The organism is Hydrogenophilus thiooxidans (genome assembly GCF_019049855.1).
GTDB lineage: Bacteria > Pseudomonadota > Gammaproteobacteria > Burkholderiales > Rhodocyclaceae > Hydrogenophilus > Hydrogenophilus thiooxidans.
Genome location: NZ_JAHLSY010000001.1, coordinates 1 through 57,238, shown reverse-complemented (window position 1 = coordinate 57,238; position 57,238 = coordinate 1). Strand labels below are relative to the sequence as shown.

Here is a 57,238-nt window from a genome sequence, read left to right as displayed (position 1 = left end):
TGGGCGATCCGTTCGGCGAATCGAGGGCCGACGTCGAGGATCATCTCGTCGGCAGCGACCGCATCGATGGGTTTGACCGTCGCGGGGGCGTCGGCGCGGAACCCCGGCGCGACGACGACATCTTCGGGAAGCGGCACTTGCGCGCCGCGCGCTGCCATTTTCTCTTGAACGGCTTTCGCTTCGCCAACGAGATCGGGTTCGGCAAGGCTCTTTCCGACCGGTTTCCCTGCCGCCATCAAGAAGGTGTTGAGGATGCCGCCTCCGACGATCAGGGTATCGACCTTTTCGGCAAGGTTTTGCAGTACGGTGAGCTTGGTCGAGACCTTGGAGCCGGCAACGATCGCGATCAATGGCCGGGGGGGATTCGCGACCACTTTTTCGATCGCTTCGACCTCTTGGACGAGAAGGGGCCCTGCGCACGCAACCGGGGCGTATTCGAAGACGCCGTAGGTGGTCGCTTCGGCGCGGTGTGCAGTGCCAAACGCGTCATGGACGAAGATATCGGCCAGTTTGGCGATTTTTTGCGCAAGTTCCGGGCTGTTTTTCTTTTCGCCGACGTTCAAGCGGCAGTTTTCAAGCAGTACCACTTCGCCGGGCGCGGTGGTGAATTGACCGTCGACCCAATCGGTGACGAGGCGAACGGGGCGCCCAAGGAGTTCCGCCATCCGCGCGGCGACCGGCGCCAGGGAATCTTTCGCTTGAGGTTCCCCCTCTTTGGGGCGACCCAGGTGGGAGGTGACGAGCACCGCCGCGGCGCCGCCATCGAGCGCCATCTCGATCGCAGGAAGGCTAGCGCGGATGCGGGTGTCGTCCGCGACCGTGCCATTTTCGGCAAGCGGGACGTTGAGGTCGGCGCGGATGAAGACGCGCTGACCCTGCACCGCCCCTTGCGCCACCAAATCAGCAAATTTTTTGGCTTTCATGGTCCATTCCTCTTTATCGCTGCCCTGCTCGACCCAGGCGGGCAATCCGAGCAGCAGTCAGTGGTTCCTCGTCTCAGGTTCAATTGTGCGCGACGTGACGGACGAAACGGAGCATGTTGCAGGTGTAGCCGTATTCGTTGTCGTACCAGGAGACCACCTTGACGAAGGTGGGGTCGAGCATGATGCCGGCTTGCGCATCAAAGATCGACGGCAGCGGGCTGCCCCGGAAGTCGGTAGAGACCACCGCTTCGTCGGTGTAACCGAGCACCCCTTTGAGTTCGTTTTCACTTGCGGCTTTCATCGCCGCGCAGATCGCTTCATAGGTGGTCTCTTTTTCGAGTTGAACGGTGAGGTCGACCACCGAAACGTCGGAGGTGGGGACACGGAACGCCATCCCGGTGAGCTTCTTGTTGAGCGACGGGATCACTTTACCGACCGCCTTCGCGGCACCGGTCGAGGAGGGGATGATGTTTTCGAGAATGCCGCGGCCGCCGCGCCAATCTTTCGCAGAGGGGCCATCGACCGTCTTCTGCGTGGCGGTTGCCGCATGCACGGTGCTCATCAGCCCGCGTACGATTCCGAACTGGTCGTGGAGCACTTTCGCAACCGGCGCCAAGCAGTTGGTGGTGCAACTTGCCGCCGAAACGATCGCTTGCCCAGCGTAGGCGGTGTGGTTCACGCCATAGACGAACATCGGGGTGTCGTCTTTCGACGGGGCCGACTGCACCACCTTTTTCGCGCCCGCATCAAGGTGCTTTTGACACGCCTCTGCGGTGAGGAAGAGCCCGGTCGATTCGACGACGACATCGACGCCAACGTCCCCCCACGCCAGTTGGGCGGGGTCCTTGTGCGCAGTGACGCGAATGGTTTTGCCATCGACGATGAGGTTGCCGTTTTGGACTTCGACGGCAACCGGGAGCCGCCCGTGCACCGAGTCGTACTTCAGCATGTAGGCGAGGTAGTCGGGCTCGAGGAGGTCATTGACCGCAACGACCTCGATATCGTGAAATTCTGCCTCTTTGACCACGGCGCGCAATACCATACGGCCGATACGACCAAACCCATTGATACCAACGCGAATCGTCATCGTTTTACTCCCATTCAAAGAGATAGATCAAATTGGTTTTATGCTCTGGCCATCACGTCCCGTACCGCAGCGACGATCCGGTCAACGGTGAAGCCGAAGTGGGTGAAGAGCTGGTTTGCAGGTCCCGACTCCCCGAAGCGGTCGATGCCGATCACGGCGCCGTTCAGGCCAACGTATTTGTACCACAGAGTGGGTTCCGCCGCTTCGATCGCAATTCGGGGAAGATCAGGAGGCAGGACGCTGTCGCGATAAGCGGCAGGCTGGCGTTCGAACACTTCGACGCACGGCATCGAGACGACACGGCAGCCGACCATCATCTGCGAAAGCTGCTCCGCTGCTTTGAGCGCGAGCGCCACTTCCGACCCCGTCGCGATCAGGACGACGCGCAGCACCGGGAATTCGGCAACGACGTAGCCGCCGCGCATGATGTGTTCGACGTTTGCCGGGTCGCGGTGGATCTTGGGCAGGTTCTGCCGAGAGAGAACGAGCGCGGTGGGGCCGTCGGCGCGTTCGATCGCTGCGGTCCAGGCGACTGCCGTTTCGAGCGCATCGGCAGGGCGCCACACATCCAGATTGGGGATGAGCCGAAGGCTCGGGATCTGTTCCACCGGTTGGTGGGTGGGGCCGTCTTCGCCCAAGCCGATCGAATCGTGGGTGAGCACGTGCACCACGCGCTGCTGCATCAACGCGGCCATGCGGATCGCGTTGCGGGCGTAGTCGGAGAAGACGAGGAAGGTGCCGCCATAGGGAAGGTAGCCGCGGTGGAGCGCCACGCCGTTCATGATTGCGGCCATCGCGAATTCGCGAACGCCATACGAGAGATGCCGCCCCCACTGGTCGCGGCGCAGGGGCGTTGCCCCTTTGAAGTCGGTGAGGTTCGAATGGGTAAGGTCGGCAGAGCCGCCGAAGAGTTCAGGTAGCGCCGGCCCCAGTACGTTGAGCGCGTTTTGGCTCGCCTTGCGGGTTGCGGGACTGCTTTCGTCTGCAGCCGCAGCCGCGAAAAGGCGCGCTTTGATGTCCTTCCAGTCGGCTGGGAGTTCTCCCGCGAGTCGCCGCTTGAGTTCCGCCCCCTTTTCCGGGTTGGCGGCGCAGTAGGCGGCAAATTGCGCTTGCCATTGGTCAACGAGCGCTTTGCCTTGGTCCCGTTTGTCCCACGCCGCATAAATCGCTTCGGGAATCTCGAACGGGGCGTAGGGCCAGCCGAGCGCCTCGCGCATTTTCGCTGCAGCTTCCGTGCCGATCGGTGCGCCGTGGATGTCGCAGGTGCCTTCCTTGACCGGGGAACCTTTGCCGATCGTGGTGCGGCAGATGATCAGCGTCGGTTTTCCGTCTGGGGTTGCCGCTTGCGCTTTGGCTTGCGCGATCGCGGCGGAGACCGCGGCGACGTCATGCCCGTCGATCGGGCCGATCACGTTCCAGTGGTACGCCACAAAGCGCTGCGCGGTGTCGTCGCTGAACCAATCGCTGACTTCGCCGTCGATCGAGATGCCGTTGTCGTCATAGAGGCAGATCAGTTTCGACAGCCGCAGCGTCCCAGCCAGCGACGCCGCTTCGTGGCTGATCCCCTCCATCAGGCAGCCGTCCCCCAAAAAGACGTAGGTGAAGTGGTCGATGAGGGGGTGTTCGGGCGTGTTGAACTCCGCCGCAAGCAGCTTTTCGGCCAGTGCCATACCCACCGCGTTGGCAAACCCTTGTCCAAGCGGGCCGGTCGTGGTTTCGACACCGGGCGTGTGGCCGTATTCGGGGTGACCGGCGGTTTTGCTGCCCAGCTGGCGAAAGCGCTTGAGTTCGTCGAGCGGCAGGTCGAACCCGGTGAGGTGCAGCAGCGCGTAGATCAACATCGACGCGTGGCCGTTCGAGAGGACGAAACGGTCCCGGTTGGGCCAGGTTGGGGCTTGTGGTGCGACGCGCAGGTGGTCCCGCCACAGCGCCACCGCCATTTCGGCCATGCCAAGGGGCGCACCAGGGTGCCCCGAGTTTGCAGCGTTCGTGGCGTCGACGGCCAAGAAGCGCAATGCGTTGGCCATCTGGGTTTGGATCGGTTCGGTCACGAGACACTCTCCCCAAGTCAAAAGGTGAATTTTACGCGATTCCCAATGCGCGCTTGCGCCGTTCCATGAAGCGCCAGACAAATGGCGTGAAGATGAGTTGCATCGCCAGCTCCATCTTGCCACCCGGAACGACGATGGTGTTGGCGCGGCTCATGAACGAGCCGTGGATCATGTTCAAGAGGTACGGGAAGTCGATCCCTTTGGGGTTGGCGAAACGGATGATCACAAGGCTTTCGTCGGCGGTGGGGATGTCACGGGCGATGAAGGGATTGGAGGTGTCGACCACCGGCACGCGCTGGAAATTGACGTGGGTGCGCGAAAATTGCGGAACGATGTAATGGACGTAATCGGGCATGCGGCGTAGGATCGTGTCGGTCACCGCTTCCGTGGAGTATCCGCGCTCTTTGCGGTCGCGCCAGAGCTTCTGGATCCACTCGAGGTTGATCACCGGGACGACGCCGATCAAAAGGTCAGGGTACTGCGCGATGTTGTGCTCAGGGGTTACCACCGCGCCGTGCAGCCCTTCGTAAAAGAGCAGATCGGTCTCTTCGGCAATCTCTTCCCACTCGGTGAAGCAGCCGGGGGCAACACCGTACTGTTTGGCTTCCTCTTCGTTATGGACGTAGTGGCGAATACGGCCACGGCCCGTTTCGCTGTAGGTTTTGAAGAGGTTTTCCAATTCGCCGAAGAGGTTCGCTTCCGGGCCAAAATGGCTGAAATGGCGGTTGCCTTTGGCCTCCTCTTCAGCCATTTTTTGCCGCATCGCAGCGCGGTCGTAGGCGTGGAACGCGTCGCCTTCGACGAGCGCCGCTTTGATCCCTTCGCGGCGGAAGATATTGACGAAGGTGCGCATCACGGTACTCGTGCCGGCACCGGACGAGCCGGTGATCGCGATGATCGGGTGTTTCGCTGACATGGCTTGCTCCCAATGGTGAAAAGCTAGTGGTGTTAGAGGGTTTCGTCGCGAAAGAGGGTGCGTTCCGCAAAGAGCGGCAGATCCACGGGGCTTGCGTCCGGGTCGTTGTGGTACTGCTCGATTCGTTCGACCTCTTCCCGCGAACCGAAGACAAACCCGATGCGCTGATGGAGCTCGGTGGGCTGTACTTCGAGCACCGGCCCGTATCCGGTCGAGGCGCGCCCGCCTGCTTGTTCGACGATCATGCCGATCGGGTTGCACTCGTAAAGGAGCCGCAGCCGCCCCGGTTTTTTGGGTTCTTTGTTGTCGCGCGGGTAGAGGAAAACCCCACCACGGGAGAGGATTCGGTGGGTTTCCGCTACCAGCGACGCGACCCAGCGCATGTTGAAGTCTTTGCCGCGCGGTCCGGTCTTCCCCTTGAGGCACTCATTGACGTAGCGCTTCACTGGCGGCTCCCAGAAGCGGGCGTTGGAGGCGTTGATCGCAAACTCCTTGGTGCTTTCGGGAATCCGAATGTTCGGGTGGGTGAGCATGAATTCGCCAAAATCGGGGTCGAGGGTGAACCCGACGACGCCCCGGCCAACGGTGAGGACGAGCATTGTCGTCGGGCCGTAGATCGCGTACCCGGCGGCTATCTGTTTCGTTCCGGGTTGCAGGAAGTCTTCAACGGTAATCTCGCTTTTCCCTTCTGGGGCGCGCAGGACCGAGAAGATCGACCCCACCGAGACGTTGACGTCGATGTTGGACGAACCGTCGAGCGGATCGAAAAGAAGAAGGTAGCGCCCGCGCGGGTAGGGTTCGGGAATCACGTAGGGTTCGTCCATCTCTTCCGACGCCATCGCCGCGAGGTAGCCGCCCCACTCGGTGAGGCGCATGAAGCATTCGTTGCTGATCACATCGAGCGGCTTTTGCTCTTCCCCCTGCACGTTGATGGTGGTGGTCACCGCGTGGCTCGCTTTGGCAAGCGCGCCGTAGGCCACTTGCCGCGCGATCGCTTTACAGGCGCGCGCCACATCCAGAATCAACGCGTTGAAGTCGCCGCTTGCTTGCGGGTAGCGGCGCCGCTCCTCGATCAGGTATTGCGTGAGCGTTGGCGTGTGAGCCCAAGACATGGAACAACTCCTCTCCGCTATTGTCATTACTGGAAAAATAAATTAGACTTGTGATAAAGTAAAGTTGAATTTTTTTACTTTTTGTTTCAGGAGAAATGAATGAAACACGTGACGATGCGTCAGTTGCGCATCTTCGCGACGGTCGCCAAGGAGGGGTCGATCACCAAAGCGGCGGAGCGCCTTTTTTTGACACCGCCTGCGGTATCGATGCAGATCAAGGAGTTGGAGACCCAACTGGGGATGGTGCTTTTTGAGCGCAACGCGCGGCGTTTCGAATTGACGACGGTGGGGGAGTATTTTCTCCTCTACGCGAAAAAGATTCTCGACCTGGTGAGCGAAGCTGAAGAGCTCGCAAAGCGGCTACAAGATGGAGCTGCCGGGGAGCTCAAGATCGGGATGGTGAGCACCGCGCAGTACTTCGTTCCCCAAATGCTCGTGGATTTTCGCCGTGAGCATCCGGGCATTGCGCTCTCATTGCGGGTGGGCAACCGCGCGCAGGTGGTGGCGATGTTGGAGTCACGCGAGATCGACATCGCGGTGATGGGGCGTCCGCCGGAAGGGTTCGCGGTGCGGGCCGAAGCGTTCGCAGGCCATCCGAGCGCGTTCGTCGCCCCGCCAGACCACCCGCTGGTCGATGAAGCGCGACCGATCGATCCGAAAATCCTGCGCCACGAGCCGTTGATCGTGCGCGAGGCCGGCTCCGGAACCCGAGCGGCGATGGATCTGTTTTTCGCGGAGCGGCGGGTGACGCCGACGGTCGCGATGCAGATGGAGAGCAATGAGGCGATCAAGCAGGCGGTGATCGCCGGCTTGGGGATCGCGTTTCTCTCTTTGCATACGGTGGGGGGCGAGTTGGCACGCGGTGACCTCAAGGTGATCCCGGTACGCGGCACCCCGGTGGTGCGGGCATGGTATGTCGTGCACCGCACGAGCCAGTTCGTTGCGCCCACCGTCGAAGCGTTTCGCTATTATCTGCTGGAGCGGGGGCAGAGCTTCCTGCAGCGCCACTTCCCCAACGTTTTCGCGATTTGTGAAACGTTGGGGGCGGGCTAGGGCGCAAGAAAGGGTAAGCGGCGCTACCGCCCCAGGGTGTAGAACTCGTCGTTGGGACGCATCGCGCTCATGTTCGCCAAACGGTTGCTCAGTGCAAAAAAGGCAGCAATCGCACCGATCTCCCAGATGTCGTCTTGGGTGAACCCGTGGGCAAAGAGCGGTTCCCAGTCCGCTTCGGTGATGCGGGCGGAATCAAGCGCCACTTTCATCGCGTAGTCGAGCATCGCCCGCTGCCTGGGGGTGATTTCGGCACGGTGGTAGTTGGTGGCGATCTGCTCCGAAAGGCGCGGATTTTTGCTGCGCACACGCAGAATCGCACCGTGGGCGACCACGCAATAGAGGCAATCGTTCGCCGCCGAGGTGGCGACGACGATCATCTCTTTTTCCGCTTTGGTGAGGTTCGAAGGACGTTCCATCAGCGCGTCGTGGTAGGCGAAAAACGCGCGAAATTCTTCAGGTCGCGCGGCAAGCGCCAAAAAGACGTTGGGGATGAAGCCCGATTTTTCGGCCACCTTTTCGATCCGTTCCCGGATATCGGCGGGAAGGGCGTCGAGGGTTTCGGGGACGGGGAAGCGGCTGATCGGTCGTTGCGGTTCGGACATGGTCTCCTCCTCGGGTAGCATTGTCAGGGCGATAGAGCGCCCAATGCTACCACCCCCGAACCGCTCAGACTAGAGGGTGACGATCTTCAGGGTGTTGCTGCCTCCCGGCTGCCCCATCGGTTCGCCGAAGGTGACGGCAATCGTCTCGCCGGGTTCGGCCCAGCCGTTCGAAATGAGGAGCGTACGGATTTGCGCAAGGAGCGTTGCCGGGTCGGACGCGGGGTTCAGGTCGAAACGAACCGGTGTGACTTGGCGAAAGAGGGTGAGGTGGCCGAAGGTTACCGGGTCGGGTGTCAGCGCGTAGATGGGGAGTGCGCTTGCGATGCGGCTCATCCAAAGCGCAGTCGCGCCCGATTGGGTAAGCGCGACGATCGCTTTCACCCCCAGGTGGTAGCCCGACCAGACCGCAGAGACCGCAATCGCTTCATCGACGCGGTGAAAGCGCCGCCCCAAGAGCTCCTGGTCGAGATGGGCGTCGTGCGACGCGTCGGCTTCGGCGCAGACGCGCGCCATCGCTTCGACCGCCTCTACCGGGTATTGGCCCGCTGCGGTTTCGGCCGAGAGCATCACCGCGTCGGTGCCGTCGAGCACCGCATTGGCGACGTCCGAAACCTCAGCCCGCGTTGGGACCGGGCTATGCACCATCGACTCCATCATCTGGGTGGCAGTGATCGACAGACGGTTCATTTCCCGGGCGCGGCGCAAAATGCGCTTTTGCAACGCCGGGACTGCGGCGTCGCCGACCTCAACCGCGAGATCGCCGCGCGCCACCATCACGCCGTCGCTCGCCTCCAGAATCGCGTCGAGGTGGGTGATTGCCTCGACCCGTTCGATTTTGGCGATCAAGCGGGCGCGGCTCCCCGCGGCGCGCGCTAGGTGGCGCGCTTCGTGCATCTCTTCGGCGTGTTTGACGAAAGAGACCGCGAGGAAATCGACGCCGATCTCGGCTGCGAGCGCGATATCGGCACGGTCTTTCGCGGTGAGCGCTGGCGCCGAAAGCCCGCCGCCCAGTTTGTTGATCCCTTTGTGGTTCGAAAGGGGGCCGCCAACGAGCACCTGCGTGATGAGCGCGTCGGCGCACTTTTCGACGATCTGCAAACGGATTTTGCCGTCGTCCAGGAGCAGAATGTCGCCGACCTCGACGTCGTCGATCAGTTCCGGATAGTCAAGGCCGACCCGCGTCGCGTCACCTGGGGTGAGGTCGCGATCGAGCGCGAAGCGTTGCCCTTTGCTTAGGGTGACCGAATTGCCAGCGAACCGGCCGATGCGGATCTTCGGCCCTTGCAGATCGCCAAGGATGCCAACCGCGCGTTGCGTCTGTTGCGCGAGCGCGCGCACGAGCGACGCTCGGGCACGGTGCTCCTTAGCAGTTCCGTGTGAAAAGTTGAGGCGAACGACATCGACCCCGGCAAGGAGGAGCCGTTCGAGCGTCGCGCGATCGCTCGAAGCTGGGCCTAGCGTTGCGACGATTTTGGTGTGGCGCATCGTCCATTTCCTTCGGTAAGGCGGAAATCGATCGTGATCCGCTCGGCGGCGAACGGGCGAAAACGGCCATCGGCGAAGCGTTGATGGTCGGGATGGGTGCGGAAATGGTCTAGCGCTTCTGGCGTCGCGAAGGTCATCGTCCAGAGGTAAGGGTAGGGGGCGTTGGCGGTTTCGGCAACGCCGGCTGCGATCCGCCGCACGCCGGGGAGCGACCCAAGCGTTGCGACCCCCTCTCGTTGCATCGCGGCAACGTCTGGCGCACCTTCACCCCAGCGGTGAACGATCACATGTTCGACCGGGGCGATGCGCGGCGCAGCACTTCCAGCCGCTTCGGCACGCCCCGCTGCCCCCCAGACGCGACACGTTCGCAACACCTCCTCTGCGATCGCCTCCCGCGCAGCCAGTCGCTGTTCGTCCCAACGCCGATATTGGGCTGCCGCTTGGCTAGCCACTTCCACGAGCGCGGTGTAGTAGTTGATCTTGTTCGCACCCGCAGCAACGAGCGCACGAAACTGTTCGTCCGCAAGGCCGGTGCCGCCATGGATCACGAGCGGCGTACTGGGCAAACGGGTACGGATTGCAGCGAGCCGTTCCAAGTCGAGCCGCGGTTCGCCGCGAAACCGTCCATGTACGGTACCGATCGAGACAGCGAGCCAGTCGCATCCCGTCTCACGGACGAACGTTTCGGCCTCGTCCGGTTCTGTATAGCGGATCGCACCCGGATGGTGTTCGGCATCTTTCCCTTCTTCGCCAGGTATATAGCCAATTTCGGCCTCCAGCGGCAGGCCGACGGCGTGGGCGAGCGCAGCGGCGCGGCGTGTCAGCGCAACGTTCTCTGCCCATTCCAAGTGCGAACCGTCGATCATCAAACTGGTGTAACCGAGTTGCGTTGCCCGAACCAGGCGGTCGAGCGTCGTGCCGTGGTCGTAGTGGATCGCAACCGGCACCGGGGCAGTGGCAGCGGCTTCGACAGCGGCCGCAAGCAAGGTTGCTTCATCGAACTGGTCGGTATGGAGCTCAGCGATGCTGATCAGCACAGGCGCTTCGGCACGCTGGGCACCCAGTAAGACCCCTTCGAGCATCGTGGTATCGAGAATGTCGTACGCGCCGATCGCGTACCGGTTGGCGACGGCGTGTTGCAGTAGGGCGTTCGCGGCAACGAGCACGTTTGGGCTCCTTTCTGCTCTTCTTCCCGTTAGGCGGCGGTGGGCGTTGCGGCGCACGCGGCCCATTTTGTGAGCAAGGCCCAGGTAACGACCCCTTCACCACCTCCTTGCGGGGTGTGGAGCCAACGCGCCGGAAGGTCGGGTTCCCCCAGGTGGTCGACCACCGCAAAGGCAGCGGGATATTCCGGTGCCTTGCCATATTCGCTCTCGGTGACGAGTACCGGGATTCCCGCGGCGGCAGCGGCTTGCGCCCCGTGCGCGGTGTCTTCGATCGCGATCGCTTCGTGCGCGGCGATGCCGAGCTGGCAGAGGGCAACGTGGTAGGCTTGCGGGTCCGGTTTTTTTCGCGGCGCTTCGCGCGCGGTGATCAGCGCGGCAAAGGGGGGCGCGTCGTCAGGCCACAACGCCGCGAGCAATGCGGCGACGTTTTCCGGGCTGGTGGTGGTGACGATCGCAACGCACGCACCGCTTGCGGCGGCTTCCTGCGCCAGGCGAACGACGCCGGGGCGCAACGGCAGCGCGCCCTGCGCGAGCATCTGCGCGTAGCGCGCGTTCTTGTCGCGGTGAATCGTCGCAATGGTATCGGGGGCGAGGACGATTCCAGCGGCTTCGTGCGGATAGGCGCTTTGAAAGTGGGCGATCCGTTCGCGGCCGCCCGCAACGCGCAGCAGTTCGGCGTAGCGCTGCGGCGACCAACGCCAGGGAAGGCCAGCCGCTGCGAATGCGGCGTTGAAGGCGCGGCGGTGGAGCGCTTCGGTTTCAGCGAGGGTACCGTCGACGTCGAAGAGTAGGGCTCTGACCATAAGAAGTCCTTGTCAGCGAGTCAGCGCCGCAAAAAGCCGCGGCAACCGTTCGGGAAGTTTGTCCACCCGGTCGATCACGGTGTAGTGTTTGCCGAAGATCTGCGCGACGTAACGGTCGGCTCCGGGGTCGAGGGTGAGGCAGTAGGTATAGACGCCGTTTCCCCACAGTTCGTCGACGGCACGGCGCGCGTCTCGCCGCAGGTGGTTGGGGTCGCGCTCGTCGATATCGGCCGGCTCTCCGTCGGTGACGAGCAAAAGGAGCTTGCGCTTTTGCGGTTGCTGCTTGAGCAACGTTCCGGCGTGGCGCAACGCCGCGCCCATCCGCGTGGAAAACGCGCCGTTGATCCCTGAGAGACGTTTTTTCGCGTTCTCGCCCCACCGTTCGCCGAACCGTTTGATCGGGTAGAGGCGTACGTCTTCGCGTCCATCGGAATGGAAACCGAGAATCGCAAGCGGATCGCCGATGCGTTCGATCGCTTCGGCCAGAAGCAGCGTCGCGGCGCGGGACGCGTCGAGTACCGAGTGGTGCGCACCGTGCGGCGTCTCGTTCGTCGACGCCGAGAGGTCGAGGAGCAGGCAGACCGCGATGTCGCGCTTCAGGAGCTTGTGGCGCAGCGTGATCCGCGGGTCGAAAGGAAGGCCTGCGCGCGCATGGATCATCGCGTCGATCGCCGGGGTGAGGTCGAGTTCGTCGCCATCTTCGAGTTTGCGCTCGCGCTGTACCCCTTGCGGGCGCAGCCGTTCGACGATTTTCCGTAGCCGCTTTACCACCGGCAGGTGTTCACGGTAGAGGGCGTCGAGCGGTTCGAGTTCGCCCAACGGCGCAGGGTATTCGAAGCAACTGACCCAGTCCGGTCGATAGCATTGGGCGCGCTCGTCCCATTCGTCGTAGAAGAAGGGGCCAGCGATGCGCGGGCTGCCGTATTTTTCCTGAAAGGTGATGCCGTCGTCGTCGTAGATTGGGGTGGCAGGAACCCAGATTTCGTCAGGGGTGTCGCTCTGGGTTTCGGTGTCGACCTCGTTGACGAATTCCATCAGCGGAACGATGCGCCGCAGCGGCTGGCGCCGCATCGCGTGGAGTTTCCGGGTCAGCGACTCAGCGTCGAAGTGCCAGACGATCCGGTTGTCGTCGCGGTAACACAGCGGAAGCGCTTCGACGTCGCGCGCCATCGGGGTGCCGGCGTCGGTGGCTTCGAGCGCGGCGCGCAGGGGTTCGAGCAGCATCCGCACGTGCGTTCGGCTCGCTTCTGCAGGGCAGGCGAACGCATCGACGATGCGCTCGGCGCACGCGGCAAGCGGTTCCGGTAGCGGCGCGTCGACGGGGTCGGCACGCCAGCCCCAGCGGTGGTAACAGTGGTCGATGAGGGTAAGGAGCCACTGCGCCGCAGGATGGCGGTTTGGGGGTGGGGCACTGTGGCGGGCGAGTTCGGCCCACGCGTGGCCAAGGCCAGGGAAGGCCTGGGCGGCGGCATATTCGACGCGCAGGTCTTCGAGAAAACCGTAGAGTGCGCGTTCGAGCGAACCCAAGCCGCGCGGATCATGCGCGCCGCCGCCATAGACGAGGTGCGCCGCCATGTGGGCGGCGATCGCGCGATAAACGGCGGCCCCATCCAGCGCGCCGACGCGATCGACGGCGTCTGGAAGGTGGAGGACGAAGTCGTCGACGAACGGACGGAACTCGTTGCGGTCGGCCTGGGCGGGTTTGAGCCAGAAGTCGCGTCCCCAAAGCGCACGCAAGTAGGCGTTCAGCTTGCGGTGGCTGTCGACGAAGAGGGTGCCCCGTCGCTCCTCCTGCAGCTTCGCTTTCGCTTCGGCGCTTTCGAGCGCGAAATAGGCGGTGAGCGCTGCGGTGTCTTGACGGTGGAGTTCGGCGCCGAAGAGCGCCCAGCGGCGCAAACCCCCAAGCGTCAAGGTATCCAGAAGCGGTTCGAGATGGGCAAAGAGCGGGCGCAACGCGCGTGGGGCGAGGCTCGCCAATTGGTGGACGAAGGTGAGGTAGTTCGTGAAGAGGTCGGCGTCGCCAAGCCGCCGTGCGACCAACGGAAGGGTGGCCAGGAACCGTTCGATCACCTCGCCCGAGGTCATCGAAGCTAATTTCGCCGCTTCACGCCGAGCTGCTTCCGCCGCGTCTTCCCCCACCTCGCGCGCGATCGCCGGTGCAGCTTCGAGATAGGCCAGCGCGAGGTGCTCGCCCCGTCCCAAGTTGAGGAGCGCTTCCACCCCGCGGCGGTAGTATTCGCAGCCCGCAGGGGAGAAGTGTTTGGGCGCTTCCAGCGCGAAGCGCACGACCAGTTCGCGGTGGGGTTCGGCAAAGCGCGCGACGAGCGCTTCCCATTCGGTGGGCGGTTGCATCGCTTCGCTCCTTGGGTTTCCGTTCAGGCAAAGAGCGTTTGCGTGGCGGCGCGCAGCGCGTCACGCAGGTCGGGGTCGTCGGTGATCGGGCAGATGAGCGCCATTTCGCACGCGATGAGCGGCGCGATCCCTTTGGTGATCAGCGACCCGGCATAGACGAGGAGCCGTGTGGAGATCCCTTCGTCGAGCCCATGCCCTTTGAGGTGGCGCGACCGGATCGCGACTTCGACGAGCTTGTTCGCGGTGGCAGCATCGACGCCCGATTCGTGTGCGACGATTTCGCGCTCCACTTCCGGCGCGGGATAGTCGAAGTCCATCGCCGCGAAGCGCTGTTTGGTGGACGTTTTGAGGTCCTTCATCGCCGATTGATACCCGGGGTTATAAGAGATCACGATCTGAAAGTCCGGGTGGGCTTCGACCACTTCCCCTTTTTTGTCGAGCGGCAGGATGCGGCGATGGTCGGTGAGCGGGTGGATCACCACGGTGGTATCCTGGCGCGCTTCGACCACTTCGTCGAGGTAGCAGATCGCGCCGATGCGCGCTGCGGTGGTGAGCGGCCCATCCTGCCAACGGGTGCCTTCTTTGTCGAGGAGAAAGCGGCCGACGAGGTCGGCAGCGGTCATGTCTTCGTTGCACGCAACCGTGATGAGGGGTTTGCCGAGCTTCCACGCCATGTATTCGACGAAGCGTGATTTGCCACAGCCAGTGGGGCCTTTCAGCATCATCGGGATGCGGTTCGCGTACGCGGCTTCGAATCGTTCGATTTCGTCACCGACCGCATGGTAATAGGGTTCAGAACGGACGAGGTACTGGTTGCGAAGGTCCATAGCAGGCCTCCTCTCAGCAATGCAGCAAGTAACGCCCCGGGGCACGCGAGCGACCCAGGGCAGCTTTCGATTACTGCGCCGGACGGTAGACGAGCATCGCGGTGCCCTGCGTCTGGCGGATGTTGTCGTAGCCGATCAGTTTGATCAGGTGGTTCGGGTTGGAGCGTTTACACGCTTCGACTTCGGCAAGGATCTTGTCGACGTCGGTCTCGCCGAACATCGGCAATTTCCACATGTACCAGTAGTGGAGTATCGCGTTTTCCGGCTCGCAATGCTCGATCGCCGGGTTCCAGCCCTTGCTGACGATGTACTCCACCTGCTTGCGGATCTCCTCAGCGCTCATCTGCGGCAGGTAGGAGAAGGTCTCGAAGCGTTTGCTCTTCGGGTCGTTCAAGCGGCTGGGGTAGTCTTGCACGTCCCGGATCATATCTTGCGTTTCGCTCATCGTTGGCTCCTTTAGCGGTGTTGCACGTCGAGTTTGTCGACGGTGTCGAAATCGAATTTGATCTCTTTCCAGGTCTCCATCGCGACCTTGAGTTCCGGACACGACTTCGCGGCTTCGGTGAGGATCTCACGCCCCATCTTCTCGATGGGCTTGCCTTCGTTGCGGGCTTTGACACACGCTTCGAGCGCGACGCGGTTCGCGCAGGCGCCGGCGGCGTTCCCCCACGGGTGGCCGAGCGTGCCGCCACCGAATTGCAGCACCGAATCGTCGCCGAAGATCGAAACGAGCGCAGGCATGTGCCAGACGTGGATCCCGCCGGAAGCGACCGGGAACATCCCCGGCATTTGCCCCCAATCTTGGTCGAAGAAGATGCCGCGCGAGCGGTCCGCTTTGACGTAGCGGTCGCGCATCAGGTCGATCCAGCCGAGGGTGGCGGCGCGGTCGCCTTCGAGTTTACCGACCACGGTACCGGAGTGGAGGTGGTCGCCGCCGATAAGCCGCATGATCTTCGCGAGCACGCGGAAGTTGATCCCGTGTTTCGGGTTGCGGTCGATCACTGCGTGCATCGCGCGGTGGACGTGGAGCAGCAACCCGTTGTCGCGACACCACTTCGACAGACTTTGCGTCGCTGCCCAGCCGACAGTGAGGTAGTCGATCATGATGATCGGCGTGCCGATCTCCTTCGCGAATTCGGCGCGCTTGTAGATCTCTTCCATTGTCGGGCCGGTGACGTTCATGTAGTGGCCCTTGCGCTCACCGGTTTCGGCTTGCGCCTTCTCGATCGCTTCCTGGCAGAAGAGGAAGCGATCACGCCAGCGCATGAAGGGTTGCGAGTTGACGTTTTCGTCGTCTTTGGTGAAGTCGAGCCCGCCGCGCAGGCACTCATAGACCGCACGGCCGTAGTTCTTCGCCGAAAGGCCGAGTTTCGGTTTGATGGTGCAGCCCAAGAGCGGGCGGCCGTATTTGTTGAGTTTGTCACGCTCCACATAGATGCCGTGGGGTGGTCCCGGGCAGGTGGTGACGAACCAGAGCGGGACTCGGACGTCTTCGAGCCGCAGGCTGCGCACCGCTTTGAAGCCGAAGACGTTGCCAACGAGCGAAGTGAAGACGTTCACGATCGAGCCCTCTTCGAAGAGCCCCATCGGGTAGGCGATGAACGCGTAGAAGGCTTCGTCGTTGCCAGGAACGTCTTCGATCGCGTAGGCGCGCCCCTTGTAGTAGTAGAGGTCGGTCAACAGGTCGGTCCAGACCGTGGTCCAGGTGGCGGTGGAGGATTCCGCAGCGACCGCAGCCGCAGCCTCTTCGCGCGGAACGCCCGGTTGCGGCACGATCTTGAACACGGCAAGGAAATCGGAATCTTTGGGAACGTAGGTCGGTTCCCAATAGGTTTCGCGGTACTCTTTTACCCCCGCTTCGTAACGTTTGGGTTGGCTCATCGGTAACCTCCTGACTGGTGGATCGTTCATGCGCCGTGGGGCGCTGAGAAGAACTATACGGCAGAATGTTTTTTTTGTAAATTTTATTGTTTTGTCTATTTTTTTAATTTTTACTGAATAATGGCCCATTCGATGTAATGCGCGGAGCGAGTGGCTGCTTCCTAAAAGTGGTGTCGTCTGCGGGACGATCGCCACGCCGTTATAATTGCAGCCACATTATGGGAGTGTTGGCTATGAGCGAACGGTGGCGCCCCGGTTTGACGGTGGCGGCGGTGATCGAACGCGAAGGGCAGTTTCTGCTGGTTGAGGAAGAGACGCCAGAAGGGGTGCGCTTCAACCAACCCGCTGGCCATGTCGAACCGGGTGAGACGTTGGTCGCGGCGGTGGTCCGTGAGACATTGGAAGAGACGCGATTTCATTTCACCCCGAAAGCGGTGGTGGGGGTCTACTTGTGGCAAAAGCCCGGGTCCGAGACCGCGTATCTGCGTTTCGCGTTCAGTGGTCAGTTGGGGACTGAGGAGCCGAACCGCGCGCTCGACTCCGGGATCATTCGCCCGGTGTGGTTGTCGCGCGACGAGGTCGCAGCGCTCGCGCAAGCCGGGCGAACCCGCAGTCCGTTGGTTTTGGCAGTGATCGACGATTGGCTTGCGGGGCGTCGCTACAGCCTCGATGTGGTTCGGATGTGGCGGGACGGGGTCGGGTTGGTCGTGTGACGGTGTGATGTTCGCCCCTGCTGGCTGCGGAGGGTCGTTTCGGATGGTTGGATAACGGAGTATCGAGAAACAGGATGGCGCAGGAAAACGGGGCCACGGTGGTGGCGGAGTTGGGATTGACCGAAGCGTGGCAGACGGTTCCCGAAGGAGAGGGTCGCCATGTGGTCGTGGGGCTTTCCGGTGGCGTCGATTCGGCGGTCACCGCTTGGTTGCTCAAGACGCGCGGTTGGCGTGTCACCGGCGTTTTCATGAAGAATTGGGAGGACGACGATACCGAAACCCACTGCACGAGCCGTGCCGACTGGATCGACGTGGTGAGTGTGGCCGATCGGTTGGCGATCGAGGTCGAGCACGTCAATTTTGCCGCGGAATACCGCGAGCGGGTCTTTCAGGAATTCCTCGACGAGTATGCGGCAGGGCGGACCCCGAATCCCGATATCCTCTGCAATTCGGAGATCAAATTCGCCGCATTTTTGGCGTACGCATTGGGGTTAGGTGCCGAGGCGATCGCGACCGGCCACTACGCGGTGGTTCGTCCGTGGCGCAATGAGGATGGTTCGGTGACCTATCAACTCCTCAAAGGGACCGACAGCACCAAGGATCAGAGTTATTTTCTTTACCGCCTCAATCAAGCGCAACTCAGCAAAGCGCTCTTTCCTTTGGGGGCATTCTACAAACGCGACGTTCGTCGGCTTGCAAAGGCGATCGGTTTGCCGGTCGCGGAGAAAAAGGACTCGACCGGTATCTGCTTCATCGGGGAGCGGTCGATGCGGACCTTCTTGAGCCGCTATTTGACAGCGCAACCCGGGGAGATTCGTGATCTGGATACGGGCCAGGTACTGGGGCGCCATGCGGGGTTGATCTACTACACCTTGGGGCAGCGTCAAGGGTTGGGCATTGGTGGCGTCAAGGGGCGCGACACGGACGGGAACCACCAACCATGGTTCGTCGCGAAGAAAGATTTGGCGAACAATGTGCTCTATGTGGTCCGCGGTCACGACCATCCGGCGCTCTTCGCCGATCGCTTGCGTGCGGTTCGTTGCCATTGGATCAGTGGTCGTTTGCCGCATACCCATTGGGTCTACAGCGCGAAACCGCGTTACCGGACGCCCGATGCACCGTGCGAGATCGAAGCCGTTTCTGACGCCGGCGAGATGACGCTGGCGTTTGCCACCCCGCAGTGGGCGTTGACGCCCGGGCAGAGCGTCGTCGTCTATGAGTCGCGGGTCTGTTTAGGCGGTGGTGTGATCGACAGCGCTTGGACTGCCGACGGGTGATCCGCTCGCAGCGGGCGCTTCCTGCGTTGCTTGCAGCGCCGCTACATGGGGGGGCAAGGTCGTAGCGCGGTCGCCGACCATCAGATGGTGGGTGGTGATTTGCAGTTGCCCGGAGGCGAAGTGGGCGCACCGTTCGAGGTAGTGGGCGGTGCTCTTTGGCATCGGGGTGCGCGCGCGGGTGATGTAAGAGATGAGCGCCTGACCGTCGCGAACGAGCCGCTCCCCGTCGGCGATCAAGAGCAGTTCGTCACGAGACGGGGGATGGTTGAGTCGCGGTTTGTAGTGGAGCACGTTTTCACTGGCTACGACGAATTCGGACCAGACTTCGAAAATCTCGGGGTCGGTTCGTAGCGTCTCGACTTTGACTTTGGCAGCGGTGGCCAACCGGTGCAGATGCGCAGTCAACCCCTGGAAAAAGGGGTGGGTGCCGATGGTTCGTACCATGGTGTCGACGATGCGGTCGATATCGCGCATCGTCCAGGCGATTTTGAGGTAGCGCGTTTCATAGAAATCGGCAATCGGCACCGAAAAGGCGCGAAACGGTTCGCCCCACAGTTCGTCGATCCCCTCTTCGCCGCTGCGGTGTAACACAAGGCGGCCGAGCGCAAGCGCTTCTCTGAGGCAATTGCCGCATTCGCGCATCAGTTCGTTCGACGAGCTGATCTGGACGCCCTGTTCCTGGAGTTCGACCAGATGGGTGAAGATGTCGGTGGCGCGGTTGAAGAGCGCACCTGCGAGCATCGCCCCTTTGACCCGTTTCTTTTGCGGGTCGGTTTCACGTTCGTAAGCGGCACGCGCTTCTTGCAGACGTTTGCCTGGGACGTTGAGGCCATGTTCGACGTGGTTGAAAAGCCGCCGGGTCAGGTCGTGAATGAGTGTTTTCCGTGCCCAGAGTTCATTTTCCGGGATCGGGTAGGTCTTGACCCAATACCCATCGTAATAGACCCGCTCGACGCCGTCGATGACGCGACGGGTGCCGTTATCGACCAGAGACATGGCGCTTCCGATCCGTTTGTGGTGCGAGAAAGCGAGTCTACTCCGGATGATAGGGCGCTGCAATATGCCTTGATTGTCACTCAGCGAGGTCCGGATGGATCACCGCGCGCAATTGGACTGGCCGCGGGTGGAAGGGGCGGACGCGGAACCACCAAAGGCTGGCCCGAGGGAAAGCCCAGGGTAGGGGCGATTCGGTCAAGAGATACGCCGCAGTCTGCCCGATCCAGGGTTGGTGACCAACCAAGAGGAGCGACCGTTGTGGGTTCGGCCATCCGAGTACGTCGAGAACGCGGCTCACCGGCGAACCCGGCGCGATCGCGGGTTCGGTGGTGAAATGCGCAGCGAAGTGTTGCAGGGTTTCTTGCGCGCGCCGCGCGGGGGAGGCAAGCAGCGCCAGATTTTTCGGCGCATGGCGTTGCAACCAGTGCGCGACGCGCTTCGCCTGTGTGTGTCCTTCCGGTGTCAGGGGGCGAGCCAAGTCGTCGTCGAATCCCGCTTCGGCTTCGGCGTGGCGCCAAAGCAACAGGTCGATCACGGTGGTCATTTCGTCGTTTCCTCCCAAGATTCGTGAAACCAGGTGCGCAAATCGTTTCTGAGCGTTTCGCATGGCAATACCGAGCGCGCATGGTGCCACGCGAGCACCGCGGCAGCGCCAACCGCCAGCCGGTCGCTGCGGCGCAGATAGGGGGCGAGCTGGTGCTGCGCGCCCTCCCAGTCTTGGGCGGCGCCAAGGAGATCGAGCGCATGTTTGACGCGCGCCATTTCCCGCCGGTAGGCCCGTTTGGGAAGGAGCGCGCGGCTCCATTCCAGCAGGTAGCGCCACGATTTGAGCGCGATGCGAACCCGATGGCGGCGCTCGGAAGTGGGATCGGCTTCCCACTGGTCGATACGGTGACGGACGCGGCGGCGGGTTCGGTGCCAGAGGGTGCGTACGAACGGTTCCAGGGGGTCGGAAGAGAAGCTCGATGGTTTTGCGGCAAGAAGGCGCAGGCTCGTGTCAAGCCAGAGCTGTCCGAGTGCGCGGTAGGGAAGCGCAGCGGCACGGTGGCAGGGTGGATGGAGGACTTCGGCCAGGCACGCGATCTCCTGCTGTGCCACCGGGCACGCAGTGTGTGCCGGGCGGATGATCGCATCGACGAGCACGTCACGATCACGCCGTGTGCCCAATGGGCGCGCCACGGATGCGATGTACGCGCGCAGCGCATCGGCAAGTGGCGCGCCAAGCCACGGTGCGAAATGGGCGAGCAGCGTGCGGCTGCGCCGCAGCGCAATGCGCAGTTGATGCAGCGCTTCTGGGTCGTGGTGTTGGGCGTACAAGGTCATGTTGGCGCCACCATGGGCGACGCAGGACCACCACGCGGTGAAAAAAGCGTCCGCGATCGACATCTCGGCAGACCACCGGGGCGGTTTGGTTTTGAATGCGGTTGCGGCGTCGCCTGTAAGGAGCGCAAAGCCCCGGGCCGCTTTGGAACGAGGTTCCGGCCAGAGCGCCACCGTTTCGGCAAGGGTTCGCGCGAATTCCAAAAGGGAGGGGAATGGTGCAGTGGGGCTTTCGATTTCGAGCTCGCACAGTGGCACCGTTTGAGTGCCGGTGGTGATCACGCCGCGGTCGAATGCCACTTCCGCTTCGCCGCCTACCAATGCGATCGGCCAGGTGGTGCGGCGAAAGCGGGTCGACAGGATGGGGCGGAGCTGAAGAGCGGTGTGATGCAGAAGGTCACGAATGGCACGTGGGGCGACCCGTTCGAAGAGCGGTTCCAGCCAGGGCGGGAAAGCGGAAAGCTCCGCAGGTTCCGCAAGTGCCGCTTCGGCGAGCGGAGCGGGTATCGCGCACTCCCACTCCCCCCGTTCGGTAAAGCCGCTTTGGTCCGCGCTTTCGGTTTTCACCGTCGCAGAATAGTGGTCCTCGATGCGACGCAGCCGCACCGCGACGCCAGCACGAGCGAGTTGGTGGTCACCGGTGTCGAAGTAGTGGGTTTCGATCTGCCGGGTGGTGGCGGGTGCCGCGGCAAGCAGCGGATGGTTTTTGAGTTTGCCCGCGTCGCGCGGCAAAAGGGAGAGCTTCAATTCACGTTCGGTCGCCATCGATGGCTTTCTCCCAGTGCACCGCTTCAGGGTTACGGTAGGTCTGTTTCGCTGCGCCCAATTTGGACGCAGGCACGGTATGTGCGAAGAGATGGTGCCAAAGTGCTCGGACTGGTTCGGTTCGGTCGGTGATGGTTTCGGCAGGGACGACCGCCGGTTTTTCGTCGAGGCGCAAGCGGTGTTGTTCTCGCCGCAAATGGCGGTAGGTTTCGGCAACCGCTTCGGCAAGCTCCGAAGGGATCAAATGGCGCGCGGCTGCGCGCGAAAGCAGCGCGATGTTCCCAGCGTTTTCGGCAAGTTCCGGATCGTGGGGCGCATGGGCAAGTACCAGGTATTGCACCAGGAATTCGACATCGATGAGGCCGCCAAAGTCGTGCTTGAGGTTGAATTGACCCGCTTTGGCCGGGTGTTCGGCGCGTATCTTTTCCCGCATCGCAACGATTTCGCCCGCCAAGCGGGTTGTGTCCCGTTCGATCGCCAAGATGAAACGGCGCAGCGCTTCGAACCGCTTCCCCAGTGCTGGGTCGCCCGCAGCAAAGCGGGCGCGGGTGAGCGCTTGGTGTTCCCAGGTCCATGCGGCGTCGATGAGATAATCGACCAGGCGCGCGTACGGGGTTGCCGGCAACCCGGCTTCACCGTCGGGGCGGAGCCGCAGGTCGATCTCGAACAGCTCCCCTGCTGCGGTGCGGGTGCTCCACCAGGTGGCCAGGCGCTGCGCGAACCGGCAGTAGCTGTCGAGCGCGTCGGGGTGGTCGTCGTCGAAGAGATAGACCAGATCGAGGTCGCTGGCGTAACCAAGCTCTTTGCCGCCCAATTTGCCGTAAGCGATCACCGCAAAATGGGGTGTTTCGGTATGGCGACGGCGTAGCGTCTTCCAGACGATGGGCAGACTCGCCTCGAGCACCGCATCGGCAAGTGCCGAGAGGTGGTCACTGAGCCGTTCGACGGTCAGTCGCCCTGCCAGGTCTTTGAGGAGCAAGCGAAAAAGTTGCGCGTGGTGCGCTTCGCGCAACCAGTTCATCTGCGCTTCGGTATCGTCTGCGCGCAACGCAAGTTGCTCCGTGAGGGCGCGTTGAAATTCGGCCCAATTGGGTACCTCGTCCAACGCACGGGCGTCCAACGCTTCGTCGATCAAGATCGGATGGCGGGCCAAATAGGTGGCGGCCCAGCGGCTGCTCGCAACGATCTTGGCGATCTGCTCGAGCGCTTGCGGGTATTCGTCGAGGAGCGCAAAATAGCTGGTGCGTCCGCCAATGGCTTCGAACAGGTCGATGAGGCGCGCAAGGACCGTATCGGGTGCTGGAAACTGCGCGGCCACGGTGAGTGCGTGCGCCACGATTTGATCGCGGCGGCGGCGCGAAGCGGGTGAGATCGCCTGCAGTCGCGGATGGTTTTTGAGCGCTTCCAGGCGAAGCGCAAGGGGGCGAGGGTCGGCGTAGCCCAGCGATTCCAGAGCCCGGGCGGCTTCATCCGGGTCAGCAGCAGCAAACCAGGCGGCGTCGTACGTCTGCTCGGTCTCTTCTTTGCCAAAGAGGGCATCGAACGTTCGGCTGACGAATTCCCGATGGTGGTCGAGCGCGGCACGAAACGCCTCCCAATTCTCATAGCCCATCGCTTCGGCAAGCAGGGCTTGGCGTTCCGTTTCTTTGGGGAGTTCGTGCGTCTGCGCGTCGTGCCAATATTGCAAACGGTGTTCCACACGGCGCAGAAAGCAATAGGCGGCATCTAAACCGGCTTGGGTTTCGGGTGCGATCAGACCGCGTTCGGCAATGAGGCGCAACACGGTACGCGTCGGCCGAACTTGAAGCGTTGGCTCCCGGCCACCGCGGATGAGCTGATGGACCTGCGCGATGAATTCGATTTCGCGAATGCCCCCGCGCCCAAGCTTGATGTGGTCTTGGCGCTCTTTGCGCGCCACTTCACGGCGGATTTGGGCATGGAGATCGCGCACCGCTTCGATCGCGCCGAAATCGAGGTACTTGCGGTAGACGAACGGCCGCGTGAGATTTTCCAACTCCTGCCAACGCTCACCGGTGAGCGCTCGGGCTTTGATCCACGCGTACCGCTCCCAGGTCCGGCCCTGGGTCATCAGGTAGTCTTCGAGCATCTCGAACGAAACGACGAGTGGCCCCGAGTCCCCATGAGGGCGCAGGCGCATATCGACGCGAAAAACCCATCCGTCTCCTGTGGGTTCGGCTAGGGTTTGGATGAGGCGTCGCCCCAATTTGGTGAAAAATTCGGCGTTGCTAAGGATCTTCGGGCCAGCCGTCTCCCCCTCTTCGGGGTAGACGAAGACCAGATCGATATCGGAAGAGACGTTGAGTTCGCCGCCACCCAATTTCCCCATCCCTACGATCAGGAACTCTTGTTCCCATCCCCCTTCCGATTGCGGCCGACCGTGCCGCTCGATGAGCGCGGCGTAGTGGTGGTCGTAAGCGTGGCGAATCGCACACTCGGCAAAACGGGTCATCGCGCCAGTGATCTCCTCGAGCGGCGCGGCAAGCGCCAGATCGCGCACCGCGCAGTGGGCAAAGACCGCGGCGCGCATCTGTCTGAGTCGCGCATCGAGTGGGATTTCGGTTGCATTCTGCGCAAAAGGAGGAGTTTGCAGAAAATCCTCTAGGGTTGCGGTCGTCAGCGGCTGCGTGACAGTTTTTGCTAGCCAATCTGCGAGCCAAGGCCGGGCCGAAAGGAGGTGCGCAAGATGCGGGGAGTATCGAACGGCTGTCGTTAGCCAGTTGGAAAAAGCAACGGTCACGGTCGCTACGTCTCATCGTGCCAAAGGGGTGCGCCCATTATAATGGGTAGCAGCGCTAAGGGGATGACAGAAAGGATGGTCGGAGCATGACGGAGGTGCGCACGTGGCACGGCGCCTGGCGCCCATTTGCATTCGCTTGGGTCATGGCTGGCATGGTGGCGCTGCTTACGTTTGCCGCTGCGCGCTGGTTGGTGTGGCCCAATCTCGACTGGTTTCGCCCCGCGATCGAAGCGTGGTTGCGCACAACGGTGGGGGTGCCCATCGCGCTCGAGAAGGTGGAAGGGCAATGGCACACGTGGTCGTCGCCTCAGTGGCGCGTTACCCGCTGGCAGGTGCTGGATCACGCTGGTGGCGAACCGCTTTTCTGGGGAAGCGCGGAAGGGCGTTGGTCTTGGCAGGAAGGGTGGCAGATCGCGTTTACCGCACAAGGGGTCGGGCTGGAAAAGCTTTCCGGGACGCTCCACCTCTTCGATCGGCAATGGCAGCTGCAATGGCATGCGGCTGGAATCACGGGAGAGGCGTGGCAGCCGTTCTTGGCGACCTGGACGAAAGGCCAAGCGGGGGGAGCCGACCGCGCTGCAGAGGCGTTCGTCCTACCCAATTTCGCGGAATTGGCGGCAACGGTGCAGGGTGTTGAGCGTACGATCACCCAGGTGGCGGTGCAATTTTCCGAATTGTCACTGCCCCCTTCGCCTAAGTTTCCTGGAGTAAGCGGGATCTCCGGTGCGTTGCGCGGTAGCCGCGCAGAGGGCGTTTTTTCCGTTCGTGCGGCGAAAAGCGTGTGGCAGTGGCCCGAAGGGTGGTTTGCCGAAAGGGTGCAAACGTTTACCGACGTGGCTTGGCAGGGGCGCTGGCACTATGATTCCGCTACCGGGTATACCGTGCATACCGAACGCTTTCATGCAGTTACCCCGGAAGGTCGTGTTACGGCTAGTGGCGTGCTCGAGGCACTCGAGCGCCCCACCGCGCGGCGGTTGGCGATGCACGCGGTGATCGAAGCGGTGGATCTGGAACGGTTCGCCCGCTATTTTCCGCCTGCTGCCGTGGGGCAGACCACTGTCGATTGGTTGGGTCGCGCTTTTGTCCAAGGTAAGATTCCTGCGGCCCATATGGCGATCGAAGGGCCGTTGGCAGCGTTTCCTTTTCGTGATGGCGAAGGGGTCTTTTCGGTCGAAATCCCAGTGCAAGGGGTGACATTGCAATTCGATCCCCGTTGGCCGGCGGTGACGATCGAACGTGCCATGGTGCGTTTCCGCAACGAAGCGCTTCATATCGAAGTCCATGACGCGCACGCGGAGACACTGCGCTTTGCACCCGTTGTCGCGACGATCCCGGACCTGGGGGCAGATGCGCCGGTGCTCATGGTGCAGGGAACGGTCAAAGGGCGCTGGCCTAACGTGTTGCGCTACCTGGGGCACTCGCCGCTTGCCAAAGACCTCCCTCTCGCGCAGCTCCAATCATGGCAAGCGCAAGGGGATGCGCACCTGGACCTTGCGCTCACGATCCCGCTTTCCGAAGGTGCCGTGGGCGTTGCGGGAACCTTGATGTTGGACCGCTTTACCGTACCGGCTGCGGTCGCTGCTTGGCCATTGACCAAGGGGAAAGCGACGATCCGTTTCGACGCAAACGGCGTTCGCTCCGCAGAAGGTAACGGCGTATGGGGTGAGATCCCGATTCAGCTCACGTGGCCAGACGGCGCCCGTTCCGAAGTGGCGGTCACAGCAATGCTGAGCGGCAAAACGTTGGCCCAGCAGCTGGGCTTGCCATCGGCTGCATTGCAAGGCACGACGCCGGTGCGCGCACACGTGACCTGGACACCGGACGGGGTGATTCGTTGGCGTGCAACGAGCGATGGCGATGGACTGGCCCTCGCGTTACCCGACCCGCTTACCAAGCGTGCAGGCGAACGGTGGTCGCTGCAGGCAGAAGGGGAGGTGACGAAGAACGGATGGCAGGCATCGGTGACACTAGCCGATCGGTTGCGTTGGCAACGGACACTGACGGGCGCGTGGGCCGTGGCGATCGGCTCAGTGGCGCTTCCGCCTGCTGTACCCAACGGGGCGATCGCGGTTGCGCTTGAACGACTCGATCTCGACGCGTGGGATTCGCTGTTGGACGAAATGGGGCAAGCGCAGCAGGAAGCTTGGCCGTCGCTCACCCTTGCCGTCGACCAATTGATTGCGCTCGAGCGCACGTGGCATCAGGTCCGGTTCTCGGCCAATGCACGCCTAGCGCAGTGGGATTTCCGGGTTCGGGCGCAGGAGGTGGTCGGCAGTGGTACGGTGACGCGCCGCGGGGAGCGGATCGACCGTTTCGAGGCCGAATTCGACCGCCTGTGGATTCCGCCGCAGAAGCAAATACCCCGGAACGATTCGCAACCTTCCTCGGGAAACGCAACGCGCGATTCCAACCGTATCGCGGCTCTAGATCCCAGTCGCTGGCCCACGGCGCGCGTCACGGTTGCCGATTTGCGCGTTGCCGATGCTCCGTTGGGGCGGTTCGCGCTGGTTACGGCGCAAGATGGCGCTACCTGGCGGATTCAGGACGCGCTTTTGGTGCAACCCGGTCGCTATCGGCTTCGCGGTCGTGGTTCCTGGGAGCCACATGCAACTGGCGGGGGGAGAAGCACCCGCAGCACTTGGCATATCGAAGCCCAGATCGGCGATTTTGGCGCCACGTTGGCAACCGTGTGGCAATTGTCTGAGATAGAGAAGGGACAGGGCACCATCGACGCGACGCTTTCTTGGCCAGGGAGCCCGCTCGACTTTAGGTGGCGCACATTGGAAGGTACCGGGTCGATTGCTCTCGAAAAAGGCGTATTTACCGAAATCGAGCCCGGAGCCGGAAAGTTGCTCACCGTTTTCAGTCTGCCGATGCTTTTTCGTCGCTTGCAGCTCGATTTCCGCGATCTCACCCAAAAAGGGTTGGCGTACGACCGCTTGATGGGCAGTTTCGCCGTCGCGAACGGTTATCTGACCACATCGGATCTCACGATCGATGCGCCGGTGGCATTGACCCAGCTTGCCGGCAGCATCGATCTCGATGCCGAGACGCAAGAATTGGAGGTCCGTGTGGTGCCGCGCCTTGGGAACACTGCTGCGACGGCGATCGCGTTCGTCAATCCCGTAGCGGGGTTGCTCACGTTCCTGGGGCAACAGATTCTAGGCGACCCGTTGGGTCAGATTCTTGTGCAACGCTATCGGGTCAGCGGCTCATGGCGTGCACCGAAAGTGACCGCTTTGCGGGACAATCCACCCAACGAGTGATGAGGAGTCATGCGATGTCATCCGATTTGGCAACCTTGCAGGTGGCGGTGGTGCAAATGGTGAGTACCCCCCGGGTCGAGGAGAATGTGGCAACCGCGGAGCGGCTGGTTGCCAGTGCTGCCCAAGCCGGCGCGGACGTTGTCGTATTGCCGGAGTACTGGCCGATCATCCATCGTGACATGGCGGTGCGGCTTGCGCTTCGCGAACGCTGGGGTGACGGGCCATTGCAGGCTGCGATGGCACGATGGGCGCAAACGTATGGCGTTTGGTTGATCGGCGGCACGATCCCGCTCGAAGCGAACGACCCGGATCGAATGCGCAACAGCTGCCTCGTTTTCGATCGCTCTGGGAACGTGCAGGCCCGTTACGACAAGGTCCATCTCTTCCGTTTTCAAAAAGGGGCAGAATCGTACGATGAAGCGCGGGAAATCGAAGCGGGCACGGAGGTGGTGACCTTTCTCCTCGAAGGGTGGCGCTTTACCCTCGGCGTCTGCTACGACCTGCGGTTCCCCGAATTGTTCCGCCGCGTGGCGCCGGTCGACGCGATCGTGTTGCCCGCAGCGTTCACCCACACCACCGGTCAGGCGCACTGGGAGGTGTTGCTGCGCGCCCGGGCAATCGAAAACCTTTGCTATGTCGCGGCGAGTGCGCAAGGGGGGCGGCATGAGAGCGGTCGCCGCACCTGGGGTCACTCGATGCTGATCGATCCCTGGGGGAGTGTCCAAGCGCTTTATGCAGAAGGCACGGGTTGGGTCATGGCTGAGTGGCGCCGCGACGTGCTCGACGCAGTGCGCGCGCAACTGCCGGCGCTCACGCATCGGGTGTTCTGACGCGGGTACGCACGCGCCCGTGCCCGTCGAAACGTTAGGAGGCCAAAACCTCTGGATTCAACAGGTTGGGGGGACGGCGCCCTGCTAATGCCGCCAGCAGATTGTCGGCAGCCAGCGAGGCCATCGCGAAACGGGTTGCCCGTGTCGATGAGCCGATGTGGGGCGTGAGGACGACGTTCTCTAACGCGAAAAAGCGGGGATCGACGTGCGGCTCGTTTTCGAAAACGTCGAGTGCTGCCCCTGCGATCCGGTTGTGTTGCAGCGCTTCGATGAGCGCAGCCTCATCGACGATCCCTCCGCGTGCCACGTTGATGAGGTGCGCGGTGGGTTTCATGCGCGCAAGCGCTTCGGCGTCGATGAGATGGTGCACGGCCGGTGAGTAGGGAATCATCACGACCAAAAAATCGCTTTGCGCCAGCAGTTCGTCGAACGCTACCCACTGCGCTCCAGCTTCCGACTCAGGCGGTAGGCGATGGCGGTTGTGATAGAGCACCCGCATCGCAAATCCACTGGCGCGTCGCGCAACCGCGCGTCCGATGCGCCCCATGCCCAAGATACCGAGTGTCGCGTGGTGAACGTCCTGTCCATACCACGGATCGTGGAACTGCCAACCTTTCCAATTTCCTGCCCGTACCCATTTGTCAGCGGCAACCACACGACGGGCACTGGCCAACAGCAAGGCCCAAACCGTGTCGGCAGTAGTCTCCGTCAGCACGTCGGGCGTATTGGTCGCCATCACGCCAGCGCGCGTCAGCGCGGCCAAGTCGAAATTGTTGTAGCCAACCGCGACGTTGCTCACCACTTTCAAGCGCTTGGCGTGTGCAAGGACAGTGCCGTCGATGCGATCCGTGAGAAAGGTGATGGCACCGTCTTTGTCAGCCAAGCGATCCGCCAACATTTCAGGGGGAAGCGCGGTGTCTTGGTCATGAAAGTCGACCACGCACGACGCGGCAAGCCGTTCGATGATTTCGGGAAAAATCCAGCGGGTAACCAGGATCTTCTTTTTCATCGCTGCCATTCTTTGTCGCGGTAGGCAATCATAACCAATCACCGACGCTTTGCGAAGATTATGGCCGGAGATCGTAGCGGTCTGCGTTCATCACCTTGGTCCAGGCCCGCACGAAGTCGCGAACGAACTTCTCGTGCGCGTCGTCTTGCGCGTACACCTCCGCATAGGCGCGCAAAATCGAATTGGAGCCAAAGACCAGATCGACGCGAGTTGCCGTGAATCGCGTTTCTCCACTTTCTCGGTCGATCAGAGCATACCGGTTGTCTGCGAGCGTCGCCCAACGGTATTTCATGTCGGTGAGATGAACGAAGAAGTCGGTACTCAGGGTACCAACGCGATCCGTGAAGACTCCTTCGGGCGCGTTCTGGTAATTGGCGCCTAACACACGCAGCCCACCGATCAATACGGTCATCTCAGGTGCGGTTAAACCCAGCAAATGGGCTCGGTCGATGAGCAATTCTTCCGGCCGTTGTCGCGTCCGAAGTCGATGGTATTGTGGGCTCAAATAATTGCGAAAACCATCGGCGAGCGGTCGCAACCAATCGAACGAATCGACATCGGTCCATTCTTGCGTGGCGTCGCCACGACCAGGCGCGAAGGGGACTTCGATCGCATAACCGGCGCGTTCGGCGGCAATTTCGATGGCCACGTTGCCGCCCAGTACGATCACGTCCGCGACACTGGCACCATAGTGGTGCGCGATCGGCTCCAGGACAGAAAGGACCTTTTCCAGCCGTTCCGGCTCATTGGCTTCCCAGCGGCGCTGCGGTTCGAGGCGAATGCGGGCACCGTTTGCTCCGCCCCGGTAATCGGAGCAGCGGAACGTTCGCGCGCTGTCCCAAGCGGTGGCGATCAGTTCTGGGACGGTGAGGCCGCTGTTGCGAATCGCCCGTTTCACCGCTCCTACGTCGTAATCGCGTGGTCCGGGTGGGACAGGGTCTTGCCATATGAGGTCTTCTTGCGGCGCTTCCGGGCCGATATAGCGTGTTCGCGGTCCCATGTCGCGATGCAGGAGTTTGAACCAGGCCCGGGCAAAAACTTGGCTGAAATACTCTGGATCACGCCAGAAGCGCTCAGCGATCGGGCGATAGATCGGATCCACCTTGAGCGCCATGTCTGCGTCCGTCATCATGGGCATGGTCCGCTTGCTGGGATCTTCTGGATCTGGTGGCATGTGTTCCGGACGGATGCCGATGGGTTGCCATTGCCACGCCCCTGCCGGACTCTTGGTCAATTCCCACTCGTAACCGAAAAGCAGGTCGAAGTAACTGTTGTCCCACTGCGTCGGCGTCGGGGTCCACGCACCTTCCAGTCCACTCGTCACGGTGTCGCGACCGACACCTCGCGTGGTTTTGTTGAGCCATCCCAATCCTTGGTCCTCGATTTCAGCGCCTTCGGGGGCAGGCCCAAGGTGCGAGGGGTTACCGTTACCGTGCGCTTTTCCGACAGTGTGGCCGCCAGCGGTGAGCGCAACGGTCTCTTCGTCGTTCATCCCCATGCGCGCAAAAGTGATACGTACGTGCTGTGCGGTTTTGCGCGGGTCGGGTTGTCCGTTGACCCCTTCGGGGTTGACGTATATCAGACCCATCTGCACTGCAGCCAGCGGATTCTCGAGCGATTCTGGGTTGTCGAGATCTGCGTAGCGGTGGTCGCTCGGCGCAAGCCACTCCTGCTCCGATCCCCAATAGACGTCTTTCTCGGGGTGCCAAATGTCTTCGCGCCCAAAGGCGAAGCCATACGTTTTGAGTCCCATCGACTCGTACGCGACGTTTCCTGCCAAAACGATGAGATCGGCCCAGGAAATTTTGTTACCGTATTTCTTTTTGATTGGCCACAAAAGACGGCGTGCTTTGTCCAGATTGGCGTTGTCCGGCCATGAGTTGAGTGGCGCAAAACGCTGATTACCGGTGTTGGCGCCACCACGTCCGTCCGCTGCGCGGTAGGAACCGGCCGCATGCCAGGCCATACGGATGAATAACCCACCGTAATGTCCATAATCGGCAGGCCACCAGGGCTGACTCTCGGTCATCAGCTTACGCAGATCGGCTTTGAGCGCTTCGACGTCCAATGTTCGAACCGCTTCACGGTAGTTGAAATCCGGTAAGGGGTTGCTTTTCGTGTCGTGCTGGTGAAGGATTTCGACGTTGAGCGCCGAAGGCCACCAGGCGTAGGGGTCGTTTTTGGGATCGGCAGTGGTTGCTGCGCCGGTATGAAAGGGGCAGCCGCTTGCCTTTGCGGTATCACGCATCTTCTTTCTCCTGTCCACGTTGGTTCGGTTTTGAGGTACGGCCAGGGCATCAGCAGTGGCCTTGGGGCAGTATAGAAAAGGGTCGATGACAATCCAATCGATTTTGGCAATCGTTCCGATAGGGTACGGACAGTCCGGTAGCACGCTCCTCTCGGGTAGTGGCTGTTGGGTCTCTTCGTGGATCGTGCTACCCAGCGATTGACAATCCGTCGGTGATTCAGTAATATCTCGGTCTTCCGGGGTGTAGCGCAGTCTGGTAGCGCGCTTGCTTTGGGAGCAAGATGTCGGGGGTTCGAATCCCTCCACCCCGACCAGACTGCCTGCCGTCGTTCCGACGGGGAAGAGCTTCGGTGATCTGCCCGTAGCTCAACTGGATAGAGCACCGGCCTTCTAAGCCGGGGGTTACAGGTTCGATCCCTGTCGGGCAGGCCACGGACAAGGTTTCTGAATATTGTGGCGGCATTAGCTCAGTTGGTAGAGCACTGGATTGTGGCTCCAGGTGTCACCGGTTCGAATCCGGTATGTCGCCCCACCGAATCGCTCAAGGCCGGATTTGCCGGCCTATTTTTTTGAGGAAAAGCGATGATCCTCGACGGCAAAGCGCTAGCGGCGCGCGTTCGCGCCGAACTCAAAACCTCCGTTGCCCGATTGACCGCTCAAGGCGTGAGCCCCACGCTGGCGGTGATCCTGGTCGGTGACGACCCCGCCTCTCAAGTCTATGTGCGCAACAAGATCGCTGCTTGCGGTGACGTCGGCATCGAATCCCGAGCTTTTCGCTTTCCTGCCGATTGTGCGCCGGCAGATGTCTTTGCGGCGATTGACGCGTTGAACGCCGACCCAACGGTGCATGGCATTCTGGTACAACTACCGCTTCCGCCGCAGTTCGACGAAACCGAGGTGATCGAGCGGATCGCGCTCGCCAAAGACGTCGACGGGTTCCACGCCGAAAACCTCGGACGGCTTTGGCAGGGGCGTCACTGTTTCGCGCCCTGCACCCCGGCTGGGGTGATGCGGCTTTTGGCCGAAGCCACCGTCGATCTCGTCGGTGCGGAAGCGGTGATCGTCGGCCGCTCGAATATCGTGGGCAAACCCATGGCGGCGTTACTGCTGCAGGCAGGCGCTACGGTGACCATCGCGCATTCGCGAACGCGTGACCTTGCCGCTGTGACGCGGCGCGCCGACGTGCTGGTGGTGGCCGTGGGTCGGCCGGGGTTGGTCACCGGCGCGATGATCAAGCCGGGGGCGGTGGTGATCGACGTCGGGATCAATCGCCTGGACGATGGGCGGCTCGTCGGGGATGTCGATTTCGCCTCGGCTGAACCTGTTGCCAAAGCGATCACGCCAGTGCCTGGCGGTGTGGGGCCGATGACGATCGCGATGCTCTTAGCCAATACCGTCACTGCAGCGGAACGTCAGTTGCAATCCCAGGAGGGATCGTGATGAGTGCCATCGCTTCAGAAGTTAGCGACGCGCACAACGGGGCTTTGCCTGAAACGGTGCGCGCCCTCTTGCGCTACGAACGGGTAAAATGTTTTGGCGCAAACCCCCTCGTGGGTATCGTGATGGGTTCGGAATCGGATTGGCCGATGATGCGCGCTGCGGCCGATGTGTTGCAACGTTTCGGGGTCGCTTTCGAAGCGTTGGTGGTTTCGGCGCACCGAACCCCGGACTGGATGTTCGCGTACGCGGAGAGCGCGGCGGTGCGTGGCTTGCGGGCCATCATTGCGGGGGCTGGCGGCGCAGCCCATTTGCCGGGAATGATCGCGGCGAAGACGACGCTACCCGTTTTGGGCGTGCCGGTGCCAAGCAGCGCCCTTTCCGGGGTCGATTCGCTCTATTCGATCGTGCAGATGCCCAAAGGGGTTCCCGTTGCAACGTTCGCGATCGGCGAAGCGGGGGCGGCGAATGCGGCGCTCTTTGCCGTGGCGATGTTGGCGACCACCGATGACGGACTGGCCGCAAAACTAACGGCATTCCGAAACGAACAGGTGGCCGCTGTGGACGCGATGACGTTGGTGGATCGCTAGACGAAGATGGGCGCAAAAGGGGTGCCGCAACCAATCGTTCCGCCAGCAACGCTGGCGGTGTTGGGGGGTGGGCAGTTGGGCCGCTTTTTCGTGCGCGCTGCGCAGGAGCTGGGTTTTCGTGTCTGGGTGCTCGATCCGGATCCCAGCGCGCCAGCGGGGCGGATCGCCGACCGTCATCTGGTTGCGCCGTACGACGATGCCGACGCGCTTGCCGAAATTGCACGACATTGCGCGGCGGCAACCACGGAATTCGAAAACGTTCCGGCTGAAGCGCTGCGTGCGTTGGCGCGCGCGATTCCGGTGCGTCCGGGGGCGGATGCGGTGGAAGTGTGCCAGGATCGCCGCAAGGAAAAGCGGTTCCTTGCGGCGAATGGCTTGCCTCATGGTCCGTTCTGGGTGATCGAGTCGGCTGACGACTGCGCTGCGGTACCGCCGTCGGCTTATCCTGCGATTTTGAAGACGGCTCGGCTGGGGTACGACGGTAAAGGGCAGCGCTCGGTCCAGACCTCTGATGCGCTCCTTTCCGCTTGGGAATCGCTGGGTCGCGTTCCGTGCGTGCTCGAAAAGCGGTTGGGGTTGGCAGCCGAGCTCTCTGTTGTCTTGGCCCGTGGTGTCGATGGGACTGCCGAGGCGTTTCCGCCCGGGGAAAACGTTCATCGCAACGGCATCCTCGATACGACGACCGCGCCGGCTTCTTTGCCGGAAGCGATCCGAGTACAGGCGCTCGATGTGGCGTTGCGTCTCACTGCGGCGCTCGACTACGTTGGGGTGTTGGGCGTCGAGTTTTTTTATACGGACGACGGGCTCCTCACGGTCAATGAGATGGCGCCGCGCCCGCACAACAGTGGGCACCATACGATCGACGCCTGTTCCGTTTCGCAGTTCGAGCAACAGGTGCGCGCGCTTTGTGCGCTGCCGCTTGCCCCGGTTCGGACCCACTCCCTCGCAGTGATGAACAACCTCTTGGGGGATCTTTGGTTCGCCGCCGATGGAACCCGGCGGGAACCCGAGTGGGAGCGGCTCCTGGCGTTGCCCGGAGTGGCGCTGCACCTCTACGGCAAGCACGAACCTAGGCCTGGGCGCAAAATGGGGCACTTCACCGTTACAGGTTCCTCATGGGAAGCAGTTCGGCAAACGGTGTGTGCCGCGCGCCAACAACTGGGATTGCCGACGAACGGGTGGGCGTGAGGGGCGCATGGTGCATCCTGATCGGCCCACCCTGATACCGGCAACTGCGGATCGCGTCGATGCGGTTGCGTCCCGTTTGGCCTCAGGCGCTCTGGTCGCGCTGCCTACGGAAACGGTCTATGGTCTTGCCGCAGATGCCGAGAACGGGGCTGCGGTTCGAGCGGTCTTTGCCGCGAAGGGTCGCCCCGCGGATCACCCCTTGATCGTCCATTTGGCTTCAGCTGCGATGGCAGCACGCTATGCGGCCGTTTGGCCACGTGCGGCGGCGGTGCTCGCAGAGCGTTTCTGGCCGGGGCCGCTGACGCTGGTCGTGCCGGCACAGTCGACGGTACTGCGTGAGGTGACCGGAGGGCAACCAACCGTCGCGCTTCGCGTTCCGCAACAACCCTTCACGCTGGCGGTGATCGAAAAGCTTGGCCGAGGCGTCGTGGCCCCTTCGGCCAACCGCTTTGGTCGGGTCTCGCCGACTGCGGCGCAACACGTCGTGGAAGAATTTCCGACGCTTGAGCTTTGGGTTGCCGATGCGGGTCCGACGCCGGTCGGGGTCGAGTCGACGATCGTCGATTTGAGCCGTCTTGCATCGGTCGGTGCCGTGGTGCTACGACCCGGTGCTGCGAGTGCGGACGAGATCGCGCAGACGTTACAGGCGGCCGGGCTATCGATCACGGTGCGCGCTCCTGTGCATGAGAGCGTGAAACCGGCGGTTGTCGGTTCTGAGCGCGCGGACGATCCGCGCGTTCCTGGGGCGTTGCCTTCGCACTATGCACCAACGACGCCGCTGCGTCTGTGGTGTCGGGAAGCGTATCGACGCTTTGTGGAAACGGCAACAGGTGCTGAATCGGTCGCGCACGCGGTTTGGTTTCCTCCCGATTGGCCTCAAACGCCTGGAGAGACGTTACGCCTACCCCAACCCGAAGCGGACGCGGCGATCGCGCAGCAGCTCTACCAGGCGCTGCGCACCCTGGATGCAAGCGGAGCGCAGGAGCTGTGGGTTGCGCTCCCTGAAGGCGATAGCCCGTTGCTCACCGCGGTGCGAGACCGGCTTCGCCGTGCGGCCAGCCGCTGACGAGACGTAAGGAGAGACGATGAGCGTTCGAACCCGTTTTGCGCCCAGTCCGACTGGCTATCTTCATCTCGGGGGTGCGCGTACCGCGCTCTTCAATTGGGCCTACGCGCGCCACCACAAAGGACAGTTCATCCTGCGGATCGAAGACACCGATCGCGAGCGTTCGACGCCGCAAGCCGTTCAGGCGATCCTCGACGGGATCCATTGGCTCGGCCTTGATTACGACGAAGGGCCGTTTTATCAAACGCAGCGTATGGACCGCTATCGGGAAGTGATCCAGCGGTTGCTGAACGAAGGGAAAGCCTATTACTGCTATGCTACGCCCGAAGAGCTCGAAGCGATGCGCGAGGCGCAGCGGGCGCAGGGACTGAAACCCAAATACGATGGGCGCTGGCGTCCCGAACCGGGCAAAGTGCTTCCTCCGCCTCCCGACGGCGTTCCCCCGGTGGTGCGTTTCAAAGCGCCCACGAGTGGTAAGGTGGGGTGGCACGACCTGGTCAAAGGGTGGATCGAATTCGACAACAGCGAACTCGACGACTTCGTGATCGCGCGCGCCGACGGTACACCTACCTACAATTTCTGTGTGGTGGTCGATGATTGGGACATGGCGATTACCCATGTGATCCGGGGTGACGACCACGTCAACAACACGCCGCGGCAAATCCATCTCTATCATGCGCTGGGGGCAACGCTGCCGCACTTTGCCCACCTCTCGATGATTCTGGGACCCGACGGACAGAAATTGTCGAAACGCCACGGCGCCGTTTCGGTGATGCAATACCATGCGGACGGGTATCTGCCCGAGGCGATGGTCAATTACTTGGCGCGCCTCGGTTGGAGCCACGGCGACGACGAACTGTTCACCCGTGAGCAACTGATCGCTTGGTTCGATCTCGACCACATCACGCCCTCTGCAGCCCGTTTCGATTTCGATAAATTGCGCTGGGTGAATGCCCATTACCTCAAAGAGGCTCCTATTGCGCGGCTCGCGGGCGAGGTTGCGGAGCGCTTAGCGCGCCGCGGAGTCGACCCGGAAAAAGGGCCGGAGCTCGAAGCGGTGGTTGCGCTCTACCGCGACCGCGCCGACACTCTGGAGGTTCTTACCGATTGGGTCCTACCGTTCTACCAGCCGGTGCATCCTCCTGCCGAGCTCGTTGCGGCGCATTTGGACGACCTGGCGCGGACGGTCTTGCGGGATTTCCGTGCCCGTTTGGCGACGCTCTCGGAAACGGATTGGACCCCCGAAACGATCGCTTCAGCGATGAAAGCAACGTTGGCGGCGTGTGGGGTGAAGATGCCCACATTGGGCGTCCCATTGCGGGTGGTGTTGCTGGGGACGAAACAGTCGCCTGCGATCGATCAGGTGGTGGCGGTATTGGGCAAACGGGAGACTCTGGCGCGTCTCGATCGGCTGGTGTGAGCGGACAATGCGCGACTGGCGCTGGGTCGATGGCGCGGCGTTTTCAGAACGCTTCGGTGACGTTTACCATACCCGTGCTGGCGCGCTGGGGCAAGCCGAAACGGTTTTCTTGCGCGGCGTCGGATTGCCCGAGCGGTGGCGGGGTCGTCGTCATTTCGCGCTACTGGAAAATGGGTTCGGTTTCGGCGTCAATTTTTTCGTGACCTGGCGCGCGTGGCAGCACGATCCCGGACGATGCGCCGCGCTCGACTACGTTGCGATCGACGCCTTCCCGCGCGATCGTGAGGAGATGGGCGCATTTTGGCGTCAGTACGAAAACGACCCGCGCTGGCGACCGCTCGTTGCCGAACTGCTCGAACAGTATCCGTTACCGATTCCCGGGTTTCACCGCTTGTGGCTGGATGGCGGCCGCGTGCGGCTGACGTTGGTCTGGCATGAGGCCATGACGGCAGTCGAGGCACTTGCCGGTCGCTTCGATGCGCTCTATCTCGATGGCTTTTCGCCAGCAAAGAATCCCGAGATGTGGTCGGAGTCCCTTTTGGGCGCGTTCGCGAAACGGCTTGCCTCGGGCGCGCGGGTCGCGTCGTGGTGTACGGCGGGACGTGTGCGCCGTGCGCTTGCCGCGAATCGGCTCGAAGTGCGGCGGTGCCCCGGGTTCGGAGGAAAACGGGAGCGGCTCGAAGCAGTAGCGCCAGCATACGGACCACCACCGCGCACCGTGCCCAAGCAGGTTGCGGTCGTCGGTGGTGGGCTTGCCGGGGCGAGCGTTGCCGTTGCGCTTGCCGAACGCGGAATCGCGGTGACCCTGTTCGACGCACACGCTGCGCCCGCCCAAGGTGCGTCTGGGAATTGCGCCGGGGCCGCGCGTTGGTTGCCCAGTTTCGACGACAACCTTTGGGCGCAATGGACGCGAACGGGGCTCCTCACTTTGCGCAGCCGCTGGCCGCGGTGGGCGGCACTCGGCGCGATCGGGCGGTGGTGTGGCGCGCTTCAGATCGCGAAATCGGAAGCGCACGAGGCGCGGATGCGCGCGGTCGTTGCGCAACTGGCGTTGCCCGAATCGCTGCTCACTTGGGTGACACAATCCGAGGCGAGCGCCCGCGCAGGCGTCACGACCCGTTTCGGCGGTTGGTGGTTTCCGTGTGGCGGCTGGGTGACCCCACCCGCATTGGTGGCTGCGTGGTTGCGTGCGTATCCGCTTGCGACGATCTGGGCGGCACAGGTCACGGCGATTACTTCTACCGAAAACGGCTGGCGGGTTGCGTGGCGGTCATCGCCTGCGGCAGAGGCCCGTGGCGCATCGACTCAGTCCATGGATTTCGACGCAGTGGTGTTGGCTACGGGGGCGGGTGCGGTTCCATCTTGGCCACGGTCTTTTGCTCGGGACGGGATGATGTGGGGTGCGATGCCCGCCTATCCCGGGGCAGCGCTGCCGCTCACCGCGGTCCGAGGACAAGTGAGTTGTCTGCCCCATCCGCGCGAAGCGCGCCCACGCGTGGTCGTGACGGGGAGCGGCTATGTGATACCGCCCGAACAGGGTTTTCTGCTCTTCGGTGCGACGGCGACACCGGACGATTGGCATCCTACCCTGCGCCAAAGCGACCACGAAGCCAATTGGCAGCGCCTGCAGGCGATGGTCGATTGGCAACCTACGGACCTCGCGATGCGGAACGCTGGCTTGGCCGGTCGAGTCGCCTGGCGCGCCGCAACGCAGGATCATCTGCCGATCGTCGGCGCGCTCGCGCCGAGTGGCCGTTGGGACGATCCGAAGCGGTGGCACAGCGGCCTGTGGGTGTTCAACGGCTTGGGTGCACGGGGAATTGCGATCGCGGCACTCGCTGGCGAGCTCCTTGCGGCACAAATCGCCGACGAGCCGTGGCCGGTGAGTCGTCGCTTGGCAGCGGCAGTCGATCCCGCCCGTTTTGTGCGCCGCCGCAATTTGTTACACTCACCGTTTTCCGATTCCTAAAGGGTAGGGGCTTGACATGGCGTTGATCGTTCAAAAATATGGCGGGACGTCGGTGGGTTCGGTCGAACGGATCCAGAACGTTGCCCGTCGGGTTGCGCAGTACCACCGCGAGGGTCACCGGGTGGTGGTCGTCGTTTCCGCGATGAGCGGGGAAACCAACCGTTTGGTGGCTTTGACCCAAGCACTTTCCGAAAATCCTGACCCGCGTGAGGTCGATCAAGTGATCGCAACCGGTGAGCAAGTCACGATCGGTCTTCTGGCGATCGCGCTGCACGAGATCGGGGTGCCTGCAAAGAGCTTCACCGGTTGGCAGGTGCCGATCCATACCGACAGCGCGCACACCAAAGCGCGCATCCTTTCGATCGAGCGCGAGGCAATCGAACGGGAGCTCGACGCCGGGAAAGTGGTGATCGTTGCGGGCTTCCAAGGGATCGACGTCGAGGGGGACGTGACGACGTTGGGCCGCGGCGGTTCGGACACGACTGCAGTGGCGGTTGCTGCGGCGCTTCAGGCCGACGAGTGCCAAATCTACACCGATGTCGATGGGGTCTATACCACCGACCCGCGGATCGTTCCGGAAGCGCGCAAACTCGACTGCATCACGTTCGAGGAGATGCTCGAAATGGCGAGCATGGGCTCGAAGGTGCTGCAGATCCGCTCGGTCGAGTTCGCCGGCAAATACAAAGTGAAATTGCGTGTCCTCTCGAGTTTCGAGGAGGGCGGTGAAGGGACTTTGATTACCGTTGAGGAAGGACAATCCATGGAACAGCCGATCATCTCTGGAATCGCGTTCAACCGCGACGAAGCGAAAGTAACCCTTTTGGGTGTGCCCGACAAACCGGGGGTGGCGTACCAAATCCTTGGCCCGATCGCTGAGGCGAACATCGACGTCGATATGATCGTGCAAAACGTCGGTCACGACGGAACGACCGATTTCAGTTTCACGGTTTCGAAAAACGATCTCAAAAAAGCGTTGGGTATTCTCGAAGAGGTGAAGCGCGCGCTCGGCGCGCGCGCGGTCGAAGGGGATCGCAGCGTCTGTAAAGTGTCGATCGTCGGCGTGGGGATGCGCTCGCATCCCGGGGTTGCGGCGAAGATGTTCAAAGTGCTGGCCGACGAAGGGATCAATATCCAGATGATTTCGACTTCCGAGATCAAGATTTCGGTGGTGATCGACGAAAAATACCTCGAGCTTGCGGTCCGTGCGCTGCACAAAGCGTTCGATCTCGACGCACCGCAAGAGTAATCCTGGCCTCGTGGTATAATTCGGCGCCCCTTCTTTCGGAAGGGGCAAATCCACACGCCCGTGTCGCACAAGGGTCTCAGGTTACTGAGCGGCTGTGCGGGCGGAGGTTCAACCCTTGTCAAGGAGTCTTTCATGAACGTTTCGATGCGTCAATTGTTGGAAGCCGGTGTCCATTTCGGTCACCAAACCCGTTTCTGGAACCCGAAGATGGCGCCGTTCATCTTCGGTGAACGCAACAAAATCCATATCATCAACCTCGAACATACTGTCGAGCGGTTGCGCCGCGCTACCGAATTCGTGCGTCGGCTCGCGCAAAACAGGGGTACGATCCTCTTTGTTGCAACCAAACGGCAAGCAAAAGAGATCATCGCCGAAGAGGCCGAGCGTTGCGGCATGCCCTACGTCAATGAGCGCTGGCTCGGTGGAATGCTCACCAACTTCAAGACCGTCCGCCAGTCGATCAAGCGGTTGAACGAACTCGAACAGATGTTCGAAGACGGTACCGTCGCACAGCTTTCGAAGCGCGAGCAACTCGGGCTGGAGCGGGAGATCGCCAAGCTCGAAAAGAGCCTTGGTGGTATTCGTGAAATGGAACATCTGCCGGATGCGATCTTCGTGATCGACGTCGGCCACCATAAGATCGCGGTCGCCGAAGCGAACAAACTGGGGATTCCGGTGGTTGGGGTGGTCGACACCAATCATTCGCCCGACGGTATCGATTACGTGATTCCGGGTAACGACGACTCGGCTCGCGCCGTGCGCCTCTACGCGCGTGCGATCGCCGACGCGGTGCTCGAAGGGCGCGCAATGGCGCTCGAAGAGGTGGTCACTGCGGTCTCGGACGACTTCGTCGAAGTGGAAGAAGAGGCGGTTGCCGAAGAAGCGGCTGACGAAGAACCGTACGACGAAGCCTGAGTCCTTCTGGAATCGCAGCGGAAGGCGATTGAACGTCACAACGAATGCAAGGAGTCGAAATGACAGCGATTACAGCGCAAATGGTGAAAGAGCTGCGTGAGCGCACCGACGCGCCGATGATGGAGTGCAAAAAGGCGCTCACTGAGGCCAACGGCGATCTGGCGAAGGCCGAAGAGATTCTGCGGGTGCGCTTGGGAAATAAAGCAGCGAAAGCGTCGACGCGGATCACCGCGGAAGGGGTCGTTGCGACCTACCTCTCCGAAGACGGCAAATTGGCTGCGATGGTCGAACTCAACTGCGAAACCGATTTTGTCGCGAAGAACGAAGACTTCCAAGCGTTTGCGAAGCAGGTCGCGGAGCTGGTCGCCCGGCACAACCCGGCCGACCTCGACGCGTTGGCACAATTGCCGCTCGAGGGCAAAACGGTCGACGAGGTGCGTCGCGAGTTGATCGGCAAGATCGGGGAGAACATCACCATTCGCCGCTTCGTTCGCATCGAGGCCGAAGGGAAGGTCTTCCCCTACATCCACGGCGGCAGCAAGATCGGCGTGCTGCTCGACCTCGTCGGTGGCGACGACGAGCTGGGGAAAGACTTAGCGATGCACGTTGCCGCGTTCAAGCCCAAAGCGCTCGACGCCACCAGTGTGCCGAGTGAGCTGATCGAATCGGAACGTCGTGTCGCGGCGGAAAAGGCGCAGCAGTCCGGAAAACCGGCCAACATCGTCGAAAAGATGGTCGAAGGCGCAGTGCAGAAATTCCTCAAAGAGGTCACCCTTTTGGGGCAGGGCTTCGTCAAGGACGACAAGACCACTGTCGAGCAGTTGTTGAAGAGCCGCGGGGCACGGGTTGCGACCTTTGCGCTCTACATCGTCGGCGAAGGGATCGAGAAGAAGAGCACCGACTTCGCGGCCGAAGTCGCCGCGCAAGCCGCTGCCGCCAAATCGTAACCCGAGCTGGAGTGCGCCGATGACCGCCGTTGCCGCCTACCGCCGAATTCTCCTCAAACTCTCTGGCGAAGCTCTGATGGGAGAGCGGAGCTACGGGATCGACGAAGCCGTCGTGGCGCGCATCGTCAAGGAGATCGGCGAGGTCACGGCGTTGGGCGTCCAGGTAGGGGTGGTCATCGGGGGCGGCAACATTTTTCGCGGGATGCAGGGGGCTGCCGGTGGCATGGACCGTGCCACCGCCGACTACATGGGGATGCTCGCCACGGTGATGAACGCGATGGCGCTTGCCGACGCCTTCACCCGGGCGGGTATCGCGGCGCGGGTGCAATCGGCACTGCGCATCGACCAGGTGGTCGAACCCTACATCCGTGCCCGCGCGATCCGCCACTTGGAAGAGGGTCGGGTCGTGATCTTTGCTGCGGGCACCGGAAACCCGTTTTTCACCACCGATACCGCGGCGGCACTTCGGGGCGCCGAGATCGGCGCCCAAATCGTGTTGAAGGCGACCAAAGTCGATGGCATCTATTCCGCCGATCCCGCCAAGCATCCGGATGCGCAACGGTTTGCGCGGATCTCGTTCGATGAGGCGATCGGCCGCAACCTTCAGGTGATGGATGCCACCGCCTTTGCGCTGTGTCGCGACATCAAACTACCGATCAACGTCTTTTCGATCTTCAAGCCTGGCGCGCTGTTGCGCGTGGTGTGTGGCGAAGACGAGGGAACGCTCGTGCATTCCTGAAGAGGAGAACGATCGATGAGCGTAGCAGAATTGAAGCAAGACGCGGAACGGCGGATGAAAAAGGCCGTCGAGACGCTCAAGGAGGAGTTGACGAAAATCCGTACCGGGCGCGCCCATACGGGGCTCCTCGATCATGTGATGGTCGAATACTATGGGACGATGGTGCCCATTCCCCAGGTGGCGAACGTGACGCTCCTGGATGCGCGTACCCTCGGCGTCCAGCCGTGGGAAAAGAGCATGATGAGTAAAGTCGAGAAGGCGATTCGCGAAAGCGACTTGGGGCTCAACCCAGCGAACATGGGGGAGATCATCCGTGTGCCGATGCCGCCGCTCACGGAAGAGCGTCGTCGCGAATTGACCAAAGTGGTTCGCCACGAAGGCGAGCAGGTGCGCGTTGCGGTGCGCAACGTCCGCCGCGACATCATCCAAGCGCTCAAAGAGCTGCAGAAGAAAAAAGGGATCACGGAAGACGAACTGCGTCGCGCCGAAGAAGAGGTGCAGAAACTGACCGACCGGTTCGTCAAGGTCATCGACGAGACGATCGAGAAAAAAGAAGCCGAATTGATGCAGATCTGATCCCGTGCGCACTTCTTCGACCTTAGCGATACCGGATGTTGGCGAGATCCCTCGCCATATCGCGATCATCATGGACGGTAATGGCCGCTGGGCTAAGGCGCGGGGTCTGCCCCGAATCGAGGGGCACCGGCGCGGGGTCGAAGCGGTGCGGACGGTCGTGCAACATTGCACCGAATTGGGGGTCGAGCACCTCACGCTTTTCGCGTTCAGTTCCGAAAATTGGCGCCGTCCGCCGGAAGAGGTCCATTTTTTGATGGGGCTCTTTCGTTTGATGCTCAAGCGCGAGGTCGCACGGCTCGACAAAAATGGCATCCGGTTGCGGATCATCGGCAACCGTGACGGGTTGAGCGATGAGCTTCGCGCGCTGATCGAAACGGCGGAAGCGAAAACGGCACGTCACTCGCGGCTTACGCTCAACGTCGCGGTCAATTATGGCGGGCGCTGGGACCTCCTCAACGCGTTCAACCGCTTGCTGAGCGACCGCCCGGAATTGGTGGGACGGGTCAGCGAAAGCGATCTGTGGCCCTATCTCGCGCTTGGCGACGCCCCGGAACCCGATCTCTTCATCCGAACCGGCGGCGAGCAACGAATCAGCAATTTCCTGATCTGGCAGTTGGCCTACACCGAACTCTACTTCACACCCATTTTTTGGCCCGATTTCGACACCGCAGCGCTCGATGCGGCGATCCAATGGTATCGCGAACGCGAGCGGCGCTTCGGACGAACGAGCGAGCAGCTTGCGACAACACAAGGGAGGGTACGATGAACGAATTGTTGGTGCGCACGGCAACGGCTGTTGCCGCGATTGTCGTCTTTTTGGTGCTGACGTTTTTTGCGCCGGACTGGCTGTGGGCGCTTTTTATCGCGTGCGTGATCGGCGTCGCCGCGTGGGAGTGGGGCCGTTTGGTCAAGTTGTCGGCAATCGAAGCGATCGGTTACGCGGGGGTTACCGCTGTGCTCTTGGCGCTCCTGTGGCGGGTAACGGGTATCGCCACGGGGGCAATCCACGCGCCTGTAGCAGCGGCAGCCGTGATTCCAGCCCTCTTTTTCTGGGTTGCGCTCGCTCCGGTGATGGTGGGGTTCCAAATTCCGCTTCGTTCCCGCTCGATCGGCCTCGTTTTGGGGTGGGTGACGCTGTTGGGGGCTGGGATCGCTGCGCTCGGGCTGCGTGAGGTTTCGAGCGGGCTTCTGTTGGCGGCAGTGACGCTGGTATGGATTGCAGACACCGCGGCTTTCTTCGTCGGCCGCCGTTATGGGTCGCGCAAACTTCTTGAAGCGGTGAGCCCCGGAAAAACGTGGGCCGGTTTGTGGGGCGCGTTGGGAGCTGTCGCTGCGTATGGTGTCGTACTCTATCCCCTGATCGGTCGCAGCACGGGGTTCACTGGCTGGGTGTTGGCGTTCGTTGCGGTGGCGCTTCTTGCGGTTATGGGTGATCTCTTCGAATCGTGGTTGAAGCGCAACGCTGGGGTCAAAGATTCGGGCGGAATGCTTCCGGGGCACGGTGGCGTGCTCGATCGCATCGACGCCCTCTTGGCGGTTTTGCCGATTACCGCACTGTGGTGGCTCCACTGGTGACGCGCATGCCGGGTGTTTTTTGGTGATAGGGCGCACGGTACCGTGATGCCGCAAAGCGTCGCCGTCTTTGGCGCAACCGGGTCGATTGGCGCAAGCGCCCTTGCGGTGATTCGCCGCCATCCCGAACGTTTCACCGTCGTCGCGGTCTCTGCGCATCGCCGCTGGGCGCCGCTTCTTGAGATCTGTCAGACCTTTCGCCCCCGCTGGGCGGTCGTCGTCGATCCCGATGCGGCAAATGCGTTGCGTGCCCACCTTGCGGCAGAGGATCTGCCAACCGAGGTGCTCTCCGGCGCCGACGCGCTCGTGACGGTTGCGCAAGCAAGCGACGTCGACACGGTGATCGCAGGGGTAGTGGGTGGGGCGGGGCTTCCGAGTACCTACGCGGCGGTTGCAGCGGGTAAGCGCGTGTTGTTGGCGAACAAAGAGGCGCTGGTAATGACCGGAGCGCTGCTCACCGAAACGGCGCGCCGATCGGGGGCCGTGCTGTTGCCGATCGACTCGGAACACAACGCGCTGTTCCAATGTTTGGGTTCGCTCGTCGTCACCACCGAATCGGGGGGGTGGCAACTCAAAGACGCGCAGCAGATGATCCGGCGCCTTGTGCTTACCGCCTCTGGCGGCCCCTTTCGGACGCGTGACCCGGGCACGTTCGCGTCGATTACCCCCGAAGAGGCGTGTGCGCACCCCACCTGGTCGATGGGGCAAAAGATCTCCGTCGATTCGGCAACGATGATGAACAAAGGCCTCGAAGTGATCGAGGCGATGTGGCTCTTTGGCTTGCCGCTCGAGCGAATCGAGGTGTTGATCCATCCGCAAAGCATCGTGCATGCGCTCGTCGAGTATTGCGATGGCTCGGTGCTTGCCCATCTTTCGGAACCCGACATGCGGGTGCCGATCGCGCACGCGCTGGCGTGGCCGAGGCGCATCACCTCAGGGGCTTCGTGGTTGGCGCTGGCCGTTCGGGAAACGCTCACCTTTGCGGCACCCGACTTCGACCGTTTCCCCTGTCTGCGTCTGGCCTTCGAAGCGGCACGAACGGGCGATTGTGCACCCACGGTGCTCAATGCCGCGAACGAAGTGGCGGTTGCGGCGTTTTTGGAGCGGCGTTTGGCGTTCGATCGCATCCCCGCGGTAATTGCCGAAACGCTAGCGGAAATCCCTGTGACGGCTGTGACCAGCGTCGAGGCGGCGCTTGCGATCGATCAGGCAGCGCGGGAAAAAGCGCGCAGGTGGGTCTCCCGCTGGAGCATTGGATGAGCGTTTTGCATACGGTCGTGGCCTTTGTGGTCGCGCTGGGGATTCTGATTTGGTTCCATGAGCTGGGCCACTACGGGGTTGCGCGCGCGTTTGGCGTGCGGGTCCTTCGCTTTTCCGTGGGGTTTGGCAAACCGCTATTGAGCTGGCGTGATCGTCGTGGTACCGAATGGGGCGTTGCGGGTATCCCGCTGGGGGGGTACGTCAAGATGCTCGATTCCCGGGAAGCGCCCGTCCCGGAATCGGAAAAACCCTACGCGTTCGACAGTCAACCGCCGCTTGTGCGGATCGCGATCGTTGCGGCGGGACCGTTGGCCAATTTTGTGCTGGCGATCCTTTTTTACGCCTGGGTGGCGGCAATCGGGGTCGAAGAGCCGCTCGCGTTCGTCGATCCTCCTGAAGCCTCGCCCGCGGCGTCGGTTGGGATTCCTTCCGGGGCGCAGATCATCGCCGTGAATCGGACGCCTGCCGATACTTGGCCTCAGGTTCGCTGGGCGGTGTTGCAAGCGATCGCCGATGGTCAGGAGGCGGTGACGCTCACCCTTCGTGATCCAGCCGCGGCGGCCTTCGCGGTGGCTCTGCCGCTCTCCCCCGTCGAACTCGACCCCGATCGTGGCGATCCGTTGCACCAATTGGGGTTGGTGGCGGCGCGCCCCCCGTTGCCACCGGTGGTCGGTAGCGTGGCGCCCGAAAGTCCTGCGGCAGCAATCGGGTTACTTCCTGGTGATGCGATCGTCGCGCTGGCAGATAGCCCGATTACCGATTGGCAGACCCTAGCTGAAACGGTCCGGCGCCATCCTGGGGAAACCGTCGCGATCGAGTGGCTGCGGGGTGGCGAGCGTCTGCGCGCAGAGGTGACTTTGGAGGCCGTGCCAGAGCGGGATGGAGGCCGCTTTGGCCGTCTGGGCGTTCAAGCGCGCGCGCCCGATCGCGACATGCTCGTTCGCCGCGTCGTCTATGGGCCAACCGATGCGCTCGTCTATGGGTGGGCGAAAACGCTCGAGACGGCGACTGTGACGCTCAAGATGATCGGTAAGATGCTCGTCGGAGAAGCGTCGGTGAAAAACCTCTCCGGGCCATTGACGATTGCGACCGTCGCGGGGCAGAGCGCGGAACTGGGTTGGGCGCACTACCTCAGTTTTCTGGCACTCGTGAGCGTGAGCCTAGCGGTACTCAACCTCTTGCCGATTCCGATTCTCGACGGGGGGCATTTGCTGTATTATTCGCTCGAGTGGTTGCGCGGGCGCCCATTGTCCGAAACGGCGCAGAACGTCGGACAACGCATCGGGATGGCGCTTTTGCTCTTCCTGATGGGGCTGGCGCTCTTCAATGATTTTGTGCGTTGGTTGAGCTGATGTATGACTAGGGTCTCTCTTTTGCTGCGTGCGCGATCGGTCCAGCGTCAGGCGCTTCTTGTGGGGGTGCTTGCGTGTTGGGCGCTGCGCGGTTGGGCGTTGGAGCCGTTCGTCGTCCGTGATATCCGCGTCGAAGGAATTCAGCGTGTCGAGCCGGGTACCGTTTTCAGCTATTTGCCGGTCCGTATCGGTGATCGAATCACGCCCGAGTTGGCCGACGAAGCGGTGCGGCGCCTCTTCGAGACCGGTTTTTTCCGCAACGTCTCGGTCGAACGCGACGGTGACGTCTTGGTCGTCGTCGTCGATGAACGGCCTGCGATCGGCGAAATTCAGTTCAGCGGGATGAAAGAGTTCGAACCGGAACCGATCAAAAAAGCGTTGCGCGCCATCGGGATCGCCGAGGCACGCATCTACGATCCTGCGCTGGTACGGCAGGCGGAACAAGAGTTGAAACGCCAATATCTGGCGAAAGGGAAATACGCCGCGCAAGTGCGCGCGGAAGTGGTCCCGCTTCCCCGAAACCGCGTCGCGTTGCGCTTTGAGATCAACGAAGGGGAAGTGGCGAAGATTCGCGAGATTCGCATCGTCGGGGCTCAGGCCTTCAAGGAGAAGAGGCTTCTTGATCAGTTCCAACTGACCACACCGGGGTGGTTCACTTGGTACACCAAGGCCGATCAATATTCGCGCGAAAAGCTCTCGCAGGATCTCGAAAACCTGCGCGCGTTCTATATGAATCAAGGGTACCTCGATTTTCGTATCGAATCGGCAAATGTGGCGATTTCGCCCGACAAGCGCGACATCTTCATCACGATCGCAATCCACGAAGGGAAACCCTACCGCGTCAGCGGCGTCAAGCTTACGGGTGAATTCCCAGTGCCGGCAGAGGCGCTCGTCGACCGGGTGCAGCTCAAACCGGGGGAGACCTATTCGCGGGAAAAACTGGAACAGTCGATTCAGGGGATCACCGAGCGGTTGGGCGAGGAGGGGTATGCGTTTGCCAATGTCACACCCGTTCCGCAAATCGATCGAGAGCAACAAACGGTGGCCTTTACCCTTGCCGTTGACCCGGGACGGCGAATGTACGTGCGCCGCATCGAAATCGCTGGCAACAGCAAAACGCGCGATGAGGTGATTCGGCGTGAGCTTCGCCAATTGGAAGGCGAATGGTACAACGTCGCGAAATTGAAAAAGTCGAAGGAGCGGGTGGAGCGGCTGGGCTATTTCGACGAAGTGCGCGTCGACACCCAACCCGCGCCGGAGGTGAGCGACCAGCTCGACGTCAAAGTGCAGGTAAAAGAGCGGCCGACGGGCAATTTGATGCTCGGCGCTGGTTTTTCGAGCGCCGAAAAGCTCGTTCTTTCCGGATCGATCTCGCAGGAAAACTTTCTAGGTACCGGAAAATCGGTGGCGATGGGGCTCGATACCAGTCGGGCGCGGCGGACCTTTTCGCTCTCGTTCACCGATCCCTATTACACAGTCGATGGGGTCTCGGTGGGCTATGACCTCTACCACCGCACCTTCGACCCCTCCAATTCGAGTTCGCTCTACATCTCAAATTACAAAACCAAATCGCTCGGCGCTGGGATTCGGGTGGGGTGGCCGATCGCCGAGGAGGATCGCATCAACTTCGGCCTTTCGGTGGATCGCACCGAAATCGTTACTTTCGAAAACAGTCCGCGGCGCTACATCGACTTCTGTACCCCCGGCAAAAGCGCGTTCGACTGTAGCGGGATCTTGACCTTGGGGCTCTCCGCCGGTTGGTCGCGCGACAGCCGCGACTCGCGCCTCTTGCCGACCAAAGGGATCTATCAGCGTTTGGTGGGTGAGGTGGATCTGCCGCCGGGGGATGTGAAGCTGTGGCGTATCACCGCGCAGCATCAACACTGGTTCCCCCTGACGCGACAAAGCACCCTGATGCTCAACGCCGAATTCGGTTACGAAAAGGCCTATGGCGGGAAAGAGGTTCCGTTCTACCGCAACTTCTACGCCGGCGGCATCACCACTGTGCGTGGCTTTGCCGCCTCTTCGCTCGGCCGTAAGGACGAATATGGCGATGCCTATGGCGGCACTCGGCGGCTGCTCCTTTCCGGTGAGTACTTCTTCCCGATGCCTGGCGCCGGCAAAGACCAGTCGTTCCGCTGGTCGATCTTTGTTGATTCGGGGTATGTCTGGGGTGCAGAGGAAAAAATGCGGCTACAAGACCTCCGGGTAAGCACTGGGGTGGGGCTGACCTGGGTCTCGCCGATCGGTCCATTGCGCTTTGCCGTGGCTGTGCCGGTGCGCAAGGATCTCAACGGCGTTCCAGACAAAACCGAAAAATTCCAATTCCAGTTGGGTGCAGTTTTTTAAGTTTGTTCGCTTGATAGCAAAGGGGTATCATGAAGCGGTATTGGCAACAAACCATTCTGGCTGTGGCCTTTTCATTGGCGAGTGTCTCGGCGCTGGCGCAAGCCAAAATCGGCTTCGTCAATTCGGAACGCCTGATCAAAGAGGCGGCGCCTGCGGTTGCGGCCCAGAAGCGGCTCGAAAAAGAGTTTGAGCCGCGCGACCGCGAGCTGAAACGGATGGCGCAGGAGTTGCAGCAGCTGCAACAGGAGCTCGACAGCAAAGGCGCATCGATGAGCGAGAACGAGCGGCAACGCAAAGAGCGGACGTTTGCGGATCTCAGCCGCGAATTCCAGCGCAAACAGCGTGAATTCCGCGAGGATCTCAACCAGCGCCGCAACGAAGAGTTGGTGCAGGTGCTCGATCTCGCGAATCAAGCGATCAAGCGCGTTGCGGAAAAGAGAGATCTCGATATCGTCTTCCAAGACGCGGTCTATGCCAGTCCGCGGATCGATATCACCGATGACGTGATCAAAGCGCTCGAAAACGTCCGCTGAGCGAGACGGATGGCCCTTACCGCTGCGGAATTGGCGAAACGGCTCGGCGCCGTTCTCAACGGGGACGGCACCGTAGCGGTGGAGCGAATCGCACCTCCTGACCGCGCCGATGCGCGGTCCTTGGCGTTCATCGCCAACCCCCGTTACCTGGCGCAAGCGGCGACCACCCAGGCGGCGGTTCTGATCCTGCCCGAAGGGGTCAAAGCGCATGTTTCGCCGAACGTACAAGCGGTGCTTTCTTGTAGTGACCCCTATCTCGCCTATGCCCGCGTCGCGCAATGGCTCTATCCCTCCCCGGAATTTCCGCCACACATCCATCCGACCGCCGTGGTGGAAGGAGTAGTAGCAGCGAGCGCGCACATCGGCCCGCACGTCTATGTTGCCGCGGGTGCCGTGGTCGAAGACCATGTGGTGTTGGAAGCGGGCGTCAAAGTGGGGGCAGAAGCCACGATCGGCGCGGGCAGTTGGTTGGGCGCCAACGTCGTCGTCGGCGCCCGGTGCCGGCTCGGCGCCCGCTGCCGAGTGCACCCTGGCGCGGTGATCGGTGCCGACGGATTCGGTTTTGCCTGGGACCAAACCCACGCGCGGTGGGAGAAGATCCCGCAGGTGGGACGGGTGGTGATCGGCGATGATGTTGAAATCGGCGCAAATACGACGATCGACCGCGGCGCGCTCGAAGATACCGTGATCGAAAACGGTGTGAAGATCGATAACCTCGTTCAGATTGCCCATAATTGTCGAATCGGGCGCTCCACCGCAATCGCTGGCTGTGCTGGTCTTGCGGGGAGTACCGTGGTCGGCGCGCGCTGCCGGATCGGCGGTCAAGCCGGATTGGCGGGGCATCTCTCGATCGGCGACGATGTGACGATCGGGGCGGCGACATTGGTGACGAGTTCGCTTCCGAACGGTGGCTTTTACGCGGGGCATCTTCCGGCTTTGCCGTATCGGGAATGGCAGAAAAACGCCGCCTGGTGGAAACGGTTGGCGGAAATCGGCAAATGGTGGCAGCGGAACAAGGACAAACGATGATCGATATTCAAGAGATTCTGACCTACCTTCCCCATCGGTACCCGTTTTTGTTGGTCGATCGGGTGCTCGAGTTGGAAAAAGGGAAACGGATCGTTGCGCTCAAGAACGTGACCGTGAACGAACCCTTTTTTCCGGGCCATTTCCCCAACCAGCCGATCTTCCCTGGGGTTTTGATCCTCGAGGCACTTGCGCAAGCAGCAGCAGTGCTCTCTTTTGTGACGATGGAGCGTAAGCCCTCACCCGACTCCGTCGTCTATTACGCCGGGATCGATAACGCACGCTTCAAGCGGCCGGTGGTGCCAGGCGACCAATTGTTGCTCGAAGTGGAAATCCTGCGAACGATGCGCCACATCTGGCGCTACGCCGCCCGTGCGCGGGTCGGTGCGGCATTGGCTGCGGAAGCGGAAATCCTCTGCGCCCTCAAAGAGGGGCAGTGAGGAGCGTAGCGTGGGCGTTTCGATTCATCCCACCGCGATCGTCGATCCGAAAGCCGAACTGGGGCGAGGCGTTACCGTCGGCCCCTACGCGGTGATCGGTCCCAACGTGGTGGTCGGGGACGAATGCACGATTGGCGCCCACTGTGTGCTCGACGGCCATACGACCATTGGCGCGCGCAACCGTTTCTTCCCTTTCTGCGCGATTGGCCTTGAGCCGCAGGACAAGAAGTACCGCGGTGAGCCTACCCGCGTGGTGATCGGCAGCGGCAATACCTTTCGTGAGTATTGCACCGTCAATAGCGGAACGGTTCAGGATCGCGGCGTGACGACGATCGGCGATGACAACTGGATCATGGCGTACGTCCATATCGCGCACGACTGCGTCGTTGGCTCGCATACGATCTTCGCCAACAACGCGACGCTCGGTGGTCACGTTCAGGTGGGGGATTGGGCGATCCTTGGAGGTTTCACGGGGGTGCATCAGTTCGTGCGCGTCGGCGCCCACAGCTTCTGCGGCGTCGGGACGGTGCTGACGCAAGACCTCCCCCCGTACGTCACGGTAGCCGGCAATCCAGCGGTACCGCACGGCATCAACAGCGAAGGGTTGAAGCGGCGCGGCTTTTCGCCCGAAGCGATTCGTGCGATCAAGCGCGCGTACAAAACGCTCTACCGCGAAGGGTTGTCTCTGAACGAGGCGATCGCGCAGATTGCGGCAGCAAGCGCCGAATTTCCGGAACTCGAGCCGCTCGTTGCGTTTCTGCGCACGCCGGGACGGGGTATCGTGCGCGGATGAGGGCTGCGCCACCCCGCATGGCGCTGGTTGCGGGCGAAGCGTCGGGGGATGCGATCGCGGCGCCGGTGGTCCGCGCGCTGCGTGGCCAATTCCCCGAGCTTACCCTCTTCGGCGTGGGTGGTGAGCAACTCATAGATGCGGGTTGCGCCGTTCGCTGGTCGTATGAGCCGCTTGCGGTTCATGGTTTCGTCGATGCGCTCCGGCGCCTCCCCCAATTGTTGGCGTTGCGCCGCCAGCTTGCGCACACCTTCGCAGCGGAAGCGACCCATTTCCTCGGGATCGACGCACCCGATTTCAATTTGGGGCTTGCGCAACGGTTGCGCGCCCAAGGGGTGCGCACGGCGCAGCTCGTGAGCCCTTCCGTTTGGGCGTGGCGACGCGGACGCATTCGCAAGATCGTCCGCGCGGTCGAGCTCCTTTTTTGCCTCTTTCCCTTCGAACCCCAGTGCTATGCCGGCACGGCGTTGCGCGCCGAATATGTCGGCCATCCGCTTGCCGATCTCATCCCTCTGGAGCCCGATCGCAGGGCGGCGCGGCAACAGCTTGGGGTTGCCGAAGACGCGCCCCTCTTGGCTGTGTTGCCCGGCAGCCGCGAAGGGGAGTGGACGCGGCTGGGCGCGATTTTCTTCGCGGCGGCGGAGCGGGTAGCGCATGCGCTCCCCGGGCTTCAGGTGGTGGTGCCCACCGCAAACGCACTGGGGGATCGGTACGCGGAAGCGCTGGCAGCGCGCTGGTCGGGGCGGGCACCGCTCAAGATCGTACCCCGGCAAGCACATGTGGCGCTTGCCGCGGCCGATGTCGTATTGGTCGCAAGCGGCACCGCAACGTTGGAAGCGGCGCTCTTCAAACGACCGATGGTGATTGCGTACCGGGTTTCCCCATGGCAATATCGCTGGATGAAGCGCATGGCCTATTTGCCGTGGATCGGCTTACCCAATATTTTGTGCAACGAAACCGTGGTGCCGGAGTTGCTCCAAGACGCAGCCACTCCAGAGCGGCTTGCGAACGCCGTGCTTGCCTGGTTTGACGCACCCGAGCGCCAAACCGAGCTGCGGGCACGTTTCTTCTCCCTTCATGAGCAGCTCCGTCGTCAAATGGCCGAGCGTACCGCGGCGCACCTTGCTGAGTGGGTCGCAGAAGGTAGGCGTGGCGTCTCACGGCGTGTCCGATGACGGAGGCTTGGGGAATGGAAGGTTCCGGCAATCCGTGGCAGATCGGTGTCGATGAGGTGGGACGCGGTCCGTGGGCTGGGCCGGTCTGTGCTGCGGCAGTGGTGTTGGGTGAGCGGGGGTGCGCGCTCACGGGGCTGGCCGATTCGAAGCGCCTCACCCCACACCGCCGGGAAGCGTTGGCTGCAGCGATCGAGGCGGAGGCACTCGCGGTCACACTGGGCTGGGCGACTGTTGCCGAGATCGATACGTTGGGCATTTGGCCCGCGACGGCGTTGGCGATGACCCGCGCCGTTTCGGCGCTTTGGCGCGTGCTCGACGCCATGCCCGAATGCCAAGCGCAGATCGTAGCGCAGCCGATCGTTGTCGATGGCAACCGCTTGCCGCAGTGGCCCTTTCGTGCTAAGGCGGTGGTGCGGGGCGATGCCACCGTTCCCGCGGTCGCTGCGGCGTCGATCGTTGCGAAAGTGGCGCGCGACCGACTGATGGTGGCGCTGGATGCGCACTACCCGGGCTATGGGTTTGCGCAGCACAAAGGGTATGGAACGGCGCAGCACCGCGAGGCGTTGCGCCGCTTGGGGGTGACGCCGGAGCATCGTCGATCGTTCCAACCGGTAGCCGCATTCATGCAGGGTGAGGCGCCATGAGAGACGCGCCGGTTGCGATCACGTCGCGGCATAACCCGCGCGTCAAGCGGTGGCGGGCGTGGATGGAAAAAGGGGACGTTCGTCGCAATGCCGATTGGGCCCTCTTGGAAGGTCCGCACCTCATCGAGGCAGCGCTCGCAGCAAAGTGGCGCATCCGCGAAGTGTGGTACGACGAGACGGGCGCGACCCGCCACGCGATCCTGCTCGATCGGCTCCGCGCCCAGCATGTCGCGCTGGTGCGCGTCACCGCCGCGGTGCTCACTGCGGTGAGCGACACAGCGACACCCCAGGGGCTCATTGCCGAGGTGGTGAAACCGCAGGGGAACGCTCTGCGTTGGGGCAAAGGGGATCTCGTCATCATCGATGGCGTGCAAGAACCGGGGAATGTCGGCGCATTGCTGCGCGTTGCGGCGGCCGCTGGGTGCGCGGCGGCGTGGCTTGCACCGGGTTCGGTACACGCCTGGTCGCCGAAAGTGTTGCGCGCGGCAATGGGGGCGCACATGGTTCTGCCCATCTTTGAAGGAGAAGTGCCCGATGCGGTCTGGCAGCCGTACGCGCGCGAACGCCGTCTCTTTGCAACCGTGTTGTCGCCGGAAAGCCGCTCGCTCGACACGCTCGATCTCTCTGCGCCGGCTGCGTGGGTTTTCGGCAACGAAGGAGCGGGGGTACGACCAATCTGGCAAGCGCGTGGGGCGCTTCCGGTGATCTTGCCGCTGGCGCCAGGGATCGAGTCACTCAACGTGGCGACCGCTGCAGCCGTTTTTCTCTTCGAAGCGCGGCGGCAGCGCACGGCGCGTCGCGATCCTGTGGATCGGTCCGCCCCGTTCTCGTAATGGTTGAATGGGAGGAGAAACTCCGATGTTGATCGTCATTTCCCCTGCAAAAGCGCTCGATTTCGAAACCCCGTCGCCGCTGCCCGCGCGGCAAGCGCCAGCGTTCGTCGATCGTGCCGCAATGCTTATCGAACGGTTACGAGCGCTCACCCCACAAGCGGTGGCGCGGTTGATGGATCTTTCCGATGCGCTCACCGCGCTCAACGTGGCGCGATACCGAGCCTGGCAGCCTGAGCATACGACTGAGAACAGCGCGCCAGCGCTCTTTGCCTTCAACGGTGACGTCTATGAGGGGTTGTCCGCGCGGACTTTGCCCCTCGATGCGATCGAGTGGCTCGAAGACCACCTGCGGATCCTCTCTGGGCTCTACGGGGTGTTGCGACCGCTCGACGCGATGCAACCCTACCGTCTGGAGATGGGCAGCCGTCTCGAGAATCCCGAAGGGAAGGATCTCTACGCGTTTTGGCGTACGACGGTAACGGAACACCTGAGGGCGGCGCTTACTGCACTTGCCGCCGCTGGGGAAGCAGCGGTGCTCGTCAATTTGGCGTCGCAAGAGTATTTCAAAGCGGTCGACCCCATGGCGCTGGGCTTTCCCGTGATCACGCCGCAATTCGAAGACGAAAAGGGTGGGCGCTACCAGGTGATCAGCTTCTATGCGAAACGGGCACGCGGTTTGATGGTGCGCCACTTGGCTGAATGTGCGCTTACGGAGGGTCGCTTGCAACCGGAAGCGCTCCTCCGTTTCGCCAAAGCGGGCTACCATTATGTACCGGAGGCCTCTCGTCCGGATGCACCCGTCTTTCGGCGAGAGGAAAAAGCAAGGCGCGCCGGCGATGCGTAAAAAACTGCCGATCGGTATTCAGAGCTTCACACAGATTCGCCGCGAGGGGTACTACTACGTCGACAAGACCCCGTTTTTGGCGCGCATGGTGGCAAGCGGCGGCAAGTACTATTTTCTCTCCCGCCCGCGGCGCTTTGGCAAGTCGCTGCTCTTGGACACGATCGCGTGCGCCTTTTCCGGGCAGCGCGAACTTTTTGCCGCGCATGATGGGCATGACGGCAGCGCGCCGCGCGAAGCGCTCTACCTCGCGGACCATTGGGACTGGAACCAACGTTACCCGGTGATTCGCTTTTCGTTCGGGACCGGTACGTTTCCGAACGAAGCGGCAATCGATGCGGTGATTCGCTACCAACTCAAGCGCAACGCCCATCAGCTGGGACTTGGTGACGCGCCGCAGTGGCCGCAACCGGGGCTTGCGCTCCTGGAACTCATCGAACGGGCAACCAACCACCACGACGCACCGGCGGTGGTGCTGGTCGATGAATACGACAAACCGATCCTCGACGTGATCGTCCATCCTGAGCAGGCGGCCGCACACCGTGCGATTCTGCGCGACCTCTACAGCGTACTCAAAGAGGCTGCAGAGCACCTCCGTTTCGTTTTTCTCACCGGCGTTTCCAAATTCAGCCAAGTGTCGCTCTTTTCCGGGCTCAACAACCTCAACGACATCACGCTCGATGACGACTTTGCAGCGATCTGTGGTTACACCGAGGCCGATCTCGACACGGTCTTTGCGCCGGAGTTTGCCGCTGCGGCGGCAGAAGGCAGGCCGCTTGATCGCGAGCGGCTGCGCTTTTGGTACAACGGCTACTGGTGGGGCGGCGCGGATCGGGTCTATAACCCGTTTGACGTGCTCCTTTGTTTGGCCAAACGCGAATACCGCCCGT

49 protein-coding genes and 3 tRNA genes (1 of these 52 cut by a window edge) are annotated in these 57,238 nt (G+C 62.1%); 33 read left to right on the top strand and 19 right to left on the bottom strand.

Features of this window, described 5'->3' with window-relative positions:
• From KUL93_RS00260 to KUL93_RS00240, 5 genes are all read right to left on the bottom strand, one after another.
• Positions 1–923, bottom strand: partial view of a phosphoglycerate kinase gene (locus KUL93_RS00260; RefSeq protein WP_217125128.1) — the 5' portion only. Its footprint begins 280 nt before the window's first position; the window shows 923 of its 1,203 coding nt (coding positions 1–923); the start codon lies at positions 921–923; the stop codon falls past the left edge of the window.
• Between the two features lie 79 nt (positions 924–1,002).
• Complete coding sequence (gene gap / locus KUL93_RS00255) at positions 1,003–2,010, bottom strand: type I glyceraldehyde-3-phosphate dehydrogenase (protein ID WP_217125127.1); 1,008 nt, start codon at positions 2,008–2,010, stop codon at positions 1,003–1,005.
• A gap of 38 nt (positions 2,011–2,048) precedes the next feature.
• Positions 2,049–4,037: a transketolase gene (gene tkt / locus KUL93_RS00250; protein ID WP_217125256.1), complete on the bottom strand. Its 1,989-nt coding sequence runs from the start codon at positions 4,035–4,037 to the stop codon at positions 2,049–2,051.
• Between the two features lie 55 nt (positions 4,038–4,092).
• The gene (locus KUL93_RS00245) at positions 4,093–4,977 is read right to left on the bottom strand and encodes a phosphoribulokinase (protein WP_217125126.1); all 885 of its coding nucleotides are present in this window, start codon (positions 4,975–4,977) and stop codon (positions 4,093–4,095) included.
• A 32-nt stretch (positions 4,978–5,009) separates the two neighbouring features.
• Positions 5,010–6,089, bottom strand: coding sequence for a class 1 fructose-bisphosphatase (locus KUL93_RS00240; protein ID WP_217125125.1), 1,080 nt, complete (start codon positions 6,087–6,089; stop codon positions 5,010–5,012).
• A gap of 99 nt (positions 6,090–6,188) precedes the next feature.
• Here KUL93_RS00240 and KUL93_RS00235 point away from each other — a divergent pair, with 99 nt between their 5' ends.
• A complete protein-coding gene (locus KUL93_RS00235; RefSeq protein WP_217125124.1) occupies positions 6,189–7,142 on the top strand; it encodes a LysR family transcriptional regulator in 954 nt (317 codons plus the stop codon).
• A gap of 23 nt (positions 7,143–7,165) precedes the next feature.
• Here the strand turns inward: KUL93_RS00235 and KUL93_RS00230 are convergent, their stop codons facing one another.
• The 8 genes from KUL93_RS00230 to KUL93_RS00195 form a co-directional block, all read right to left on the bottom strand.
• Positions 7,166–7,744, bottom strand: coding sequence for a peroxidase-related enzyme (locus tag KUL93_RS00230; protein ID WP_217125123.1), 579 nt, complete (start codon positions 7,742–7,744; stop codon positions 7,166–7,168).
• 69 nt (positions 7,745–7,813) lie between these two features.
• The gene (gene pyk / locus KUL93_RS00225; RefSeq protein WP_217125122.1) at positions 7,814–9,229 is read right to left on the bottom strand and encodes a pyruvate kinase; all 1,416 of its coding nucleotides are present in this window, start codon (positions 9,227–9,229) and stop codon (positions 7,814–7,816) included.
• Positions 9,199–10,395, bottom strand: a complete 1,197-nt coding sequence (locus tag KUL93_RS00220) for a class II fructose-bisphosphate aldolase (RefSeq protein WP_217125121.1) — start codon at positions 10,393–10,395, stop codon at positions 9,199–9,201. The genes pyk and KUL93_RS00220 overlap by 31 nt, the downstream gene beginning before the upstream one ends.
• Positions 10,396–10,424: 29 nt before the next feature.
• Positions 10,425–11,198: an HAD-IA family hydrolase gene (locus KUL93_RS00215; protein WP_217125120.1), complete on the bottom strand. Its 774-nt coding sequence runs from the start codon at positions 11,196–11,198 to the stop codon at positions 10,425–10,427.
• Positions 11,199–11,210: 12 nt separating this feature from the next.
• Complete coding sequence (locus KUL93_RS00210; RefSeq protein ID WP_217125119.1) at positions 11,211–13,550, bottom strand: nitric oxide reductase activation protein NorD; 2,340 nt, start codon at positions 13,548–13,550, stop codon at positions 11,211–11,213.
• A gap of 23 nt (positions 13,551–13,573) precedes the next feature.
• A complete protein-coding gene (locus KUL93_RS00205) occupies positions 13,574–14,377 on the bottom strand; it encodes a CbbQ/NirQ/NorQ/GpvN family protein (RefSeq protein ID WP_217125118.1) in 804 nt (267 codons plus the stop codon).
• 70 nt (positions 14,378–14,447) lie between these two features.
• Positions 14,448–14,801 carry a ribulose bisphosphate carboxylase small subunit gene (locus KUL93_RS00200; protein WP_346731604.1) on the bottom strand — a complete coding sequence of 118 codons (354 nt, stop codon included), beginning with the start codon at positions 14,799–14,801 and terminating at the stop codon, positions 14,448–14,450.
• Positions 14,802–14,833: 32 nt separating this feature from the next.
• Positions 14,834–16,258, bottom strand: coding sequence for a form I ribulose bisphosphate carboxylase large subunit (locus KUL93_RS00195; protein WP_217125116.1), 1,425 nt, complete (start codon positions 16,256–16,258; stop codon positions 14,834–14,836).
• A 233-nt stretch (positions 16,259–16,491) separates the two neighbouring features.
• Between KUL93_RS00195 and KUL93_RS00190 the strand changes: the two genes are divergently transcribed.
• Together KUL93_RS00190 and mnmA are read left to right on the top strand one after the other, a co-directional pair.
• Complete coding sequence (locus KUL93_RS00190; RefSeq protein ID WP_217125115.1) at positions 16,492–16,971, top strand: NUDIX hydrolase; 480 nt, start codon at positions 16,492–16,494, stop codon at positions 16,969–16,971.
• Positions 16,972–17,045: 74 nt separating this feature from the next.
• A complete protein-coding gene (gene mnmA, locus KUL93_RS00185; protein WP_217125114.1) occupies positions 17,046–18,248 on the top strand; it encodes a tRNA 2-thiouridine(34) synthase MnmA in 1,203 nt (400 codons plus the stop codon).
• Here the strand turns inward: mnmA and KUL93_RS00180 are convergent.
• From KUL93_RS00180 to glnE, 4 genes are all read right to left on the bottom strand, one after another.
• Complete coding sequence (locus KUL93_RS00180; protein ID WP_217125113.1) at positions 18,204–19,244, bottom strand: hypothetical protein; 1,041 nt, start codon at positions 19,242–19,244, stop codon at positions 18,204–18,206. The genes mnmA and KUL93_RS00180 overlap by 45 nt on opposite strands.
• Before the next feature lie 76 nt (positions 19,245–19,320).
• On the bottom strand, positions 19,321–19,788 hold the full coding sequence (locus KUL93_RS00175) for a SixA phosphatase family protein (RefSeq protein WP_217125112.1): 468 nt from the start codon (positions 19,786–19,788) through the stop codon (positions 19,321–19,323).
• Entirely contained in the window at positions 19,785–21,329 is a 1,545-nt protein-coding gene (locus tag KUL93_RS00170; RefSeq protein WP_119334883.1) for a CYTH and CHAD domain-containing protein, read from the bottom strand. The genes KUL93_RS00175 and KUL93_RS00170 overlap by 4 nt, the downstream gene beginning before the upstream one ends.
• Positions 21,313–24,087 (bottom strand): bifunctional [glutamate--ammonia ligase]-adenylyl-L-tyrosine phosphorylase/[glutamate--ammonia-ligase] adenylyltransferase, encoded by a 2,775-nt coding sequence (gene glnE, locus KUL93_RS00165; RefSeq protein WP_217125111.1) that lies wholly within the window; start codon positions 24,085–24,087, stop codon positions 21,313–21,315. The genes KUL93_RS00170 and glnE overlap by 17 nt, the downstream gene beginning before the upstream one ends.
• Before the next feature lie 86 nt (positions 24,088–24,173).
• Here glnE and KUL93_RS00160 point away from each other — a divergent pair, with 86 nt between their 5' ends.
• Complete coding sequence (locus tag KUL93_RS00160) at positions 24,174–27,353, top strand: YhdP family phospholipid transporter (RefSeq protein WP_217125110.1); 3,180 nt, start codon at positions 24,174–24,176, stop codon at positions 27,351–27,353.
• Positions 27,354–27,367: 14 nt separating this feature from the next.
• Positions 27,368–28,183, top strand: a complete 816-nt coding sequence (locus tag KUL93_RS00155) for a carbon-nitrogen hydrolase family protein (RefSeq protein WP_217125109.1) — start codon at positions 27,368–27,370, stop codon at positions 28,181–28,183.
• 34 nt (positions 28,184–28,217) lie between these two features.
• Here the strand turns inward: KUL93_RS00155 and KUL93_RS00150 are convergent, their stop codons facing one another.
• Positions 28,218–29,192, bottom strand: a complete 975-nt coding sequence (locus KUL93_RS00150) for a 2-hydroxyacid dehydrogenase (RefSeq protein ID WP_217125108.1) — start codon at positions 29,190–29,192, stop codon at positions 28,218–28,220.
• A gap of 58 nt (positions 29,193–29,250) precedes the next feature.
• Positions 29,251–31,440 (bottom strand): catalase/peroxidase HPI, encoded by a 2,190-nt coding sequence (gene katG, locus KUL93_RS00145; RefSeq protein ID WP_217125107.1) that lies wholly within the window; start codon positions 31,438–31,440, stop codon positions 29,251–29,253.
• Between the two features lie 237 nt (positions 31,441–31,677).
• On the opposite strand from katG, the gene KUL93_RS00140 reads away from it, so the two are divergent.
• The 28 genes from KUL93_RS00140 to KUL93_RS00005 form a co-directional block, all read left to right on the top strand.
• Positions 31,678–31,754, top strand: a tRNA-Pro gene (locus tag KUL93_RS00140).
• Positions 31,755–31,795: 41 nt separating this feature from the next.
• Positions 31,796–31,872: transfer RNA gene (locus KUL93_RS00135), tRNA-Arg, on the top strand.
• A 24-nt stretch (positions 31,873–31,896) separates the two neighbouring features.
• Positions 31,897–31,972 (top strand) — tRNA-His (locus KUL93_RS00130).
• Positions 31,973–32,022: 50 nt separating this feature from the next.
• Entirely contained in the window at positions 32,023–32,880 is an 858-nt protein-coding gene (gene folD / locus KUL93_RS00125; protein WP_217125106.1) for a bifunctional methylenetetrahydrofolate dehydrogenase/methenyltetrahydrofolate cyclohydrolase FolD, read from the top strand.
• A gap of 122 nt (positions 32,881–33,002) precedes the next feature.
• A complete protein-coding gene (gene purE, locus KUL93_RS00120; protein WP_249419158.1) occupies positions 33,003–33,467 on the top strand; it encodes a 5-(carboxyamino)imidazole ribonucleotide mutase in 465 nt (154 codons plus the stop codon).
• A gap of 6 nt (positions 33,468–33,473) precedes the next feature.
• Positions 33,474–34,655: a 5-(carboxyamino)imidazole ribonucleotide synthase gene (locus KUL93_RS00115; protein WP_249419149.1), complete on the top strand. Its 1,182-nt coding sequence runs from the start codon at positions 33,474–33,476 to the stop codon at positions 34,653–34,655.
• Positions 34,656–34,662: 7 nt separating this feature from the next.
• Complete coding sequence (locus tag KUL93_RS00110; RefSeq protein ID WP_217125103.1) at positions 34,663–35,721, top strand: L-threonylcarbamoyladenylate synthase; 1,059 nt, start codon at positions 34,663–34,665, stop codon at positions 35,719–35,721.
• A 19-nt stretch (positions 35,722–35,740) separates the two neighbouring features.
• A complete protein-coding gene (gene gltX, locus KUL93_RS00105) occupies positions 35,741–37,141 on the top strand; it encodes a glutamate--tRNA ligase (RefSeq protein WP_217125102.1) in 1,401 nt (466 codons plus the stop codon).
• Positions 37,142–37,148: 7 nt separating this feature from the next.
• Positions 37,149–39,110, top strand: coding sequence for a bifunctional tRNA (5-methylaminomethyl-2-thiouridine)(34)-methyltransferase MnmC2/FAD-dependent 5-carboxymethylaminomethyl-2-thiouridine(34) oxidoreductase MnmC1 (gene mnmC, locus KUL93_RS00100; RefSeq protein ID WP_217125101.1), 1,962 nt, complete (start codon positions 37,149–37,151; stop codon positions 39,108–39,110).
• Between the two features lie 16 nt (positions 39,111–39,126).
• Positions 39,127–40,356 carry an aspartate kinase gene (locus KUL93_RS00095; protein ID WP_217125100.1) on the top strand — a complete coding sequence of 410 codons (1,230 nt, stop codon included), beginning with the start codon at positions 39,127–39,129 and terminating at the stop codon, positions 40,354–40,356.
• Positions 40,357–40,488: 132 nt separating this feature from the next.
• On the top strand, positions 40,489–41,271 hold the full coding sequence (rpsB, locus tag KUL93_RS00090) for a 30S ribosomal protein S2 (protein WP_217125099.1): 783 nt from the start codon (positions 40,489–40,491) through the stop codon (positions 41,269–41,271).
• 59 nt (positions 41,272–41,330) lie between these two features.
• Entirely contained in the window at positions 41,331–42,218 is an 888-nt protein-coding gene (tsf, locus tag KUL93_RS00085; RefSeq protein ID WP_119334896.1) for a translation elongation factor Ts, read from the top strand.
• A gap of 19 nt (positions 42,219–42,237) precedes the next feature.
• A complete protein-coding gene (gene pyrH, locus KUL93_RS00080) occupies positions 42,238–42,957 on the top strand; it encodes a UMP kinase (RefSeq protein WP_217125098.1) in 720 nt (239 codons plus the stop codon).
• A 15-nt stretch (positions 42,958–42,972) separates the two neighbouring features.
• Positions 42,973–43,533, top strand: coding sequence for a ribosome recycling factor (gene frr / locus KUL93_RS00075; protein WP_217125097.1), 561 nt, complete (start codon positions 42,973–42,975; stop codon positions 43,531–43,533).
• 4 nt (positions 43,534–43,537) lie between these two features.
• The gene (uppS, locus tag KUL93_RS00070; protein ID WP_217125096.1) at positions 43,538–44,299 is read left to right on the top strand and encodes a polyprenyl diphosphate synthase; all 762 of its coding nucleotides are present in this window, start codon (positions 43,538–43,540) and stop codon (positions 44,297–44,299) included.
• Positions 44,296–45,108 (top strand): phosphatidate cytidylyltransferase, encoded by an 813-nt coding sequence (locus KUL93_RS00065; RefSeq protein ID WP_217125095.1) that lies wholly within the window; start codon positions 44,296–44,298, stop codon positions 45,106–45,108. Before uppS ends, KUL93_RS00065 begins: the two co-directional genes overlap by 4 nt.
• A gap of 45 nt (positions 45,109–45,153) precedes the next feature.
• Entirely contained in the window at positions 45,154–46,365 is a 1,212-nt protein-coding gene (dxr, locus tag KUL93_RS00060; protein ID WP_217125094.1) for a 1-deoxy-D-xylulose-5-phosphate reductoisomerase, read from the top strand.
• Complete coding sequence (rseP, locus tag KUL93_RS00055; protein WP_217125093.1) at positions 46,362–47,717, top strand: RIP metalloprotease RseP; 1,356 nt, start codon at positions 46,362–46,364, stop codon at positions 47,715–47,717. Before dxr ends, rseP begins: the two co-directional genes overlap by 4 nt.
• A gap of 3 nt (positions 47,718–47,720) precedes the next feature.
• Entirely contained in the window at positions 47,721–50,066 is a 2,346-nt protein-coding gene (bamA, locus tag KUL93_RS00050) for an outer membrane protein assembly factor BamA (RefSeq protein ID WP_217125092.1), read from the top strand.
• Positions 50,067–50,095: 29 nt separating this feature from the next.
• A complete protein-coding gene (locus KUL93_RS00045) occupies positions 50,096–50,599 on the top strand; it encodes an OmpH/Skp family outer membrane protein (protein ID WP_217125091.1) in 504 nt (167 codons plus the stop codon).
• A 9-nt stretch (positions 50,600–50,608) separates the two neighbouring features.
• Positions 50,609–51,628, top strand: a complete 1,020-nt coding sequence (lpxD, locus tag KUL93_RS00040) for a UDP-3-O-(3-hydroxymyristoyl)glucosamine N-acyltransferase (protein WP_217125090.1) — start codon at positions 50,609–50,611, stop codon at positions 51,626–51,628.
• Positions 51,628–52,065, top strand: a complete 438-nt coding sequence (gene fabZ / locus KUL93_RS00035; protein ID WP_346731603.1) for a 3-hydroxyacyl-ACP dehydratase FabZ — start codon at positions 51,628–51,630, stop codon at positions 52,063–52,065. The genes lpxD and fabZ overlap by 1 nt, the downstream gene beginning before the upstream one ends.
• Positions 52,066–52,075: 10 nt before the next feature.
• Entirely contained in the window at positions 52,076–52,858 is a 783-nt protein-coding gene (gene lpxA / locus KUL93_RS00030) for an acyl-ACP--UDP-N-acetylglucosamine O-acyltransferase (RefSeq protein ID WP_217125088.1), read from the top strand.
• Complete coding sequence (gene lpxB, locus KUL93_RS00025) at positions 52,855–54,030, top strand: lipid-A-disaccharide synthase (protein ID WP_217125087.1); 1,176 nt, start codon at positions 52,855–52,857, stop codon at positions 54,028–54,030. The genes lpxA and lpxB overlap by 4 nt, the downstream gene beginning before the upstream one ends.
• Complete coding sequence (gene rnhB, locus KUL93_RS00020; protein ID WP_217125086.1) at positions 54,027–54,674, top strand: ribonuclease HII; 648 nt, start codon at positions 54,027–54,029, stop codon at positions 54,672–54,674. Before lpxB ends, rnhB begins: the two co-directional genes overlap by 4 nt.
• The gene (locus KUL93_RS00015) at positions 54,671–55,507 is read left to right on the top strand and encodes a TrmH family RNA methyltransferase (RefSeq protein ID WP_217125085.1); all 837 of its coding nucleotides are present in this window, start codon (positions 54,671–54,673) and stop codon (positions 55,505–55,507) included. Before rnhB ends, KUL93_RS00015 begins: the two co-directional genes overlap by 4 nt.
• 25 nt (positions 55,508–55,532) lie before the next feature.
• Positions 55,533–56,351 carry a peroxide stress protein YaaA gene (yaaA, locus tag KUL93_RS00010; RefSeq protein ID WP_217125084.1) on the top strand — a complete coding sequence of 273 codons (819 nt, stop codon included), beginning with the start codon at positions 55,533–55,535 and terminating at the stop codon, positions 56,349–56,351.
• A partial coding sequence (locus KUL93_RS00005; protein ID WP_217125083.1) for an ATP-binding protein occupies positions 56,344–57,238 on the top strand: 895 nt, incomplete at its 3' end. The genes yaaA and KUL93_RS00005, both read left to right, overlap by 8 nt.

Bases quoted from the DNA above. Each gene is read 5' to 3' on its own strand.
- bamA (WP_217125092.1), top strand. From the start codon at position 47,721: ATGACTAGGGTCTCTCTTTTGCTGCGTGCGCGATCGGTCCAGCGTCAG.
- katG (WP_217125107.1), bottom strand. From the start codon at position 31,440: ATGCGTGATACCGCAAAGGCAAGCGGCTGCCCCTTTCATACCGGCGCA.
- KUL93_RS00195 (WP_217125116.1), bottom strand. From the start codon at position 16,258: ATGAGCCAACCCAAACGTTACGAAGCGGGGGTAAAAGAGTACCGCGAA.
- rseP (WP_217125093.1), top strand. From the start codon at position 46,362: ATGAGCGTTTTGCATACGGTCGTGGCCTTTGTGGTCGCGCTGGGGATT.
- tkt (WP_217125256.1), bottom strand. From the start codon at position 4,037: ATGGCCAACGCATTGCGCTTCTTGGCCGTCGACGCCACGAACGCTGCA.
- dxr (WP_217125094.1), top strand. From the start codon at position 45,154: ATGCCGCAAAGCGTCGCCGTCTTTGGCGCAACCGGGTCGATTGGCGCA.
- rpsB (WP_217125099.1), top strand. From the start codon at position 40,489: ATGAACGTTTCGATGCGTCAATTGTTGGAAGCCGGTGTCCATTTCGGT.
- gap (WP_217125127.1), bottom strand. From the start codon at position 2,010: ATGACGATTCGCGTTGGTATCAATGGGTTTGGTCGTATCGGCCGTATG.
- KUL93_RS00065 (WP_217125095.1), top strand. From the start codon at position 44,296: ATGAACGAATTGTTGGTGCGCACGGCAACGGCTGTTGCCGCGATTGTC.
- lpxD (WP_217125090.1), top strand. From the start codon at position 50,609: ATGGCCCTTACCGCTGCGGAATTGGCGAAACGGCTCGGCGCCGTTCTC.
- KUL93_RS00175 (WP_217125112.1), bottom strand. From the start codon at position 19,788: ATGACCACCGTGATCGACCTGTTGCTTTGGCGCCACGCCGAAGCCGAA.
- frr (WP_217125097.1), top strand. From the start codon at position 42,973: ATGAGCGTAGCAGAATTGAAGCAAGACGCGGAACGGCGGATGAAAAAG.
- pyk (WP_217125122.1), bottom strand. From the start codon at position 9,229: ATGCGCCACACCAAAATCGTCGCAACGCTAGGCCCAGCTTCGAGCGAT.
- KUL93_RS00205 (WP_217125118.1), bottom strand. From the start codon at position 14,377: ATGGACCTTCGCAACCAGTACCTCGTCCGTTCTGAACCCTATTACCAT.
- gltX (WP_217125102.1), top strand. From the start codon at position 35,741: ATGAGCGTTCGAACCCGTTTTGCGCCCAGTCCGACTGGCTATCTTCAT.
- rnhB (WP_217125086.1), top strand. From the start codon at position 54,027: ATGACGGAGGCTTGGGGAATGGAAGGTTCCGGCAATCCGTGGCAGATC.
- KUL93_RS00230 (WP_217125123.1), bottom strand. From the start codon at position 7,744: ATGTCCGAACCGCAACGACCGATCAGCCGCTTCCCCGTCCCCGAAACC.
- KUL93_RS00155 (WP_217125109.1), top strand. From the start codon at position 27,368: ATGTCATCCGATTTGGCAACCTTGCAGGTGGCGGTGGTGCAAATGGTG.
- KUL93_RS00110 (WP_217125103.1), top strand. From the start codon at position 34,663: ATGGTGCATCCTGATCGGCCCACCCTGATACCGGCAACTGCGGATCGC.
- KUL93_RS00160 (WP_217125110.1), top strand. From the start codon at position 24,174: ATGACGGAGGTGCGCACGTGGCACGGCGCCTGGCGCCCATTTGCATTC.
- folD (WP_217125106.1), top strand. From the start codon at position 32,023: ATGATCCTCGACGGCAAAGCGCTAGCGGCGCGCGTTCGCGCCGAACTC.
- lpxB (WP_217125087.1), top strand. From the start codon at position 52,855: ATGAGGGCTGCGCCACCCCGCATGGCGCTGGTTGCGGGCGAAGCGTCG.
- tsf (WP_119334896.1), top strand. From the start codon at position 41,331: ATGACAGCGATTACAGCGCAAATGGTGAAAGAGCTGCGTGAGCGCACC.
- KUL93_RS00045 (WP_217125091.1), top strand. From the start codon at position 50,096: ATGAAGCGGTATTGGCAACAAACCATTCTGGCTGTGGCCTTTTCATTG.
- KUL93_RS00240 (WP_217125125.1), bottom strand. From the start codon at position 6,089: ATGTCTTGGGCTCACACGCCAACGCTCACGCAATACCTGATCGAGGAG.
- KUL93_RS00245 (WP_217125126.1), bottom strand. From the start codon at position 4,977: ATGTCAGCGAAACACCCGATCATCGCGATCACCGGCTCGTCCGGTGCC.
- mnmC (WP_217125101.1), top strand. From the start codon at position 37,149: ATGCGCGACTGGCGCTGGGTCGATGGCGCGGCGTTTTCAGAACGCTTC.
- KUL93_RS00115 (WP_249419149.1), top strand. From the start codon at position 33,474: ATGGGCGCAAAAGGGGTGCCGCAACCAATCGTTCCGCCAGCAACGCTG.
- KUL93_RS00215 (WP_217125120.1), bottom strand. From the start codon at position 11,198: ATGGTCAGAGCCCTACTCTTCGACGTCGACGGTACCCTCGCTGAAACC.
- yaaA (WP_217125084.1), top strand. From the start codon at position 55,533: ATGTTGATCGTCATTTCCCCTGCAAAAGCGCTCGATTTCGAAACCCCG.
- KUL93_RS00150 (WP_217125108.1), bottom strand. From the start codon at position 29,192: ATGAAAAAGAAGATCCTGGTTACCCGCTGGATTTTTCCCGAAATCATC.
- KUL93_RS00210 (WP_217125119.1), bottom strand. From the start codon at position 13,550: ATGCAACCGCCCACCGAATGGGAAGCGCTCGTCGCGCGCTTTGCCGAA.
- KUL93_RS00015 (WP_217125085.1), top strand. From the start codon at position 54,671: ATGAGAGACGCGCCGGTTGCGATCACGTCGCGGCATAACCCGCGCGTC.
- KUL93_RS00190 (WP_217125115.1), top strand. From the start codon at position 16,492: ATGAGCGAACGGTGGCGCCCCGGTTTGACGGTGGCGGCGGTGATCGAA.
- mnmA (WP_217125114.1), top strand. From the start codon at position 17,046: ATGGCGCAGGAAAACGGGGCCACGGTGGTGGCGGAGTTGGGATTGACC.
- KUL93_RS00095 (WP_217125100.1), top strand. From the start codon at position 39,127: ATGGCGTTGATCGTTCAAAAATATGGCGGGACGTCGGTGGGTTCGGTC.
- purE (WP_249419158.1), top strand. From the start codon at position 33,003: ATGGGTTCGGAATCGGATTGGCCGATGATGCGCGCTGCGGCCGATGTG.
- pyrH (WP_217125098.1), top strand. From the start codon at position 42,238: ATGACCGCCGTTGCCGCCTACCGCCGAATTCTCCTCAAACTCTCTGGC.
- KUL93_RS00180 (WP_217125113.1), bottom strand. From the start codon at position 19,244: ATGTCTCTGGTCGATAACGGCACCCGTCGCGTCATCGACGGCGTCGAG.
- KUL93_RS00235 (WP_217125124.1), top strand. From the start codon at position 6,189: ATGAAACACGTGACGATGCGTCAGTTGCGCATCTTCGCGACGGTCGCC.
- KUL93_RS00170 (WP_119334883.1), bottom strand. From the start codon at position 21,329: ATGGCGACCGAACGTGAATTGAAGCTCTCCCTTTTGCCGCGCGACGCG.